The organism is Mycolicibacterium sp. HS_4_1 (assembly GCF_054515875.1).
This window is the reverse complement of the sequence record NZ_CM137261.1, coordinates 3,879,553-3,934,082: the sequence shown is the minus strand read 5'-3', so window position 1 is coordinate 3,934,082 and position 54,530 is coordinate 3,879,553. Positions and strand designations below refer to the sequence as shown.

The 54,530-nt window shown below is 65.4% G+C and carries 63 protein-coding genes, 1 tRNA gene and 1 pseudogene (2 of these 65 only partly in view); 39 read left to right on the top strand and 26 right to left on the bottom strand.

All coding sequences use genetic code 11. From position 1 onward, the window contains the following. On the bottom strand, positions 1–79 hold the beginning of the coding sequence (locus ACX12F_RS18945; RefSeq protein ID WP_459366033.1) for a hypothetical protein. Its footprint begins 203 nt before the window's first position; 79 of the gene's 282 nt are visible here — the first part of the coding sequence; it begins with the start codon at positions 77–79; its stop codon lies off the left edge, out of view. 53 nt (positions 80–132) lie between these two features. Between ACX12F_RS18945 and ACX12F_RS18940 the strand changes: the two genes are divergently transcribed. From ACX12F_RS18940 to ACX12F_RS18930, 3 genes are all read left to right on the top strand, one after another. Beyond that, complete coding sequence (locus ACX12F_RS18940; protein WP_459366032.1) at positions 133–1,155, top strand: bile salt hydrolase; 1,023 nt, start codon at positions 133–135, stop codon at positions 1,153–1,155. A 54-nt stretch (positions 1,156–1,209) separates the two neighbouring features. Then, positions 1,210–1,818, top strand: a complete 609-nt coding sequence (locus tag ACX12F_RS18935; RefSeq protein ID WP_459366031.1) for a hypothetical protein — start codon at positions 1,210–1,212, stop codon at positions 1,816–1,818. 80 nt (positions 1,819–1,898) lie between these two features. Beyond that, positions 1,899–2,645 (top strand): alpha/beta fold hydrolase, encoded by a 747-nt coding sequence (locus tag ACX12F_RS18930; protein WP_459366030.1) that lies wholly within the window; start codon positions 1,899–1,901, stop codon positions 2,643–2,645. Between the two features lie 19 nt (positions 2,646–2,664). Here the strand turns inward: ACX12F_RS18930 and ACX12F_RS18925 are convergent, their stop codons facing one another. After that, positions 2,665–4,101, bottom strand: coding sequence for a glycoside hydrolase family 183 protein (locus tag ACX12F_RS18925; RefSeq protein ID WP_459366029.1), 1,437 nt, complete (start codon positions 4,099–4,101; stop codon positions 2,665–2,667). A 205-nt stretch (positions 4,102–4,306) separates the two neighbouring features. Here ACX12F_RS18925 and ACX12F_RS18920 point away from each other — a divergent pair, with 205 nt between their 5' ends. Then, positions 4,307–4,930, top strand: a complete 624-nt coding sequence (locus tag ACX12F_RS18920; RefSeq protein WP_459366028.1) for a TIGR03085 family metal-binding protein — start codon at positions 4,307–4,309, stop codon at positions 4,928–4,930. Positions 4,931–5,006: 76 nt separating this feature from the next. On the opposite strand, the gene ACX12F_RS18915 is transcribed toward ACX12F_RS18920, so the two are convergent. After that, positions 5,007–5,339 (bottom strand): hemophore-related protein, encoded by a 333-nt coding sequence (locus tag ACX12F_RS18915; protein ID WP_459366027.1) that lies wholly within the window; start codon positions 5,337–5,339, stop codon positions 5,007–5,009. A gap of 238 nt (positions 5,340–5,577) precedes the next feature. On the opposite strand from ACX12F_RS18915, the gene ACX12F_RS18910 reads away from it, so the two are divergent. Further along, positions 5,578–6,186 (top strand): GNAT family N-acetyltransferase, encoded by a 609-nt coding sequence (locus tag ACX12F_RS18910; protein WP_459366026.1) that lies wholly within the window; start codon positions 5,578–5,580, stop codon positions 6,184–6,186. A gap of 28 nt (positions 6,187–6,214) precedes the next feature. Beyond that, entirely contained in the window at positions 6,215–6,907 is a 693-nt protein-coding gene (locus ACX12F_RS18905) for a YceI family protein (RefSeq protein ID WP_459366025.1), read from the top strand. Positions 6,908–6,923: 16 nt separating this feature from the next. On the opposite strand, the gene ACX12F_RS18900 is transcribed toward ACX12F_RS18905, so the two are convergent. The 3 genes from ACX12F_RS18900 to crcB (ACX12F_RS18890) are packed head-to-tail and all read right to left on the bottom strand — an operon-like array spanning position 6,924 to position 8,772. Further along, on the bottom strand, positions 6,924–8,015 hold the full coding sequence (locus ACX12F_RS18900; RefSeq protein ID WP_459366024.1) for a putative PII-like signaling protein: 1,092 nt from the start codon (positions 8,013–8,015) through the stop codon (positions 6,924–6,926). Then, positions 8,012–8,377, bottom strand: coding sequence for a fluoride efflux transporter CrcB (crcB, locus tag ACX12F_RS18895; protein ID WP_459366023.1), 366 nt, complete (start codon positions 8,375–8,377; stop codon positions 8,012–8,014). The genes ACX12F_RS18900 and crcB (ACX12F_RS18895) overlap by 4 nt, the downstream gene beginning before the upstream one ends. Then, entirely contained in the window at positions 8,374–8,772 is a 399-nt protein-coding gene (gene crcB / locus ACX12F_RS18890) for a fluoride efflux transporter CrcB (protein ID WP_459366022.1), read from the bottom strand. The genes crcB (ACX12F_RS18895) and crcB (ACX12F_RS18890) overlap by 4 nt, the downstream gene beginning before the upstream one ends. Before the next feature lie 70 nt (positions 8,773–8,842). Between crcB (ACX12F_RS18890) and pgm the strand changes: the two genes are divergently transcribed. The 5 genes and pseudogenes from pgm (at position 8,843) to ACX12F_RS18865 (ending at position 13,690) form a co-directional block, all read left to right on the top strand. Beyond that, a complete protein-coding gene (gene pgm, locus ACX12F_RS18885) occupies positions 8,843–10,480 on the top strand; it encodes a phosphoglucomutase (alpha-D-glucose-1,6-bisphosphate-dependent) (protein WP_459366021.1) in 1,638 nt (545 codons plus the stop codon). 445 nt (positions 10,481–10,925) lie between these two features. Beyond that, on the top strand, positions 10,926–11,270 hold the full coding sequence (locus tag ACX12F_RS18880; RefSeq protein ID WP_459366020.1) for a hypothetical protein: 345 nt from the start codon (positions 10,926–10,928) through the stop codon (positions 11,268–11,270). Positions 11,271–11,324: 54 nt separating this feature from the next. Continuing rightward, positions 11,325–12,577 (top strand): annotated as a pseudogene (locus ACX12F_RS18875) (MFS transporter); the annotation flags it as partial. Positions 12,578–12,637: 60 nt separating this feature from the next. Next, a tRNA-Ala gene (locus ACX12F_RS18870) sits at positions 12,638–12,710 on the top strand. Between the two features lie 104 nt (positions 12,711–12,814). Beyond that, complete coding sequence (locus ACX12F_RS18865; RefSeq protein ID WP_459366019.1) at positions 12,815–13,690, top strand: alpha/beta fold hydrolase; 876 nt, start codon at positions 12,815–12,817, stop codon at positions 13,688–13,690. A gap of 59 nt (positions 13,691–13,749) precedes the next feature. Here ACX12F_RS18865 and ACX12F_RS18860 read toward each other — a convergent pair whose 3' ends face one another. Then, positions 13,750–14,190 carry a hypothetical protein gene (locus ACX12F_RS18860; RefSeq protein WP_459366018.1) on the bottom strand — a complete coding sequence of 147 codons (441 nt, stop codon included), beginning with the start codon at positions 14,188–14,190 and terminating at the stop codon, positions 13,750–13,752. A gap of 254 nt (positions 14,191–14,444) precedes the next feature. On the opposite strand from ACX12F_RS18860, the gene ACX12F_RS18855 reads away from it, so the two are divergent. Next, on the top strand, positions 14,445–16,142 hold the full coding sequence (locus ACX12F_RS18855) for a patatin-like phospholipase family protein (protein WP_459366017.1): 1,698 nt from the start codon (positions 14,445–14,447) through the stop codon (positions 16,140–16,142). A 142-nt stretch (positions 16,143–16,284) separates the two neighbouring features. Here the strand turns inward: ACX12F_RS18855 and ACX12F_RS18850 are convergent, their stop codons facing one another. Then, entirely contained in the window at positions 16,285–16,617 is a 333-nt protein-coding gene (locus tag ACX12F_RS18850) for a hypothetical protein (protein ID WP_459366016.1), read from the bottom strand. A gap of 163 nt (positions 16,618–16,780) precedes the next feature. On the opposite strand from ACX12F_RS18850, the gene ACX12F_RS18845 reads away from it, so the two are divergent. Continuing rightward, on the top strand, positions 16,781–17,083 hold the full coding sequence (locus tag ACX12F_RS18845) for a DUF4333 domain-containing protein (protein ID WP_459366015.1): 303 nt from the start codon (positions 16,781–16,783) through the stop codon (positions 17,081–17,083). 11 nt (positions 17,084–17,094) lie between these two features. Here ACX12F_RS18845 and ACX12F_RS18840 read toward each other — a convergent pair whose 3' ends face one another. Next, positions 17,095–17,712, bottom strand: coding sequence for a hypothetical protein (locus ACX12F_RS18840; RefSeq protein ID WP_459366014.1), 618 nt, complete (start codon positions 17,710–17,712; stop codon positions 17,095–17,097). 142 nt (positions 17,713–17,854) lie between these two features. Here ACX12F_RS18840 and ACX12F_RS18835 point away from each other — a divergent pair, with 142 nt between their 5' ends. From ACX12F_RS18835 to ACX12F_RS18820, 4 genes are all read left to right on the top strand, one after another. Next, positions 17,855–18,724, top strand: coding sequence for an LLM class flavin-dependent oxidoreductase (locus tag ACX12F_RS18835; protein ID WP_459366013.1), 870 nt, complete (start codon positions 17,855–17,857; stop codon positions 18,722–18,724). Further along, positions 18,721–19,110 (top strand): DUF427 domain-containing protein, encoded by a 390-nt coding sequence (locus tag ACX12F_RS18830; RefSeq protein ID WP_459366012.1) that lies wholly within the window; start codon positions 18,721–18,723, stop codon positions 19,108–19,110. The genes ACX12F_RS18835 and ACX12F_RS18830 overlap by 4 nt, the downstream gene beginning before the upstream one ends. Continuing rightward, positions 19,107–19,964, top strand: coding sequence for an acyl-CoA thioesterase (locus ACX12F_RS18825; RefSeq protein ID WP_459366011.1), 858 nt, complete (start codon positions 19,107–19,109; stop codon positions 19,962–19,964). Before ACX12F_RS18830 ends, ACX12F_RS18825 begins: the two co-directional genes overlap by 4 nt. Before the next feature lie 110 nt (positions 19,965–20,074). Then, positions 20,075–21,250, top strand: a complete 1,176-nt coding sequence (locus ACX12F_RS18820) for a thiolase family protein (RefSeq protein WP_459366010.1) — start codon at positions 20,075–20,077, stop codon at positions 21,248–21,250. 6 nt (positions 21,251–21,256) lie between these two features. On the opposite strand, the gene ACX12F_RS18815 is transcribed toward ACX12F_RS18820, so the two are convergent. Continuing rightward, a complete protein-coding gene (locus tag ACX12F_RS18815; RefSeq protein WP_459366009.1) occupies positions 21,257–21,997 on the bottom strand; it encodes a TetR/AcrR family transcriptional regulator in 741 nt (246 codons plus the stop codon). A 126-nt stretch (positions 21,998–22,123) separates the two neighbouring features. On the opposite strand from ACX12F_RS18815, the gene ACX12F_RS18810 reads away from it, so the two are divergent. The 7 genes from ACX12F_RS18810 to ACX12F_RS18780 are packed head-to-tail and all read left to right on the top strand — an operon-like array spanning position 22,124 to position 28,190. After that, entirely contained in the window at positions 22,124–22,885 is a 762-nt protein-coding gene (locus tag ACX12F_RS18810) for a crotonase/enoyl-CoA hydratase family protein (RefSeq protein ID WP_459366008.1), read from the top strand. Positions 22,886–22,898: 13 nt separating this feature from the next. Next, entirely contained in the window at positions 22,899–24,035 is a 1,137-nt protein-coding gene (locus ACX12F_RS18805) for an NAD-dependent epimerase/dehydratase family protein (RefSeq protein WP_459366007.1), read from the top strand. 44 nt (positions 24,036–24,079) lie between these two features. Then, positions 24,080–25,324: a cytochrome P450 gene (locus ACX12F_RS18800; RefSeq protein WP_459366006.1), complete on the top strand. Its 1,245-nt coding sequence runs from the start codon at positions 24,080–24,082 to the stop codon at positions 25,322–25,324. Between the two features lie 28 nt (positions 25,325–25,352). Further along, on the top strand, positions 25,353–25,655 hold the full coding sequence (locus tag ACX12F_RS18795) for a hypothetical protein (RefSeq protein WP_459366005.1): 303 nt from the start codon (positions 25,353–25,355) through the stop codon (positions 25,653–25,655). A gap of 8 nt (positions 25,656–25,663) precedes the next feature. Further along, positions 25,664–26,080 carry a Zn-ribbon domain-containing OB-fold protein gene (locus ACX12F_RS18790; protein WP_459366004.1) on the top strand — a complete coding sequence of 139 codons (417 nt, stop codon included), beginning with the start codon at positions 25,664–25,666 and terminating at the stop codon, positions 26,078–26,080. 43 nt (positions 26,081–26,123) lie between these two features. Next, positions 26,124–27,269: a thiolase family protein gene (locus ACX12F_RS18785; protein ID WP_459366003.1), complete on the top strand. Its 1,146-nt coding sequence runs from the start codon at positions 26,124–26,126 to the stop codon at positions 27,267–27,269. Positions 27,270–27,281: 12 nt separating this feature from the next. Next, positions 27,282–28,190, top strand: coding sequence for an enoyl-CoA hydratase (locus tag ACX12F_RS18780; RefSeq protein WP_459366002.1), 909 nt, complete (start codon positions 27,282–27,284; stop codon positions 28,188–28,190). Here ACX12F_RS18780 and ACX12F_RS18775 read toward each other — a convergent pair whose 3' ends face one another. Both ACX12F_RS18775 and ACX12F_RS18770 read right to left on the bottom strand, forming a co-directional pair. Beyond that, positions 28,191–28,604 carry a PaaI family thioesterase gene (locus ACX12F_RS18775; RefSeq protein WP_459366001.1) on the bottom strand — a complete coding sequence of 138 codons (414 nt, stop codon included), beginning with the start codon at positions 28,602–28,604 and terminating at the stop codon, positions 28,191–28,193. Positions 28,605–28,634: 30 nt separating this feature from the next. Continuing rightward, positions 28,635–29,456, bottom strand: coding sequence for an SDR family oxidoreductase (locus tag ACX12F_RS18770; protein ID WP_459366000.1), 822 nt, complete (start codon positions 29,454–29,456; stop codon positions 28,635–28,637). A gap of 70 nt (positions 29,457–29,526) precedes the next feature. On the opposite strand from ACX12F_RS18770, the gene ACX12F_RS18765 reads away from it, so the two are divergent. The 4 genes from ACX12F_RS18765 (at position 29,527) to ACX12F_RS18750 (ending at position 33,618) form a co-directional block, all read left to right on the top strand. Continuing rightward, positions 29,527–31,104 (top strand): methylmalonyl-CoA mutase family protein, encoded by a 1,578-nt coding sequence (locus ACX12F_RS18765; protein WP_459365999.1) that lies wholly within the window; start codon positions 29,527–29,529, stop codon positions 31,102–31,104. 25 nt (positions 31,105–31,129) lie between these two features. Further along, complete coding sequence (locus ACX12F_RS18760; RefSeq protein WP_267316360.1) at positions 31,130–31,531, top strand: cobalamin B12-binding domain-containing protein; 402 nt, start codon at positions 31,130–31,132, stop codon at positions 31,529–31,531. A gap of 1 nt (position 31,532) precedes the next feature. Continuing rightward, positions 31,533–32,486: an LLM class F420-dependent oxidoreductase gene (locus tag ACX12F_RS18755; RefSeq protein WP_459365998.1), complete on the top strand. Its 954-nt coding sequence runs from the start codon at positions 31,533–31,535 to the stop codon at positions 32,484–32,486. Between the two features lie 70 nt (positions 32,487–32,556). Beyond that, on the top strand, positions 32,557–33,618 hold the full coding sequence (locus ACX12F_RS18750; protein ID WP_459365997.1) for a CaiB/BaiF CoA transferase family protein: 1,062 nt from the start codon (positions 32,557–32,559) through the stop codon (positions 33,616–33,618). 5 nt (positions 33,619–33,623) lie between these two features. On the opposite strand, the gene ACX12F_RS18745 is transcribed toward ACX12F_RS18750, so the two are convergent. Continuing rightward, a complete protein-coding gene (locus ACX12F_RS18745; RefSeq protein ID WP_459365996.1) occupies positions 33,624–33,944 on the bottom strand; it encodes a 2Fe-2S iron-sulfur cluster-binding protein in 321 nt (106 codons plus the stop codon). Between the two features lie 101 nt (positions 33,945–34,045). On the opposite strand from ACX12F_RS18745, the gene ACX12F_RS18740 reads away from it, so the two are divergent. Genes ACX12F_RS18740 through ACX12F_RS18725 form a run of 4 tightly spaced genes read left to right on the top strand, consistent with a single transcriptional unit; the run spans position 34,046 to position 38,083 of the window. Further along, entirely contained in the window at positions 34,046–35,410 is a 1,365-nt protein-coding gene (locus ACX12F_RS18740; RefSeq protein ID WP_459365995.1) for a class I adenylate-forming enzyme family protein, read from the top strand. Beyond that, the gene (locus ACX12F_RS18735) at positions 35,395–36,210 is read left to right on the top strand and encodes an acyl-CoA dehydrogenase family protein (protein WP_459365994.1); all 816 of its coding nucleotides are present in this window, start codon (positions 35,395–35,397) and stop codon (positions 36,208–36,210) included. The genes ACX12F_RS18740 and ACX12F_RS18735 overlap by 16 nt, the downstream gene beginning before the upstream one ends. After that, positions 36,197–37,285, top strand: a complete 1,089-nt coding sequence (locus ACX12F_RS18730; protein ID WP_459365993.1) for an acyl-CoA dehydrogenase family protein — start codon at positions 36,197–36,199, stop codon at positions 37,283–37,285. The genes ACX12F_RS18735 and ACX12F_RS18730 overlap by 14 nt, the downstream gene beginning before the upstream one ends. 33 nt (positions 37,286–37,318) lie before the next feature. After that, the gene (locus tag ACX12F_RS18725) at positions 37,319–38,083 is read left to right on the top strand and encodes an enoyl-CoA hydratase/isomerase family protein (protein WP_459365992.1); all 765 of its coding nucleotides are present in this window, start codon (positions 37,319–37,321) and stop codon (positions 38,081–38,083) included. A 62-nt stretch (positions 38,084–38,145) separates the two neighbouring features. Here ACX12F_RS18725 and ACX12F_RS18720 read toward each other — a convergent pair whose 3' ends face one another. Next, positions 38,146–38,910: an SDR family NAD(P)-dependent oxidoreductase gene (locus tag ACX12F_RS18720; RefSeq protein WP_133762074.1), complete on the bottom strand. Its 765-nt coding sequence runs from the start codon at positions 38,908–38,910 to the stop codon at positions 38,146–38,148. 86 nt (positions 38,911–38,996) lie between these two features. Between ACX12F_RS18720 and ACX12F_RS18715 the strand changes: the two genes are divergently transcribed. Beyond that, positions 38,997–39,866, top strand: a complete 870-nt coding sequence (locus ACX12F_RS18715; RefSeq protein WP_459365991.1) for an ArgK/MeaB family GTPase — start codon at positions 38,997–38,999, stop codon at positions 39,864–39,866. On the opposite strand, the gene ACX12F_RS18710 is transcribed toward ACX12F_RS18715, so the two are convergent. Next, positions 39,863–40,423, bottom strand: coding sequence for a TetR/AcrR family transcriptional regulator (locus ACX12F_RS18710; protein ID WP_459365990.1), 561 nt, complete (start codon positions 40,421–40,423; stop codon positions 39,863–39,865). The genes ACX12F_RS18715 and ACX12F_RS18710 overlap by 4 nt on opposite strands. Positions 40,424–40,578: 155 nt before the next feature. Here ACX12F_RS18710 and ACX12F_RS18705 point away from each other — a divergent pair, with 155 nt between their 5' ends. From ACX12F_RS18705 to ACX12F_RS18685, 5 genes are read left to right on the top strand one after another with little or no spacing between them, the layout of a single operon-like run. Beyond that, entirely contained in the window at positions 40,579–41,214 is a 636-nt protein-coding gene (locus ACX12F_RS18705) for a hypothetical protein (protein ID WP_459370425.1), read from the top strand. After that, positions 41,211–41,951: a hypothetical protein gene (locus ACX12F_RS18700; RefSeq protein ID WP_459365989.1), complete on the top strand. Its 741-nt coding sequence runs from the start codon at positions 41,211–41,213 to the stop codon at positions 41,949–41,951. Before ACX12F_RS18705 ends, ACX12F_RS18700 begins: the two co-directional genes overlap by 4 nt. A 3-nt stretch (positions 41,952–41,954) precedes the next feature. Then, a complete protein-coding gene (locus ACX12F_RS18695) occupies positions 41,955–42,512 on the top strand; it encodes a cytochrome c oxidase subunit 3 (RefSeq protein WP_459365988.1) in 558 nt (185 codons plus the stop codon). Position 42,513: 1 nt separating this feature from the next. Next, positions 42,514–42,783 carry a cytochrome C oxidase subunit IV family protein gene (locus ACX12F_RS18690; protein WP_459365987.1) on the top strand — a complete coding sequence of 90 codons (270 nt, stop codon included), beginning with the start codon at positions 42,514–42,516 and terminating at the stop codon, positions 42,781–42,783. After that, a complete protein-coding gene (locus ACX12F_RS18685) occupies positions 42,773–43,279 on the top strand; it encodes a nuclear transport factor 2 family protein (protein WP_459365986.1) in 507 nt (168 codons plus the stop codon). Before ACX12F_RS18690 ends, ACX12F_RS18685 begins: the two co-directional genes overlap by 11 nt. 57 nt (positions 43,280–43,336) lie before the next feature. Here ACX12F_RS18685 and ACX12F_RS18680 read toward each other — a convergent pair whose 3' ends face one another. Genes ACX12F_RS18680 through ACX12F_RS18670 form a run of 3 tightly spaced genes read right to left on the bottom strand, consistent with a single transcriptional unit; the run spans position 43,337 to position 45,747 of the window. After that, on the bottom strand, positions 43,337–44,176 hold the full coding sequence (locus tag ACX12F_RS18680) for a mycofactocin-coupled SDR family oxidoreductase (protein WP_459365985.1): 840 nt from the start codon (positions 44,174–44,176) through the stop codon (positions 43,337–43,339). A 53-nt stretch (positions 44,177–44,229) separates the two neighbouring features. Further along, the gene (locus tag ACX12F_RS18675) at positions 44,230–45,030 is read right to left on the bottom strand and encodes an acyl-CoA thioesterase (RefSeq protein WP_459365984.1); all 801 of its coding nucleotides are present in this window, start codon (positions 45,028–45,030) and stop codon (positions 44,230–44,232) included. A gap of 60 nt (positions 45,031–45,090) precedes the next feature. Beyond that, on the bottom strand, positions 45,091–45,747 hold the full coding sequence (locus tag ACX12F_RS18670; protein ID WP_459365983.1) for a TetR/AcrR family transcriptional regulator: 657 nt from the start codon (positions 45,745–45,747) through the stop codon (positions 45,091–45,093). Positions 45,748–45,909: 162 nt separating this feature from the next. On the opposite strand from ACX12F_RS18670, the gene ACX12F_RS18665 reads away from it, so the two are divergent. Beyond that, positions 45,910–47,082: an acyl-CoA dehydrogenase family protein gene (locus ACX12F_RS18665; RefSeq protein WP_459365982.1), complete on the top strand. Its 1,173-nt coding sequence runs from the start codon at positions 45,910–45,912 to the stop codon at positions 47,080–47,082. Between the two features lie 239 nt (positions 47,083–47,321). Here ACX12F_RS18665 and ACX12F_RS18660 read toward each other — a convergent pair whose 3' ends face one another. The 8 genes from ACX12F_RS18660 to ACX12F_RS18625 all read right to left on the bottom strand — a co-directional run. Next, the gene (locus ACX12F_RS18660) at positions 47,322–48,560 is read right to left on the bottom strand and encodes an HNH endonuclease (protein WP_459365981.1); all 1,239 of its coding nucleotides are present in this window, start codon (positions 48,558–48,560) and stop codon (positions 47,322–47,324) included. Positions 48,561–48,877: 317 nt separating this feature from the next. Continuing rightward, a complete protein-coding gene (locus tag ACX12F_RS18655; RefSeq protein ID WP_459365980.1) occupies positions 48,878–49,687 on the bottom strand; it encodes an acyl-CoA dehydrogenase family protein in 810 nt (269 codons plus the stop codon). A gap of 1 nt (position 49,688) precedes the next feature. After that, the gene (locus ACX12F_RS18650; protein WP_459365979.1) at positions 49,689–50,819 is read right to left on the bottom strand and encodes an acyl-CoA dehydrogenase family protein; all 1,131 of its coding nucleotides are present in this window, start codon (positions 50,817–50,819) and stop codon (positions 49,689–49,691) included. Then, positions 50,816–51,232, bottom strand: a complete 417-nt coding sequence (locus ACX12F_RS18645) for a nuclear transport factor 2 family protein (protein WP_459365978.1) — start codon at positions 51,230–51,232, stop codon at positions 50,816–50,818. Before ACX12F_RS18645 ends, ACX12F_RS18650 begins: the two co-directional genes overlap by 4 nt. Further along, positions 51,219–52,430 carry a metal-dependent hydrolase family protein gene (locus ACX12F_RS18640; protein ID WP_459365977.1) on the bottom strand — a complete coding sequence of 404 codons (1,212 nt, stop codon included), beginning with the start codon at positions 52,428–52,430 and terminating at the stop codon, positions 51,219–51,221. Before ACX12F_RS18640 ends, ACX12F_RS18645 begins: the two co-directional genes overlap by 14 nt. Before the next feature lie 37 nt (positions 52,431–52,467). Continuing rightward, positions 52,468–52,806, bottom strand: a complete 339-nt coding sequence (locus tag ACX12F_RS18635; protein WP_459365976.1) for a hypothetical protein — start codon at positions 52,804–52,806, stop codon at positions 52,468–52,470. Beyond that, positions 52,799–54,106 (bottom strand): aromatic ring-hydroxylating oxygenase subunit alpha, encoded by a 1,308-nt coding sequence (locus ACX12F_RS18630; RefSeq protein WP_459365975.1) that lies wholly within the window; start codon positions 54,104–54,106, stop codon positions 52,799–52,801. The genes ACX12F_RS18635 and ACX12F_RS18630 overlap by 8 nt, the downstream gene beginning before the upstream one ends. Positions 54,107–54,110: 4 nt before the next feature. Further along, on the bottom strand, positions 54,111–54,530 hold the 3' portion of the coding sequence (locus ACX12F_RS18625) for a carboxymuconolactone decarboxylase family protein (protein WP_459365974.1). It continues 111 nt past the right edge of the window; only the last 420 of its 531 coding nucleotides appear in the window; the start codon falls outside the window, past its right edge; the stop codon is at positions 54,111–54,113.

The window sequence follows — 54,530 nt, the reverse complement described above, 5'->3', positions numbered from 1 at the left end:
CGTGGGCCACGGGAACCCGCACCAGTACTGGAGCGGACAAGGTGACAGCGACGACGACGGCTGCAAACGACTTGTTCACCTCGACAGTATGGCCGGGCGGGAGCGAGCGCATGGAAAGTTAGGCTTCCTCGGGTGTGCACACGAGTCATCTGGCCCGACGCGGGCGATGCGGTCCTGGTCGGCCGCAACATGGACTTCCACCGAGACCTCATGACCAACCTGTGGAAGCAGCCGCGCGGCGTGACCCGCAACGACGGGGTCGCGGGCAAGCTGACCTGGACCTCCAAGTTCGGCAGCGTGATCGCGACTGCCTTCGACATCATCTCGGTGGACGGCATCAACGAGGCCGGCCTGGCGGGGCACGTGCTGTGGTTGGCCGAATCTACTTACAGCACACCGGATGACACCCGGACCGAGCTGAGTCAGGCGATCTGGCTGCAATATTTCCTCGACAACTTCGCAACAGTGGCCGAGGCCGTCGCGTGGATCGCCGAGACCGACGTGCAGGTGGTCCAGATGGCTGACCCCACCGGTGGCGACCCGCCCACCATTCATCTGGCGCTCGATGACGCCACCGGCGACTCGGCGATCATCGAGTACGTCGACGGCCAGCCGAAGGTCTACCACAGCAAGGACTTTCGGGTGATGACGAACTCACCCACCTACGATCAGCAGCTCGAGCTGGTGAAGAATTTCGAGGGCCTCGGGGGCACCGAGCCCTTGCCGGGATCCACGCTGGCCTCCGACAGGTTCGCGCGAGCCACCTACTACGCCGGCCGGCTGCCTACGCCATCGAGCCAGGTCGAAGCAATCGCGAGCATGTTCTCGGTGATCCGCAACGCCGCCCAGCCCTTTCGGATCCCGGACCCCGGCAAACCGGACGCCTCGCAGACCATCTGGCAGGTCGTGCTGGACCTGACCAACAAGCGGTACGTCTATGAATCCACCACGCGGCCCAACATTGTGTGGGTGGATCTGGCCGACCTCGACTTCAGCGAGGGCAGTCCGCAGCTCAAACTCGACCTCATCAGCGAACTCGCCATTGAGGGCGGCATCGCCGGCAACGTCGGTGGCAAGTTCGCGGACGTCGGACCGATGACCTTCCTGTCGTTATCTCTTCTCCGCGAATTGGCAAATACCAAGCCGGAGCATTAGCGGCACGTCCGCTAATGCCGTGACGTGTCGCTGATGCTCTGACACGCTGTGCGGGTGGACCTGATGTGGGGTGTCGTCGCGTTGACGGTCGCGACGTTCACCGTGCTGCTTGCCGTCCGCCGCGTTGTCATGGCCGTCAGTGGATTGGTGTTCGCGCGCTACGTCGCCGTCGGCGGGTTGGCGGCGTTCTCCGTCGACCGCGACGCGGCTGATGGCTACACCGTGCGGTTCGAGGTCGGTGGGCCGGCCGTCTTCCACAACGTGTCGGTGCAATTGTGTGGCGGCCAGGATGCTGATCCGGCACCACCGCCGTTGCGCCACACCATGATTGCCGGCGACGATCCGATCGAATGGACCTTCCGGCTTCCTGACGGCGCCGCAGCGCAGGCGTGGGTGATGGTCACCTGGGTCCGGCCGTATCTGCAGGGCGTCGAATCCGAGGCGCTCGCTCACCGTCTGCAGGCCGGCCGGCTGTACGAATGGCGTTGGTACTCGGAGACGAACCGCTACGTGCGGACCGTCATCCGCTTCGTCGCTCGACGGTGGGACGTCGGTGGAGAGTCGTTGCGTGAGCTGCCGCTGTACGGGCGGTGGCGGCGCACCTCGTCGAACAGCCGCGCCGATCTGCTGGGGCCGGCGGCGACGCCGCCGCCGGTGCCGTAGGTCGACGCCCGGTGGTCCGCGATTGGGATGACCGGTCGCAACCGGCCACGCTACCGTCACCGCAGTGCCAGGATGGCGCCATGACTGTTGTTCTCGTGCATGGCAATCCCGAGACCGATGCGATCTGGGGTCCGCTGGTCGACGTGCTCGGTCGCGACGACGTGGTGCGGTTGTCGCCACCGGGATTCGGCGCGCCGCTGCCTGACGGTTTTCCAGCCACCTACCTTGCCTATCGGGACTGGCTCGAGACCGAATTGGAGGCCATCGGTGAGCCGGTTGATCTGGTGGGCCACGACTGGGGCGGCGGCCACGTGCTGACCGCCGTCATGCACCGGCCCGAACTCGTCCGCAGCTGGGTGACTGACGTCATCGGGACACTCGACCCGGACTTCGCCTGGCACGACATGGCTCAGGTGTGGCAGATGCCGGGGGAGGGTGAGCAACTCGTCGACACCATGCTCGGCGGGTCCGTGGAGGACCGTGCCGGCCAGATGGTCGCTCTCGGGATGCCGCTGGATGTTGCCACGGCCCTCGCCACCGCCCAGGGGCCGGAGATGGGGCGGGCGATACTGGCGCTGTACCGGTCGGCGCGTCAACCCGCGATGGCGGAAGCCGGGCGTGACATCGAAAACTTGCGTGCCAGGCCGGGGTTGGCGCTGCTGGCCACCGCGGACCCGTACATCGGTTCGGGCGAAATCCGTTACCGCGCAGCGGAACGGGCGGGCGCGCGCACCGCGACGCTCGACGGCTTGGGACACTGGTGGATGCTGCAGGACCCGGTGCGGGGCGCCACCGCCCTCACCGAGTTCTGGGCCACCCTCGATTGAACGTCAAAGCCGAACTGGCTCAGGGCAGTACGGTGTGCAGCAGCATCACGTTATACGCCGACCACAGCGACAGCGTGAAGTACAGATCGCGACCGTTGGACCACGGGTGCAGGTACGGCGCGTAGACGCCGCCCGGGAACTGCTGCGACGACACCACCAATTGTTCTGGGCCCCAAGGTCCTTGCGGTGTCGGCGCGGTGCGGATAACCACATCGGACAGGTTGTTGCAGTACATCACCAGGTACTGCTTGAGGTAGGTGTTGTACTGCACCGACATCTCGCCGACCGGGCCGGGGATGATCGGCGACGCCGCTGCGGGGTTGTTGGGCACCCACGACTGGCTCTCGTTGTTCCAGTACTCGTACTTGCTCATGTCCGGCAACAAGTTCTGCGGCACGCGAGACACGTAGGCGCTTCCGCTTCGGCCGGAAGGGGTTCCGTACGAATAGATGTAGCCGTCACTGCCCTTCAGAAACGCGCCCTGCTGGAAATTCTCGTTCCCGGGCAGGTAGGCGACCCGCGACACACTGTCCGGCGACATCGGCCGGACGCTGCTCGGGTACACACCCCAGTTCTGGCCGTTGTCGTTGGAGACGGCGATCGCCGAGTAGTTCGTCGTCCACTGACCGGTGCTATCCCAGTTCTTGATCGACATGAAGCTGGCGTATTGCGTCTTGCCCACGGAGACACCGGAGGTCGGGATGATGCCCTTCTCGACTGGCGCCCAGCGAATGGTGGGGATGGTTTGCTTGGCCAGGTTCGGCTGCCACTCGGGGGAGCCCGAATAGGGGTTGGTCACCGAGCCGGGCGGGATGTGGACGCCGTGCGACAGCGTGCGGTCGCTGGTGCGCAACATGGTGTTGTAGCGCCACTGCTGGTTGGGGGTGGCGCAGTAGCCGTACGTGTCCCCGAACATCATCAGCACCTGGTTGTTCACCGGATCGCCGTTGTCCCACATGATGCCGAGGTCGGTGCCGGAGATGCCGAACCGCTGCAGGGTGTCGCCGCCGGCGCTCTGGTCGCCGGTGACCCAACCGACCAGTGACGTGGTGCCCGCGTCGATGGGTGGCGCCGGTTGTGCTCCGGGCTGGGGTTGCGCCGCGGCGGGGGCAGGCTGCGCCACGCGTTGTTGGACCGGTGGCTGTGGCACGCGAGGTGTGCCGGGTAGCACTCCAGCCTGCTGTTGCACGGTGCCCTGGGTGAAGACGCTCAGCAGTGATCGTGACAGTTTGCCGAGTGTCGGCAGCGGTGCCTTGTCGTTCGCATTGCTCGGTCGGTGGCCGCCGTTCGGCGGCCGCATGACGCCGCTCGACGGCACCCCGTTCGGCGGCAGCATGCCGGCATTGGGACCGGTGCACGGTTCCGCTGCTGCGCGGGGCGGTGCGATGCTCACCGCTCCACCGAGAACGACGGCGGCCGTCAAAGCCACCGATGCAAGTCGAGGACGCGGCGACACGGTCACACCTTTCGGATGGCGGGCGGCGCTCGGACGCCAGCGAGGGGCTTTTGTGACCATAGTTATCAATGGGGTTGTTGAGACCCCTGCTGCGCGGATGGGTACCCATCTGTAACCGCGTCGCGACCGTTCACCTGGCGTTTGCCCAGCGGTGGTGACCTGCGTCGCAATGCTCGGGCGGCGCCGCCCGCCCTAGACTCACCCCATGACAGCCGCCCAGCGGGAACGCGCCGCACTCGTCGAATCCCTGCGCGAGCACGGGCCTGATGCACCGACCTTGTGTGAGGGCTGGAACGCCCGCGATCTCGCCGCGCATCTGGTGGTCCGGGAACGCCGGCTCGATGCCGCACCCGGCATTCTGGTGCCGCAATTGGCCGGCTACACCGATCGGGTACAGGCTCAGGTGACCGCGTCGACCGATTGGGAAAAGCTGGTCGACATGATCGCCGCGGGTCCGCCGCTGTACTCGCCATTCAAACTGCTCGACCCATTCGTCAACGTCGCCGAGATGTTCATTCACACCGAGGACGTCCGCCGGGCCCAGCCGACCTGGGAGCCGCGTGAGCTCGACGAGCACCTGGTGGCGGCGCTGGCGGGACAGGTGGCGAACATGGCGCGGATGGGGATGAGGAATTCGCCGGCGCGGATCACCCTCGTGACCCCCGAGGGCCGCCGCCTCGCCGCCGTCGGCCGTGGCGCCGAGGTGACGGTGACCGGCGCGCCCGGCGAGCTACTGCTCTTCGCTGCGGGCCGTGGACCCGCGCAGGTGACCTTTACCGGACCTGACGAGGCCGTGGCCGCGGTCCGGGGCTCACACCGCGGATTCTGATTGTCGGCGTGCCCCTAGAAAGCACAACGCAGCTCGATCCCGAAGGATCGAGCTGCGTTGTTGCGGACTTCTGGGATCAGAAGTTGTTGCAGGTGTTGGCGACGTTCAGCACCAGGTCGGTGTACCCAGCGGCACCCGGGGTGTTGTACGCCCGCGTGATCAGCGCCTTACGCTGCTGTGGGCCGGAGGCGATCAGCTGGTGCAGGTAGCCGACGCCGATCGGGTTGGCCTGCAGCTCGGCTGCGGCACCCGGGTCGAGGGCGTTCAGAGCGGCGATCACCTGCGGGTAGGTGCAGGTCGAGTACATGATCGGGGTGGGGTCCGGCTGAGCGTAGGCAACAGCGCCGCTGGCCATGACTGCGACCAGTGCCGAACCAGCGCCGACCATCATCCGAGTGGTGAAAGACATTGTGTATTCCCCTCCCGCACCAGCTAAGCGATGCGACCAAAGTGATTGATGACTACGTTAGCAGCTCTATCGACCTTGGGTGGCTGAGCGTTACAGGGTCCGTCATGCTCTTTCGGTGTGCGTTTTGGGGGCCGGGTGGCAGGGCTGCCGCCTTCGGTGTTCAGGCACACAGCGAAGTCTCACGCGATGAAATGTAGGCAAAGCTAACCTAAATTAATCGGGTAGGCTCGCCGCTGAAATGACCGAGATTGATCAGGGGCCGGTTCTACCGCGCGAGTTGACGTCAGTGTCCGCAGAGGTGCGGGCGGTAGGTGCGCCACCCATGCCGCAGCTCGCCGGCCCGTGGGCCGTGCGTCTTGTCGACGCCGAAGCCGACGCCGAGATGCTGTCCGAATGGATGAATCGTCCGCATCTGGCCGAGGCCTGGGAGTATGACCGGCCGCCGCAATGGTGGCGGCGGCATCTTCAGGCGCAGCTCGACGGTGAGTACTCCCGGCCGCTGTTGGTGAGTTATCAGGACAACGCCATCGGCTACCTCGAGCTGTACTGGGCAGCGAAGGATTCCATCGCTGCTCGATACGATGCCGATCCGTATGACTTGGGACTGCACGCCGCGATCGCTGATGAGCGCTTCGTGCACCGCGGACTCGGACCGATGCTGATGCCCCAGTTGGTGGCGAGCCTGTTCGAACTGGTCCCGTCCTGCCGCCGGGTGATGTTCGATCCCGACCACCGCAATGTCGGTGCGCGCCGGCTGGTCGAGCACGGCGGCGCCGAGTTCCTCGGTGAACATGACATGGCCAACCGCAGGATGGCGCTGTACGCGCTGGCGCGCCCATCCAGCTGACGTCGCACCGGCCCTGTATATAAGGGGAGTGGCAAAAAGGCTTCTGCTGTTGCTGGCAGTGCTCGCCGTCGTGGGGGTTTGCGCCGGACCGTGGTTCTACCGAACCCAGATGGAGGGCCCGCCGGCTCCGATGCTGAGCCTGCCGACGACACATCGCCCGGCCAGCACCAACCTCGATGGCAAATGGGTGGTGAGTGCAGGTCCCGAAGACGAGGCCAAACGCACGCAGGCCGGTTACCGCGCCCGGCAAAAACTCCTGTGGGAAACCGTCATCGTCACCGGGCGGACCAATTCGGTCCGGGGTGACGCCACGGTTGCGGGCGGCAACTTGCAGGCGGCGAGCTTCGTCGTCGACGTCGGGACCATGCAGTCGGCGCACCGGGGCCGGGACGACAAGTTCCGCAGTGCCGAAGTGATGGACGCCGCGCAGTTCCCGACAGCCAAGCTCGCTGTGCTCGATCCGGTCAACCTGTCCGCCGTCTCCGGCGATGGCACGCCCACCACCCTGGAAGTGTCGGCGCAACTCACCCTCAAGGGCGTCAGCCGGCAGGTGGCGGTGCGGCTGGACGTGCAGCGGTCGGGTAGCGGCGTGGTCGCCGTGGGCCAAATCCCCGTCACCTTCGCCGATTATGGGATCGCACCGCCGCCGCCGCCGGCCGGTCTGCTCGCTGTCGATCCGATCGTCACCATCGAATTCCTGGTGAACCTGGTCAAGCGCTGAACGCGGACGGGGACCTTCAGGGTTGAAAGTGCCCCAGATTGGTACCGCCGTCCCGGTGCCCGTTGTCCACGGACACCAGCGCGGGCACGCGTTCGCAGGTGACCACTCCATGCGCGGTGGTCACCTCATCGATGAGATCGAATGCGGCAGCGATGTTCTCGGGGGTGTCCACCACGATGGTCGTGACCGGAACCTGACGCCCGAGCTGAAAGAGCTTGTCGCCGTGCGGTGTCCGCCCGTCGTGGAAGCCCCAAATGCCGCGTAGGACGGTGACGCCGCGGCTGTTTTCGTTGGCGCGCAGCCGCCGGACGATCTCCCGGTGCACCGGTTCGCCGTCATGCAGGGTGTCTTCGGCCGTATGGATCATCAGCTTCTGCCACAACGGAGTTCCATTGGCGTCGCGGGCCGGGAGCGCACCGGGGCGGGCCACCAGCGTCCCTGCCTGTTTGCACAGCTCGGCCCGCTCCACCGTCACCAACGGATCGGGCAGTAGGCGCTCCAGTTCGGGTAACACCGCGGCGGCGCGGGCGCCGTCGCCGACCGCGATGATCATCACCGGAACGTCGGTGTTCCGGTTCAGGAACCGGGCCCGCTCGCGGTGTCCGCGGACGGTGCCGTCGACCCCGAGAAACACCGACGCACAGGCGAATCCGCTGCGGTGGAGCAGGTCGCACACCGCCATATGGGCGGGACGGCCGTTGATCCGGTGCTGGCGCCCGACGTAGACGCTGAGTTTGGTGTGCTCGCCGACGCTGGTGGCGGTGATGAGGCGGGCGCGTTCGAGCGTGATGAGTCCGCGGGTCGTCAGCTCCACGGTCCGCTCGGCCAGCCCCGCGATCTTGTCGGCGGTATCCACCGCGGCGATGGCCACCGGCAGGTCCTCGGACTGGCTCAGGGTCTGGTCGGTGCGCAGCTGGTGCCGCGGCCCGAATCCGGCGATGCCACGCAGCACGACACTGGTGGCGACATTCTCGGCGCCGTAGAGGTCGAGAAGTTCCTCGGCCAGGAACCGATCCTGATGGCGGCCGGGGCGAGCGAAGCGACGGGAGACACGTTGGCGCTCACCGAAGTACGTCGTCAGTTTCAGGTAGTCCGCCGATTCGCTCACAGTAAGCCGCCCATCCACAATCCCAGCGCCGCGGCGGCCAGGCCCAGCACCACGCTCGCCACGACATTGGCCAGCGCGTACCAGACCTGCCGCTCCTCCCCGAAGCGCTGGGTTTCCAGCATCCACGTCGAGAACGTCGTATATGCACCGACAAATGCAGTCCCAGCCAGCAGGGCGACGTTGGGACTCAACGCCAGTCCGCCGAAGAATCCGAGCAGCCAGGCGCCGCTGAGGTTCACCACGAAGGTGCCATACGGGAAGCTGCTGCTCTTGCGTTTGGATATGGCGCGGTCGACCAGGAAACGCGTCACCGCGCCTACGCCGCCGATGAGGGCGACACCGAGCCAGATGACTGCCGTCATGCCCGCACCCGGACTCGCCGCACCAGCACCGTGGCCAGGTACACCGCAGCCAGGCCCGCGACGATGCTGGCCACCGTGTAGCCCGCGGCCAGCCCGTAGGCGCCGTGCCCGAGCATCCGGACCGTCTCGACCTGCATGGTGCTGAACGTGGTCAGGCCGCCGCACACGCCGGTGCCGAGTAGTGGGCGCTGGTAGCTCGACACAGGCAGCCGCTCCAGTAGCCGGGTGGTGAAGTACCCGAGCAGGAACGCGCCGACGATGTTGACGACGAACGTGGGCCAGGGCCAGTGCTCGGGATGAGGCACGGCGAAGACGGCCAGGGCCGCGCGCGCGACAGTGCCGATGGCGCCCCCGACGAACACGGCGGCCAATTCTCGGTTGTCGTGGCCGAACATAGGGCAAAAGTATGGTGGCTGAACGCCGACAGGTGCACACCGGGGGAGAACCGGTAGCAGAATCGAGCTCATGACGGCCAACCCGCGCGCCGGCCAACCGGCCCAACCAGACGACCTGATCGACGTGGCCCACGTTGTCACCGCCTACTACACGGTGGCGCCCGACCCCGAGAACGTCGACCAGCAGGTGGTGTTCGGCACGTCGGGGCACCGCGGTTCGAGCCTGGACGCGGCATTCAACGAGCCGCACATCCTGGCCACCACGCAGGCGATCGTCGAATACCGGGCTGCCCAGGGCACCACCGGGCCGTTGTTCATCGGTCGCGACACTCACGCGTTGTCCGAGCCGGCCTGGGTGACGGCGCTGGAAGTGCTGGCCGGCAACGAGGTCGTCGCGATGATCGACACCGCCGACCGCTACACGCCCACCCCGGCGGTAAGCCACGCGATCCTGACCTTCAACCGCGGCCGCGAAGGCGATCTCGCCGACGGCATCGTCGTCACCCCGTCGCACAACCCGCCGCGGGACGGGGGCTTCAAGTACAACCCGCCCAATGGCGGCCCGGCCGACACCGATGCGACGAGCGTGATTGCCAAGCGCGCCAACGAGATTCTGCGCGACGGATTGCGCGACGTGAAACGGATGCCCCTGGCGCGCGCGCTGGGGTCGACGGAGCGCCACGACTATCTGAACGCCTACGTCGAAGATCTGTCGAATGTTGTTGACCTGCACGCTATTCGTGCCGAGGGGGTGCGCATCGGAGCGGACCCGCTCGGCGGGGCGAGTGTCGATTACTGGGGCGCCATCGCCGAGCGGTACCAACTGGACCTGACCGTCGTCAATCCGCTCGTGGACGCGACGTGGCGGTTCATGACCCTCGACACCGACGGCAAGATCCGGATGGACTGCAGCTCGCCGAATGCCATGGCGTCACTCATCGCGAACCGGGACCTGTATCAGATCGCCACCGGCAACGACGCGGATTCGGACCGGCACGGCATCGTCACGCCCGACGGTGGGCTGCTGAACCCGAATCACTATCTGGCCGTGGCCATCGACTACCTGTACACGCATCGCGCGGGCTGGCCCGGTACTGCCGCGGTGGGCAAGACCGCGGTCAGCTCGTCGATCATCGACCGGGTGGTCGCCGGGCTGGGGCGCCGGCTCGTGGAGGTACCAGTCGGTTTCAAATGGTTCGTCGACGGATTGGTGAGCGGCACAATCGGATTCGGTGGCGAGGAGAGCGCCGGGGCGTCGTACCTGCGCACCGACGGAACTGTCTGGACCACCGACAAAGACGGCATCATCCTGGCGCTGCTGGCCTCTGAGATTCTCGCGGTCACCGGCCTGTCGCCGTCGCAGCGCTATGCAGAGCTGACCGAAAAGTACGGCGCCCCAACCTATGCGCGCATCGACGCGCCAGCCAACCGCGAACAGAAGGCCCGGTTGTCGAAGCTGTCGGCCGAGCAGGTGACCGCGACGGAGCTGGCCGGGGAACCGATCGTCGCCAAGCTCACGGCGGCTCCCGGCAACGGCGCGCCGCTCGGTGGTCTGAAGGTGACCACCGAGAACGCGTGGTTCGCCGCCCGGCCGTCGGGTACCGAAGACGTCTACAAGATTTATGCCGAGTCCTTCAAGGGTCCCGAACACCTGGCCGAGGTGCAAAAAGCGGCCCGGGAAGTGGTGAATACCGTCATCGCTCAATAACTTTGCTGAACTAATGAAGAAACACGTTGCTCCCTAATGGGTCGCTAGATTTCAGGGATCTTGCGGTTTTGCTGCCAAGTTGCTGCGGCGTGGCTGTCATAGGCCTAGAGTTGTGGCTGTTCACGAAGCTTCATTGGCGATAGGAGCAATCGTGGTTTCCGTCATCGCTGTCCGCAGACTCATCCGCCCCGGCCTGTTCACCGGCCTCGGTGTCGTCGTCGCCTTCCCTAGCCTCCCGGCGCCGTGGTACTGCATGCCCTGGGAAGATGCAGTGTGCAAAGGAATTCCGCCGGTCTGTTGGTGTGTGCCACATGGCGATCCGGCCATGCCGGCTGACGAGTTGACACCCGCACCACCGGCCGCCCCCTCAATGGATCCTCGGGGTCCGGTGACGCGAGACGCGCAATAGCAATTGCTCCGCCAGTGCCGGCGAAGGAGAGCCACCATGTTCACATCGACTGTGCGTCGGATCGTCGGAATGGCACTGATGGTCGGCAGCATCGTCGCCGCTATCGCTGCGGCGCCCATCGCGAGCGCGGACAAGGCGGACGACCTTTTCCGTTGCACGGACAACGGCGGCACTATGAAGGACTGCTGCGCAAAAGGCGGGGGCGATTACGTCAAGCATCCCAATGGCACCGAGGTGTGCACGTTCGACGAGACGGGAACCCGGATAGCCAGAAACCCCGATGGTCGGCTGCAAGTCGTCGCCGGCGAGGGTAACCCCAGTTCGCTTCCGCCCCGAGCGACGTACGCGCCGTTGCCGCCAGGGATCACGAATGTCAATTAGGGCGCCGGTGCGCACCGGTTACAGGGGAGTATTCGCGGCAAATACAGTCATGTTGTGAGTGCTGTCACCGAAGACGGTCGTCACCCGACCCGACTCCCCGCCGAGATCTGGGTCCTGGGCGGCGCCAACGTCGTCATCGCACTCGGCTACGGCGTGGTCTCCCCGGTGCTGCCGGCGTACGCGCGCAACTTCGGCGTCAGCATCGGCGCGGCGACGTTTGTCATCACCGCCTTCGCCGCAATGCGGCTGATCTTCGCGCCACCGAGCGGCCTGTTGGTACAGAAACTCGGCGAGCGGCGCGTCTATCTCACGGGCCTGCTGATCGTCGCGATGTCGACGCTGGCCTGCGCCTTCGCCCAGAGTTACTGGCAGCTGCTGGTGTTCCGATCCCTCGGTGGTGCCGGTTCGACCATGTTCACGGTGTCGTCCCTCGCGCTGATGATCCGGTTGTCGCCGTTCGACGCGCGCGGCCGGGTGGCCGGCCTGTTCTCCAGCGCCTTCATGATCGGTGGCGTGGCCGGACCGGTGCTGGGCAGTCTGACTGCGGGGCTGGGCCTGTCCGTGCCGTTCGTTATCTACGGAGCGGCGCTGGCCGTCGCCGCGGCCGTGGTGTTCGTCAGCCTGCGGAACTCGACGCTGGCGGCGCCCGAGGAGATCACCGGGCCGACGGTGTCGGTGCGGACCGTCCTGCGCAATCGCGCTTATCAGGCCGCCTTGCTGTCCAATCTGGCGTCCGGATGGGCCGCGCTGGGCCTGCGGGTGGCGCTGGTCCCGCTGTTCGTGGTCGACGTGCTGCACCGCAGTGCGGGCACGGCGGGCCTGGTGCTGGCGACGTTCGCTATCGGCAACGTGTGTGCCGTCATCCCCAGCGGGCATCTGTCGGACCGGGTCGGCCGGCGCACGCTGCTGATCGTCGGGCTGACGGTGTCGTCGGTCTCGACGGTGCTACTGGGCTGGACCACGTCGCTGCCGGTGTTTCTCGCGATCGCGTTCGTGACCGGCGTGGCGAGCGGCATGTTCATCTCGCCGCAGCAGGCGGCCATCGCCGACATCATCGGCAGCCAGGCCCGGGGTGGCACCGCGGTGGCGACCTTCCAGATGATGTCGGACCTCGGCACCATCGTCGGCTCGCTGGCCGCGGGGCAGATCGCCCAGCACGTGTCGTTCACGGCGGCATTCGGCGTGGGCGGGGTGATCCTGCTGGCGGCCGCGGTCAGTTGGTGGCTGGCGCCGGAAACGCGTCGTTCCGGTGACGAGGAGGAGACCCCGATCTGTCCGCTGGGCCACGAGCCGGTGGAGGGGTCCCTGTGACCAGCCGTTTTGTTCACCGTGGGGCTGGTGGTGTAGCTTCATCAGGCACCACTTAAGGGGCTATGGCGCAGCTGGTAGCGCACCACACTGGCAGTGTGGGGGTCAGGGGTTCGAGTCCCCTTAGCTCCACGTTCAAAAACCCGCTCTGACTTCCGTCAGGGCGGGTTTTTCGTTTACCAATGGTGACCGCCCGACGCCCGGCCCGCGAACTTACCGCGCGGTAAGATGCCCGCATGACTCAGCGCAGCATGCCCACTCTCGATGGCGTGACCCATGAATATGTGCAGGCCGGTGACGTGAAGATCCACGTTGCCGTCGCCGGACCGGAGGACGGGCGCCCAGTCGTGCTGCTGCACGGCTGGCCGGAGAACTGGTGGATGTGGCACAAGGTCATCCCCGCACTGGCGGATGCCGGTTACCGGGTGCACGCCATGGACCTGCGGGGTGCCGGCTGGAGCGAGGTCACCCCGAAGGGCTACGAAAAGGAGCAGTTCGCCTCCGACGTGCTCGCCGCAGCGACCGCGCTCGGGTTGGACTCCTTTGACTTGGTGGGACATGACTGGGGCGGCTGGACCGCGCAGCTGGTCGCGCTGAAGGCGCCCACGCGCGTTCGGCGGTTGGCGATCCTCAACATCCCGCCGGTGTGGCAGGAGCCGGGCCGGGTCGCCCGCCATGCGCACAAGCTGGCGTACCAGCTCGTCGTGGGAGCGCCTGTGGCTGGTCCGCTCTCGCACCTGTCCCCAACGCTGTGGTGGTTCATTCGCCGCAGCGGCATGCCCAAGGAGTCGGTGGACTTCTTCCGTAGCTGCTTCCGCGACCGGGACCGCCGGGTGGCGGGTTCCAAGATTTACCGGTCCATGGTCGGCAAGGAGTTCGCCAGGCTGGCGCGCGGTCCCTACGACGACCAGAAGCTCGACATGCCCGTGCGTGTCCTGTTCGGCCTCGACGACGTGGCGGTTCACCCGTCGCTACTCGAGGGATTCACGGGCCATGCCGACGACCTCAACATCACCGAGGTGCCCGACTGCGGTCACTTCATCGTCGACGAGCAGCCTGACCTCGTGGTGAAGTGGCTCTCCGATGTGCTGGCGGAGCCGCAGTCCGCTTAGCTCCAGACAGCAACCCCGCTCCGACTTCGGTCGGAGCGGGGTTTCTTTTTGGGGGCTCGTCAGAGTCGATCGAAAATGCTGTTGACGATGTCGTCGCCGATGCCGAAACCGGCTCCGCGCACGATCGACTGACCGAAGTTGCCGCCCAGGAATCGCTGCAGCGTGCCGCCGCTCGGCTGGGGCTGATACTGCGGCTCGACGTACGCCGGCTGCTGATATTGCGGTTGGTATTGTGGGGCCGGCTGATATTGCGGCTCAGGGCTCTGCACGTGGTTGGCGACCAGGGCATGAATCGACTGGAAGACTGACCCGGTCGCGCTCTCCTCATCCCGAATGGCCAACGCGATCTCTTTGAGGTCCAGCTGCCATTCCCGCGCGTTGGTGTCGCCGGCGGCGGCCGCAGCCGAGAGCTTCCCGGCCAGCGCCTGAATCAGCGAGGCAGTCTGCTGAGACTGCTGCTGAAGAGTCGCGTACTGCTGATCGACGGTCTCGACGTCCACGGCGCGGATTCCTTACCTCTGTGTGCACTTTTCGTGCATCCTGGCTGGTCGGTCGCCACGGTACTGACGGATCGTCGGGTGAAACTGGCCGCCGACTGTGAATGGCCTGGGCGGCCCAATCCCGTACGTCGATAGTCACGGAAGCCGACGTAGAGGTCTTCTGCGAGGTCATATAGCCGCGCGTGCCCGGCCCGCATCGGAAGGAAAATCGGGTTGCTGCCGCAGCCGGGTGCCGGGTGGCCAAGAATGGTCAGATGGTGAATTCCGAGCTCGTACCGTTCGGTGAGCTGTCCAACGAGTTGGCGGAAATAGAAGCAGCGGAACCTCCTGGCCTTCCGGGCAGCAACCCCATCCTGGCGCTGCAGCACATGGAGGCTGCGCTGGTTCGCGCCGACCTCGAATGCCCCGACGCGCTCAGCCCCGAGCAGTTTCGCCAGCTGCGCTATCTGCTGAGCTTCGCGCGCCTCACCGTGTTCGAACCGGGTGCAGCCGGCCCGGGCGGTACCCGCGGCCGCGGCGACATCACGGTCGGTGACGAAGTCCTCGGTTTCCGGCAGCGAGTGATCGACGCGCTGTACAACCCACTCCGTGGGCGCACCACCGCGCCCGAGCGTCTGGCCGCGGCCAAGCAGGTGCTGGCGAACTTCTCCGAGGACGTGGAGTGCGAGCGTTCGGTGCTGCTGGAGCACCACGCCAACGACTTCTCGGCGGCCGAACTCGACGCCGAGCTCGGCTACAAGACCTACGTGGCGGTCCTCGGCGGCGGGGGCGGCGCTGGTTACGTCTACCTCGGCGGCATGCAGCGCATGCTCGCGGCAGGCCTGCCCCCGGCCTACATGTTGACCAACTCTTTCGGCGCCATCGTGGGCAGCGTGATGGCCCGCGTGCTGCCGGTGCCCATCGAGGACTATGTCGCCTGGGCCAAGACCGTCACCTATCGCGGGGTCCTCGGCCCGGCCATGACCCGGCGACGCCACGGCCTCAACGGCCTGTTCACGCTGAAATTCGACCAGTTCGCCAGGGAGATGTTCACCCGGGAAGACGGTGAACCGATGCGGCTGACGGACCTCGCGATCCCTTACGAAACCGTCGTCGCCGGTGTCAGGAAACAGTCTTTCGATCGGCTGCCGGGGCGGTTCCATCCGTCGCACTTCACGCTGATGGGGGTGCGGGCACTCGAGCACCTGAAGCTGGGTTACGCGCCGGGTGCCGTTAACCGCCTGTGGCAGATCGGCGCGTTCATCGACTCACGAGTGGTCAAGCCGATCGTGCTGGGCGGCGACGACTTGACCGCCGAATTCAATGTCGTTGACGCAGCCAGCTTTTCGTCGGCGATCCCCGGGATTCTGCATCATGAGTCCAGCGATCCGCGGATGTGGGGTCTCCTCGATCAGCTACTCATCGAGAAGGACGTTGCCGCGTTGGTCGACGGGGGTGCCGCCAGCAACGTGCCGGTTGAATTGGCGTGGAAGCGAATTCAGGACGGGCGGCTTGGCACTCGGAATGCGTGCTATATCGGCTGGGACTGCTTCCACCCGCAATGGAACCCGAGACACCTTTGGCTGCAACCGATCACCCAGGCACTGCAGCTGCAGATGGTGCGCAACGCGCCGTTCGCTGACCGCGTCATCCGGTTCAGTCCCACGCTGTCCCCGGTCACCCTGGCGGCCGCGCCGGAAGCCATCGATCGTGCCATCGGGTGGGGTAACGCTTCGGTCGAGAGTTCGGTGCCGTTCGTGCAGCGGTTGACCGAGCCGGTGTGGTGGGAAGGGAATCAGCCGCCACAGGTCGATCGCACACCGGCGCGCATCTCTGCGCCGTTGCAGCCCATGACCACCATTCTGGACGACGCCCGACGTGCGGCCGAGTACGTACCGCCAGTCACGCGGGTCCGGCGTCGGGTGGCGGCGCTCGGGGATCGCATCCGCCGATCGCAGGGCGACCCCATTTAGGCCACTATGCCCACAGATCCGGTGAGGCCGGCGACGAGTGGCCGGGACGCGCGACGATCTTCGACGATCTCGGCATTCATGCCACGGTGGTTACCCACTTCTGCCGATGCCCATCGCGGGCGCGCTCCACGCGTGATCCCCGCTACTTCCGCACAGTTGTGACCGGAGTGTGAATGCCGGTCTTGGTCGGGGACTTCGGAGTGCCTTGCTGGGGTGTGACGTCGCTGCCCGGGATGCTGTCGTCACAGAAGCCGTCCGGTCCTGCGCACTGACCGCTCAGCAACGCTCCATTGATCTGGTCGGAAGCACGCTGGTGTCCGGAGTCGACCTGCTGGCAGTTCGGCGTGCCCTCGTTACAGACGGCGAAAGCCGGCGCAGCCGTCCAGCTCGAAGCGATGAGCATCAGGGCGGGTGCCGCGACTACGCCGACCGCTGCGATGAGCCGGTTGGTCTTGGTGTTGTGGGTGCGGTTCATGTCGTTTCCCATTTCTAGGCTCGGGGCCCCACGGTGAGGCTCTGCCTATAGGTAGGAGCGGCCACCGAGCTGAAACGGGACACTTTTTGCGAAACACTCTTGACGCACGTGCGGGGAGCCGGCCTCCAATGCGTTTCCAACTACAGCTGGCTACGTTCCGGCCATGACCCGATCCACCGGCTTCATCGGCACGACACTCATCTTCGGAGCACTCGCGCTGCAGCTCAGCGCTTGCACCTCAACAATCAAGCCCGACGGGGCCGCGCAGTCGGTGACCGACATGGTGACCAGCCAAACCGGATTCCACCCGACCGACGTCAAATGCCCTTCCGGCGTCGATGCCAAGGTCGGAGGTGAATTCGACTGCACCTTCACCGGGCCGGAAGGTCCGTACAAGGCGCACATGAAGATCACCAGCGTCGACGGCGAGAAGGTCGACTTCGACATCAAGACGAGCCGAGCCTAGGCGGGTCCGTCTCAGGCGGAGTACCCGCGCGGCAGGGTGCAGCTGTCGACGCACGCGCACGCCAGGAGATCGCCGAGCCGGCCCGCGACGGGCTGCTGCAGGTCGAGCACCGATCCCAGCGCCGGCAGTCGCAGACTGTTGTAGTTGATGTCCCAGTCCAGGATCACCTGGTCGACGATGCGGTCGAGATACTCGCGAAGTTCGGCGGCCGAGGATGTCGGGAACAGGGTGAGCGTGCCCATGGGCTCGCCACGCGGGGTAAGAATCGGGTGCCGCCAGGGTTCGCCGGCGCTGTGACCGACGTGCGGGCGCAGGTAGGCCAGGACGGCTCCGGTCGGATCGTCGAACCGGGCGGCGCCGTCGTGGGGGACGAGCCTGCCGATTTCGGTGCCGGACTCGCTGACAGTGGTGGTGCCGGCGACGTCGATGGTCAGCGTGCGACCCTCTGCTGCGAGGTTGTAAGTGCTGCGCCCGCCGTTCTTGAAGCCGAGGAGGACGCCGAGGCCGGACCTCTGGCGTGCCTCTCCCACGGGCTGTGCCGATGCGTCGGCGAGTTCGACGCGAAGGGCGTTGGCGGCGTTGCGTTTTACGGTTGCGACAAGCTTGGTGCGGTTGTTGAGCACAGTCATCTGTTCGGTGCACCCCTTCGAGATCGCCAGTGGCATTGGCACCGTGACGCTAGTCGTGGGCTGTTGGAAATCCGTTGGGGCTGAGAATGACATTATTCAATAAGTAGAATAACGATTCCATATCGCTTAAAGTGATGGAGTCATGGCCGAATGGTTCCTCTTTCTGCCGCAGGTGCGGCTGGGTATCGATGAGATCGTCGAGCGTGCGCGGGTGGCCGAGGACGCCGGCTTCGACGGGATCGCTTTCATCGACCATCTCGAGGCTCCGGGCGCGCCGGACCGTGACATCTGGGACGCAACGGCGATCGCCGCCTGGGTGGCGGCGCAGACCCAGCGGTTACTGGTCGGACACCTGGTGCTGTGCGACGGTTTCCGGCATCCGGCGGTGCTCGCCAAACACGCCGTCACGATGTCCGCCGCGTCCGGCGGGCGATTCGAACTCGGCCTGGGTGCGGGATCGATGCCGGCCGAATTCGAACGTTTCGGTTTCGCCGATGCCGATGACGCACCGGCCCGATTCCGCCGGCTCGAGCGCGATCTCGCGCTGATCCGGCAGTATTGGGGCGACGACGGCGACATCGGCGACATCGGCGACATCGGCGACAATGCCCAATTCCCGCGCCGTGAACATCCGATTCCGTTGGTGCTCGGCGGTGTCGGCAAGAAGACCATGGAATTGGTTCGTAGACATGCCGATTGGTGGAACCTGCCATGCAATCACCTCGATCGGCTTGAGCAGCTGCGCCCACACGCGGGCGACGCGCGGGTGTCGGTGCAGCAGATGGTCGGGTTCGTCGGATCCGGTGCGGACCGTGCGACGGTCACCGAGACGAGCACCCGCCGGTTCGGTTACCTCGGCGACGGGCTGAGGTGCGGAACGTCCGGCGAGCTGATCGACCACTTCGGCCGGATGAGGGGGCTTGGCGCCGAACGGTTTTACGTATGGTTCGCCGACTTCGCCCATCCCGACACCCTGAGAGAGTTCGCCGAGACGGTGGTGAAAGCGACATGAGTTTCGAGGACCGCCCCGACTACCGCGTCGACATCCATCGGCGCCGCAACGTGATTACGGCCGAGCACGACGGCCGGTTGATCGTCGCGACGACCGCCGCTCTGCTCGTCGACGAGCAGGATCACGGCCTGGTGTTCTACTTCCCGCGCTCGGACGTCCGCATCGATTTACGCAGGGATCCGGATGCCACCAGCCGCTGCCCGTTCAAGGGACAAGCCACCTATTGGCGCTTCGATGGAGATGGAGACGAACCGGTGTGTTGGAGCTACGAGGATCCGACTGAACAAGTGGCGCGGCTGCGCGACCACGTCGCGTTCTACCAGGACCGGGTGAGCGTCCGCGTCGGCCAGGCCCACCCCGCGGTTCTCGGGTACGGCCAGGCATGACCACACCGTCCTCCGTTACCGGGATGCTCGAGGTGTTCGATGTCCAACCGGCGGGGCCCGGTCGCTTCCGTGGCTTCAGCGACGGCGGTGAACGAGCCATCGTCGACGGCACCCAACTGCTGGCGCAGTCCATTGTTGCGGTGGCAAAACAGTTGCCCACCAAATCCGTTCGGTCTGCACACGCGATCTTCGGCCGGGCCGTTCAGGTCGAACTACCCGTCGACTTCGTCGTCGAGGTGGTCAACGACGGCCGGAGCTTCGCGGCCGCGGTGGTGGCGGTGGAACAGGACGGCCGACGCTGTGCGACGGTGACGGTGCTGGCTGACACCCCCACGCCCGACGTGATCCGGCACCACGCGCGGCGCCCCGACGTCGCGCTGCCGGCGGAGGCGATTCCGAGCCACATGCCGATGATCGGCCGCGAACTCCGCCTCGTCGACGTCGTGGACGTCAACAGCCCTGACGAGGTCGGTCCACCCGAATTGCACGCCTGGCTGCACTATGACCCGATCCCACGTCGCGACGACCTGGCCAAAGCGCTCGTCGCGCACTTCACCGGCCACCTGTCGATCTCGACGACCATGCGCGCGCACGCCGGCATCGGCACCAGTCAGGCGCACCTCTCGGTGTCCACGGCGCCGATGACCGTCACGGTGAGCTATCACGAGCCCGTCGACTGGGACGGCTGGCTGTTGTACTCGCACGAGAGCACCCAGGTCGGTGCCGGAATGTCATATGTGCGGGGACAAGTCCACACCGAGGACGGCCGGCTGATCGCGTCCTTCACGCAGGAGGGCATGATCCGTCCGCTGCGCACCTCCGACACCGCGGTCGCCGCGACAGCGCGGCTGTAGCCGTCATGGCACACGGCGGCCCGCTTCGATCGTGCCGACGACTTCGGTCACGTCTCATATACTGTGATAACAACAGTAACTATTTCAATTCAAGAAGTTGAGGTCGCGTAATGCCCACACCAGTTATCGTCGGTGCCGTCCGGACAGCCATCGGCCGGTCCTTCAAGGGGACCTTGGTCAACACTCCGCCGGAGACGCTGATCACCACCGTCCTGCCTGAGGTGGTCCGTCGCGCCGGTGTTGACCCGAGCGCGATCGACGACCTCATTTTCGCTGAATCTCATTACGGTGGTGGCGATCTCGCCCGTTACGCGGCCGACGCGACCGGCATGCAGCAGGTTCCCGGTCAGTCTGTGAATCGGCACTGCGCGGGAAGTCTCACCGCGATCGGTAACGCCTCGGCTCAGATCGGCTCGGGCATGGAGCGCGTTCTCATCGCCGGTGGCGTGCAATCGCTGTCGATGAGTCCGCTGGTGAACTGGCGCATCCCGGGGCCGGAGCTGAAATTCCAGGAGCGGTGGATGCCGCCGACGCACGTCGAGACCGCGGACGCGCCGGCCAAGGACATGTCGATCACGGTCGGCTGGAACACCGCGCAGGCCATGGGTATCACTCGCGAAGAGATGGACGCCTGGGCCGCGCGGTCGCATCAGCGGGCCATCGCCGCGATGGATGCCGGCAAGTTCCTCGACGAGATCGTGCCCCTCAAGGTGCAACTGCCCGACGGCTCCGTCATTGATTTCAGTGTCGACGAGTTCCCCCGTCGCGATACGACTGCTGAGAAGCTCGCCCAGCTGAAGCCGCTGCATCCCGAGATCGAGGGCTTCTCGATCACCGCGGGCAACAGCAGTGGTACCAACGATGCCGCCGCCGCGGTGGCGATCGTCGATGCCGCGTACGCGGAGGCGGAGAACCTGACGAAGATGGCGACGGTGCGTGCGTGGGCATCCGCCGGTGTCGCGCCGCGGGACACGGGCCTCGGTGCGGTGCGTGCCATCGAAAAGGTGTTGCAGCGGGCCGGATTGCAACCGGCTGATGTCGCGCTGTGGGAGATCAACGAGGCGTTCGCCTCGGTGCCGATCGCTGCGTGCAAGGAATTCGGTCTCGACGAGGAGAAGGTCAACTTCTCCGGAAGCGGTTGCAGCCTGGGGCATCCCATCGCGGCGTCGGGCGCGCGTATGGTGACGACGCTGGTCTATGAACTGCAGCGCCGCGGTGGCGGCATCGGCGTCGCCGCGATGTGCGCCGGCGGGGGCCAGGGCGGCGCCGTCGTCATCGAGGTCTGACCCGGGCTAGGAGCGCGGCACCTTGCGACTGCGGGGCACCGACTTCTTGTTGGCCTCGATCAGGCGTTCGGCCTGATCGAGGATGCAGTCGAGTCCGAAATCGAAATTGCTCTCGTCGACCGTGCCCAAGTGGTGGCCCTCCCGAACTGCGCGGGCGAGCAACGGGGTGTTCTCGGCATCGATCGTCATGGCGTCCTGGATGTCGCCCAGCACCTTTCCGTCGGCCTGGTTCTTGTCGCGAAGGCGTTGAAGCACAGCCGATCCGCGGACGTGAACCGACACCGCCGAGTAGATGTCGAAAGCGCTCTGCGGCGGTAATCCGGCTTCCACCAAGCTTGCAATTGCCTTTTCCACGGCTTGCACGCCTACGCGGGCGGCACGCGGACTGAGCGCAGAGCGAATAAGGATCAGGTCGCAAAGAATCGGGTTGGCCACAAACGTCTCACGCATCGTGCGGGCGTGGTTGCGCAGCGTCGACCGCCAGTCCTTGGCCTCGACATACGGCGTGGCGAACACGTACTCGCGCAGGGCGCGGTCCGTCATCGCGTTGAGTAGGTCGTCCTTCTTGCGGAAGTACCAGTAGATGCTCGTGACGCCCACGCCGAGGTGTTTGCCCAGTAGTGGCATGCTGAGGTTGTCGATCGAAACCTGTTCTGCCAGTTCGAATGCGCCGTTGATGATGTCGTCGGGGTTGATCGAACCCCGCTCACGCCGTTGGCGCTTCTCAGCGGTTGCCACCTTTGCCACTGTGGGCACCTCCATCACGATCGATGCTGCGCAATCGTTGAATCTACCGTGTGCTGCCACTCGACTGGCACGCTTATCTACTGTAAGACATATAGTAAGTACTTCTGTGAATATGGAGGGCGAGCGGTGGCAGATGAAGTTCTCGTCGAGCGGCAGGGCCGCATTCTTGTCGCCACGATCAATCGTCCGGATTCGCGTAACGCGGTGAACCACGCGGTGAGTCAGGGACTTGCCAACGCGGTCGATGAACTCGACTCCGATGCAAACCTGTCGGTTGCCGTGATCACTGGTGCTGGCGGAAACTTCTGCGCCGGAATGGATTTGAAAGCCTTCGCGGCTGGCGAGCGCGTCGACATCCCGGGACGGGGACTCGGCTTCACCGAGCGTCCACCGCGCAAGCCCATCATCTCGGCCGTCGAGGGATACGCCCTGGCTGGTGGCACCGAAGTCGTGCTGGCCACGGATCTCGTAGTTGCTTCGCGCACCGCAAAGTTCGGCATCCCGGAAGTGAAGCGTGGCCTGGTTGCTGCCGGCGGCGGGTTGTTGCGACTGCCGAGGCGCATCCCGTTCCAGAAGGCGCTCGAACTGGCTCTCACGGGGGACAGTTTCACAGCAGAACAAGCGGAGGCATGGGGTTTTGTGAATGTGCTGGCGGAACCGGGCGAGGCACTAGCAGCAGCGATCGCGCTCGCTGAACGGATCACCGCCAACGGCCCTATGGCGGTCGCAGTAACCAAGCAGATTCTGGTGCAGGGAGGCAATTGGAGCGACCGCGAAATGTGGTCCAAACAGCTCGAACTCGTCATTCCGGTCTTTACGTCCAATGACGCGAAAGAGGGTTCCATTGCCTTCGCCGAGAAGCGTGCCCCCAGCTGGACGGGAACGTAACAGAAAGGATGAAGTGAGCGACCAGATTGCTGACGTCGTACTGATCACCGGCGCCTTCGGGCAAGTCGGGAAGCGGTGCGCCGAGATCCTGCTCGGGCGAGGGCGAACCGTCATCGCCATGGACCTGCGGAACGACAAGACCACAGCCGTCGCTGACGAGCTGGCGAGCCGATCATGCGGCGGAACACTCGTCGTCGCGTACGCCGATCTGCTCGACGCGGACGCCATCGCCGAGTGCGTGAGCCGACACAAGCCAACCGCCATAGTGCACCTGGCTGCTCTGCTGGCCCCGGCTTCGTACCGAAACCCCATGCTGGCACGCAAGATCAACGTCGACGGCACCCACAATCTGGTGGCAGCCGCGCGTGCCCTGGCCGATCCTCCGCTGTTCATCGATGCGTCGAGCGCGTCGGTCTACGGATCACGGAACCGGTTCACCCACCCGGAGCGCATCACCGCGGACACCGCGGTGAACCCGATCGACCAGTATGGCGAGGACAAGGTGCTTGCCGAAGGAGCGGTACGTGCCAGCGGGCTGCCCTATACAGTGCTGCGCCTCGGCGGAGTGATCTCGACCGACGTCTCCTCCAACTTCAACTCCGACTACCTGGTGCTGATGCGTGCCACGCCGCGGGACAATCAGCTGCACACGGTCGACGCCCGCGACGTCGCGCTCGCCTTCGCCAACGCCGTCGACCGCCGTGATTGGGTGAACGGCAAGACGCTGTTGATCGGCGGCGACGACACGCATCTGCACACCTTCCGTGACGTCGAGGATGACATCATGGAGGCGGTCGGCGTCGGGCGGCTCGGCCCCTCGGCGAGCCTTCCCGGTGATCCGGAAGACGAGCGGGGCTGGGGCTTCACTGGCTTCTTCGATACCAGCGAAGCGCAGGCGTTGCTTGAGTTCCAAGAGCATTCGTGGTCAGAGACGGTGGCGTGGGTCGCGGAATCCCTAGGGCGGGTCCGTGGTGTCCTACAGGTGCTCGGCCCCGTGATTCGTCCGGTGCTGCGGATGGTACTCGCCGTCCAGCGGAAGGTCGAGCGGCGCGGTCCCTATGCCGATCCGTGGGCGCTGATCGAAAAGAATTATGGGCCAGGCGTTTTGGCGAACGGCCAGGCCGGATCGGGAGCGGGCGAACGCCGCTGATCTCCGCGCAGGCGTCGCAGAGTTGCAACAGTGAGGAGTCGTCCATGAGTGCCCCGACCACCGCCGACGCTGCCGGTGTGTTCGCCGACCCATCCGCCTACGCCGACGAGCCGAAACTCCATGCAGCACTGGCTTTTCTGCGTGCTCATGCACCCGTATCCAAGGTTGACGTCGCCGGCTATAAGCCATTCTGGGCGATCACCAAACACGACGATGTCATGGCGATCGAACGCGCCAACACGCTCTTCACCAACTCTCCGCGGCCGGTGCTGATGACCGAAGAGGCCGACGAGCACCAGGCCGCTCTGGGCATCAGCACCCTGATCCACATGGACGACCCGCAGCATCGGCTGGTACGGGCGATCGGCGCCGACTGGTTTCGGCCGAAGGCCATGCGGGACTTGCGCGTTCGCGTCGATGAACTCGCCAAACGCTACGTCGACCGGATGATGGAGTTGGGCGACGAATGCGATTTCGTGCAAGAGGTGGCGGTGAATTACCCGCTGTACGTGATCATGTCGCTCCTCGGTCTGCCCGAATCCGACTTTCCCCGGATGCTGGCGTATACCCAGGAACTGTTCGGCGCCGACGATTCGGAGTTCTCCCGGGGCGTCACTCCTGAGGAAAAGGGTGCCGCGCTGTTCGAGATGTTCAGCTATTTCACCGCGTTGACCGCCGCGCGCCGCGAGAACCCGACCGGCGACCTGGCGTCGGCTGTTGCCAACGCCCGGCTCCAGGGGGAGCCGTTGGGTGACATCGACACCGTCTCGTACTACGTGATCATCGCGACCGCCGGCCACGACACCACGAGTGCGGTGGTCTCTGGTGGTCTGCAGGCGCTCATCGAGAATCAGGATCAGCTCGAGCGGCTTCGCAAGAACCCCGAACTGATGCCACTCGCCACCGAGGAGATGATCCGCTGGGTGACTCCGGTGAAGGAGTTCATGCGCACCGCGCGCGAGAACACCACCGTCCGGGGTGTGCCGATCGCGGCGGGGGAGTCGGTACTGCTGTCGTACGTGTCGGCCAACCGTGACGAAGACGTCTTCGACGACCCGTTCCGTTTCGATGTGGGTCGTGACCCCAACAAGCACGTGGCGTTCGGCTATGGCGTCCACTTCTGCCTGGGCGCAGCGCTGGCGCGGATGGAGGTCACCAGCTTCTTCTCGGAGTTGATCCCGCGGCTCCGATCGATCGAGCTGGCGGGCACTCCACAGCAGGTGGCGACCATCTTCGTCGGCGGCCTCAAACACCTGCCAATCCGCTACTCGCTCACTTCGCGAAAGTGACGTTCTCCTATCTGATAATGTGCTTCTCATGCTGAAGACAGGTAGTCGCCTGCGGAGTCAGGTGTGCGACACCCAGGTGATCGTCGTCCGGACTGGTGAGAGCCTGGACGACCTACGGTGCGGAGGCGCCCCGATGGTGGCGCTCGATGCCGAGGTCGACGGCGCTGCGGTGCTGGACCCGCAGCTATCCGGCGGCGCCGTGATGGGTAAGCGGTACGTCGACGATTCCGCGGCAGAGGTGCTGGTCACCAAAGCCGGTGCGGGCACGCTGAGCGTCGGGGCGACACCGCTTGCCCTCAAGGAAGCCAAACCCCTCCCTGCGAGCGATTAGGACTGACGATGCAGAAGGCGCTTGCCCCTGAAATCTCCACGTGGCCCGATGCGGAGCCAAAGCTGATCGGTAGTCGGTGCGGTGCGTGTTCGGCGACGACGTTCCCTCGCCAGGATCGCTGCCCGAAGTGCAGCAAGGCCGAGATGTCCGAGGTGCTGCTGCCGCGCCGTGGCACCGTGATCGCCTGGACCACACAGGGATTCCCGCCCGGCGCACCGTACGCAGGTCCCACCGGCAAAGACTTCGTGCCGTTCGGCGTCGGACTGGTACAGCTCGGCGACGTGATCCGCGTCGAGGGCCGGCTCACGGAAAACGACCCTGCCAAGCTGGAATTCGGTATGGAGGTCGAGCTCACGATGGCGCCTTTCGCTACCGATGCCGACGGCAATGAGCTGGTCACGTTCTGGTTCAAGCCGGTGGCGTGATGAGCGCTTGCGCGAAGAACCATCCAACACAGGGGTTTTCGATATGAGTAATGATGTAGCGATCATCGGTGTCGGTATCCACCCGTTCGGCCGGTTCGACAAGACCGCGATGGAGATGGGCGCCGAAGCGATCCAGGGAGCGCTGACCGATGCCAAGCTGGAGTGGAAGGACATCCAGTTCGGGTTCGGCGGCAGCTACGAGGTGTCCAATCCCGACGCGGTGACGCGCCTGGTGGGGCTGACGGGTATCACGTTCACCAACGTGTTCAACGCCTGTGCCACCGCGGCCAGCGCCATCCAGCAGACCGCCGACACGATCCGGTTGGGCAAGTACGACATCGGGATCGCCATCGGCCTGGACAAGCACCCGCGCGGCGCCTTCACCGACGACCCGGCCAAGCTCGCACTGCCGCAGTGGTATGCGAACAACGGTCAGTTCGTCACCACGAAGTTCTTCGGGATGAAGGCCAACCACTACATCAACAAGCACGGCATCTCCGAGGAGACATTGGCGCGGGTGGCCAACAAGAACTTCCGCAACGGAATCCTCAATCCGAATGCGTTCCGGCGCAAGGAGATCACCGTTGACGAGATCATGGCTTCGCCGGTGCTCAACTACCCGTTACGTCAGTACATGTTCTGCGCACCCGATGAAGGTGCGGCCGCGGTCATCATGTGCCGGGCCGACATCGCTCATCGGTACACCGACAAGCCGGTGTACGTACGCGCCAGTGAGATCCGTACCCGCACGTACGGCGCTTACGAGGTGCACGCCACTTCCGCGCCGCTCGACGAGGACGTATCGCCCACGGTCTACGCGGCCAAGGCCGCCTACGAGGCCGCCGGCATCGGGCCGGAGGATGTCGACATCGCACAGCTGCAAGACACCGACGCCGGCGCCGAGGTCATTCACATGGCCGAGACCGGCCTGTGCGCCGACGGCGAGCAGGAGAAGCTGCTGGCCGACGGCGCCACCGAGATTCACGGGTCGCTGCCGATCAACACCGACGGCGGCCTCATCGCCAACGGCGAGCCGATCGGTGCGTCGGGCCTGCGCCAGATGCACGAGCTGGTGCGCCAGCTGCGCGGTGAGGCTGGGGAGCGGCAGGTGCCGGGTAGCCCGCGCGTCGGCCTCGCTCAGGTGTACGGTGCGCCGGGTACCGCCTCGGCGACCATTCTGAGCCTTTAGGGGATGCGCGATATGACCGACTTCAAGTATGTCACCTACGAGACCCTCGATAAGGGAACCATCGCCCGAATCATGTTGAATCGTCCGGATACTCGCAATGCGCAGAGCCGTGGCATGCTCACCGAGCTGCACGAGGCGTTCCTGCGGGCCGAGGCCGACGACACCGTGCGGGTCGTCATCCTCGGCGGCCTGGGGCCGATGTTCTCCTCCGGGCACGACCTCGGCTCGGCGCAGTCCCGGGCCGAACGCATGCCCGGGCCGGACCAGCATCCGAGCTTCCAGGTCAACGGCGCCACCCGTTCGGGCGCAGAGATGCTGATGCTGCAGGAATGGCACTACTACTTCGAGAACACCCGCCGGTGGCGCAATCTGCGCAAGATCACCGTCGCCCAGGTACACGGTGACGTGTACGCCGCCGCGCTCATGCTGATGTGGGCGTGCGATCTGATCGTCGCGGCCGACAACACCACCTTCGCGGACGTGGTGGGTACCCGGCTGGGCATGTGTGGCGTCGAATACTTCGCGCACCCATGGGAATTCGGTCCCCGCAAGACGAAGGAGCTGATGCTGACCGGCGACAGTCTCTCGGTGGACGAGGCCCACCGGATGGGCATGGTCAGCAAGGTATTTCCGGCTGACGAACTTGCCGACCGCACACTGGAGTTCGCCCGCCGCATCGCTGCCGTGCCGACGATGGCCGCGCTGCTGATCAAGGAATCGGTGAACCAGACGCAGGACAACATGGGTTTCTACAACTCCCTGAATGCCTGCTTCACCCTGCACGAGCTCAACCACAGTCACTGGGCGCAGGTGCACGAGAACGGCTTCCCGGTCGGCCTGGAGGAGGACGGTCTGCCTAACTGGCGCACCGCACCGCCCGTCGTGCCGGCAGCCAAGGACCAGGTGCGCGGCGGGCAGTGATCAGGCCCGGCCGTCCAGCGCCGCGAAGTTGACGGTCGCGGTGGCGGCGAGATCGCCGTTACCGCGCAGGATTTCGACCTGAACGACGGCCGATCGACGCCCCTGGTGCACGACGCGCGCTACCGCGCGGGCCGGCCCGGTGTCGATGCGGCGCAGATAGCGGATGTGCAGATCCGTCGTGGTGATGGCGTTTCCGAACGACATGGTGCGCGAGACCAGAAGGCCGCCGGCCACGTCGGCGATGGTGGCTATCAACCCGCCCTGCAGACCGCCGTTGGTGTTGACCACCGCCTGCGTCACCGGCAGTTCCATGGCCAGAGTGCCTTCGGGAGAATCTGCCTCGGTCAGGCCGAGGTGGTCGAAAAGCTGCTTCAGTGTCGTCAAACTGGGTGACGCATCGTCGACGGTACTCACAACGTCGGTCTCCAACCCCAACTCGAACGTCTAGCCCAGGAACAGATCCGGGATCGGGTTGGCTCCGCCGCCGTAGGGGGTCAGGTCCCGGCCGGCCTCAGCGAGGACGTCGGCGTCGATGAAGCAGCCGGCCGTGCAATCTCTTGCCTGACGGGTCAGAATCTCGACCGCCGCGTCACCCATGATCGCCGGGCTGCGCGACGAGTCCAGCAGTGCGGCGCCGTCGGCCATGTTCGCCACCGCTGAGGTGGCGATATAGGTCTGGGGCCACAGGCAGTTGAACGCGATGCCGGCGTCGGCGTATTCGGCTGCCCAGCCCAGTGACAGCAGCGTCATCCCATACTTCGACAGCGTGTAGGACGGGTGTGCGCCCAGCCAGCGGGGAGTCAGATTCAGCGGTGGCGCAATGGTCAGCACATGGGCCTTGTCCGACTTGCGCAGGTGTGGCAGAGCGGCCTTCGTGAGCAGAAAGGTGCCCCGGATGTTGACCTGTTGCATCAGGTCGAACTTCTTCGCGGACAACACCTCCGTCGGCTCGACGCCGATGGCGCTCGCGTTGTTGACGCAGATATCGACGCCGCCGAAGCGCTCGACGGCCATCTCGACGGCCCGGTTGACATCGTCCTCGGAACGGATGTCACCCACCACGGCGGCGGCTTTGCCGCCGACGGCCTCGATGTCTTCGGCGGCGGTGTAGACCGTGCCGGGAAGTCGGGGGTGGGGTTCGGCGGTCTTCGCGAGGAGCACGACGTTGGCGCCCTGCTGGGCGGCGGCGACGGCTATCGCGAGTCCGATACCCCTACTTGCCCCGGAGATCACCATTGTCTTGTCGGCGAGTGCGCGGTCCGTCATCGTCCTCCTCTGCAGCTGTTACTGGGAATGGTATTGGCATTCTCTTTTTTTGCAAGTACGTTATTCACTGATGGATAACGATGGCCAGACTCCGTCCGGAATACCGCTGAAACCGGTGTACGGACCCGAGGATCGACAAGTCGACCCGCCCCAGCCGGGTGAGTTCCCCTTCACCCGGGGCAATTTCGCGTCCGGGTACCGCGGGAAGCTGTGGACGTTCCGCCAGTACTCGGGATTCGGCACTGCTGAGGAGTCGAATCAGCGCTACCGCTACCTGCTGGGTCAAGGCGGGACGGGACTGTCGGTCGCCCTCGACCTGCCGACGCAGTGCGGTTATGACTCCGACGACGAGGAGTACGGCGAGGAGGTCGGACGCGTCGGCGTCGCCGTCGACACGCTGGCCGATGCCGAGGTCCTGTTCGACGGCATCCCGCTGGACAAGATCAGCACGAGCTTCACGATCAACGGCACCGCCGCCATCCTGCTGGCCTTCTACGTCGCGGCCGCCGAGAAGAAGGGCGTGCCCCGCGAAAAGCTCACCGGCACAATCCAGAATGACATCCTCAAGGAGTACGCCTCGCGCGGCACCTGGATTTGGCCACCCGAGCCCTCGCTGCGCCTCATCGCCGACACCATCGAGTTCTGCGCCGCCGAGGTGCCGCGATTCAACGCGATCTCGGTGGCCGGTGCGCACTTCCGCGATGCGGGCGCCAACGCCGTGCAGGAGATGGCGTTCACACTGGCCGACGGTGTCACCTACTGCGACACCGTCGTCGAGCGCGGACGCATGACCATCGACAAGTTCGCGCCCCAGATCTCGTTCTTCTTTTACACGCACGGCGACTTCTTCGAGGAGATCGCCAAATACCGTGCGGGACGGCGTCGTTGGGCCACCATCGTGCGCGAACGGTACGGTGCCACCACAGAGAAGGCGTCGATGTTCCGGTTCGGCTGCGTCTCCGGTGGTGCGTCGCTCTATGCCCCGCAGGCACAGAACAACCTGGTGCGCGTCGCCTACGAGGCGCTGGCATCGGTACTCGGGGGCGTGCAATCCATGTTCACCGCGGCCTGGGATGAGCCGTTCGCGCTGCCCAGTGAGGAGTCCGCGACGCTCGCACTGCGAACCCAGCAGATTCTGGCCTATGAGACGGGCGTCGCCAAGGTGGCCGACCCGTTGGGTGGCTCCTATTTCGTCGAAGCGCTCACCGACGCCACCGAAGAGAAGATCATCGAGATCATGCGGGATCTCGAATCCCACGGCGGCATGGTGCGCTGCATCGAGGACGGCTACCTGCAGGGACTGATCGCCGACGAGGCGTTCAAGATTCACCAGCAGACCGAATCGGGGGAGCGGCCGGTGGTCGGGGTGAACAAGTTCGTCGTCGAAGAGCCGGCGCCCGATCTGGCCACCTATGAACTCGACGCCGAGGGCCGCGACAAGCAGCTCAAGCGGCTGGCCAAGGTGAAGGCCGATCGCGACGACGTCGCCGTGAAGGAAACCCTTGCGGCGCTGGCACGTTCGGCCTCTGGGGGCGACAATCTGATGCATCGCCTCATCGACTGCGCGAATGCATACTGCACGGTGGGAGAGATGGTGTCGACACTGAAATCGGTGTGGGGCGAGTTCCAGCAGCCGGTGGTGTTCTGATGGCGCGCACGCGAGGAGCAATCTGATGTCAGTACGTGTGCTGGTGGCCAAGCCCGGACTGGACGGTCATGACCGGGGCGCCAAGATCGTCGCCCGAACATTGCGCGACGCGGGTTTCGAGGTGATCTACACGGGCATCCGGCAGCGGATCGAGGACATCGTATCCATCGCGCTGCAGGAGGATGTCGCCCTCGTCGGGCTCTCGATCCTGTCCGGAGCGCACCTGGCGTTGACGGCCCGTACCGTCGAGGCGTTGCGCGCCGCCGACGCCGGCGACATCGCCGTGGTGGTGGGTGGCACGATCCCGCTGGGAGATGTGCCGAAGTTGCTGGAAGTCGGAGCGGCAGCGGTGTTTCCAACCGGAACCGGCCTGGACACCCTGGTGGCAGAAGTGCGGAAGCTGACGTCGGAAAGCGCGGTGGGCTGAGATGCGCCTTGGCGTGATGATCGGGGCCGAGCGCGGCGACATGGCGCGCAAGGTCTCCAAGCTGGTGTCCGACATCCAGTGGGCCGAGAGCGCGGGGCTGGACAGCGCGTGGATGCCGCAGGTGCCGAACGACTTAGACTGCCTGACGATGGTCGCCCTGATGGCGGCCAACACGTCGCGCATCGAACTCGGCACTGCGGTGGTGCCAATGCAGGCACAGCACCCGATTGCCCTTGCCCGCCAGGCGCTTTCGGTGCACGCCATGTCGGGAGGGCGGCTGGCCCTTGGCGTCGGGCCGTCGCATCACTGGATCGTGCGCGACATGCTGGGCCTGCCCTACGACAAGCCTGCCGCGTACACCCGCGACTATCTAGAGGTGCTGAACACCGCGATTGCGGGTCCGGGACCCGTTGACGTGGAGAATGATTCGTTCACCGTGCACAACCCGACAGTCCTCGCCGCCGACACCCCCATGCCGGTGCTGGTGTCCGCGCTGGGCCCGGTGATGCTGCAGATCGCCGGCGAGCAGGCCGACGGTACGTCGCTGTGGATGGCCGACGAGAAAGCGATCGGTGACCACATCGCGCCCAAGATCAACAAAGCCGCCGCGGAAGCGGGTAAGCCCGCACCGCGCATCGTCGCGGGAATCCCGGTGACCCTGTGCGCGAACTCGGAGATCGAGGCCGCCAAGGACCGGGCCAACCGGATCCTCGCCGAGGCCGAGACGTCGCCCAACTACCAGAAGCTGCTGGATCGCGGCGACGCCCGCAGCGTCGGCGACCTGTGCGCGGCCGGTGACGAAGAGTCGATCCTCAAGCGGTTCAAGCAGTTCGCCGACGCGGGCGTGACGGATCTGTCGGTGCGGCTGCTGCCCATCGGCGACAACCGCGACGAACTGATCGCCTCCAAGAACCGTACGCGGGAAGTGATCGCAGAGCTGGCCAAGGCGCTCTGATGCGCCGAGATGACGCTTTTTCGCGACTTTTCGGCGAAATCACGCCACAAACCGTAGTCTCGGCGCCGAAATGAATGGTCCTCTCGCCGGTATCCGGATTCTCGAGGTCGGCGTCATGCTGGCCGGCCCGTACGCCACGATGCTCCTGGCAGACCTGGGCGCCGAGGTGATCAAGATCGAGCCGCCCGGTGGCGAGATTTCACGACAGGTCAGCGACAGCTATTTCGCCAGTCTGAATCGCAACAAGACCAGCATCTGCCTGGACCTGGCGACGGCGGCCGGGCAGGCCCGGCTGGGTGAGCTGGTCGCCGCATCGCATGCGCTGCTGGTGAATATGAAGCCGTCGGTGATCCGCCGGCTTGGCCTGACATATGAGGCGCTGTCGCGATTCAACGAGAAGATCGTCTGCGTGGCGATGACGGGCTTCGGGCTCGACGGCGGTGACGACCCCGCATTCGACTATGTCATCCAGGCGGCGACGGGCGTCGCGGCGATGACCGGTGACCCGGACGGACCGCCGACGCTCCCGGGCTATTCGTCGGCCGACAACTCCACGGGCATGGCTGCGGCGTTGGGCCTGCTCGCCCAGATCGTCTCCGGTCGCGGTGGTCAGGTCGAGGTCTGCCTGCGCGATGTGATGTTGTCCCAGTTGAATTATCATGGCGCCGCGTATCTCAACGACGGCAAACATCCGCGTCGCCACCCGAACGGCGCCCACTCGTATTACGTACCGGCGCAGCTCTTCGAGACCGCGGACGGGTATCTGGCGCTGTTCATCACCCATGACGGGTTCTGGAAATCGTTTGTCGCCGAGGCGGGTCTCGGCGACGGCGATCAGATTCCGTTCGCGACCATGGCCGAACGGGCCGCGCGCCGGGATGAGGTGCTGGCGGTGGTCGAGAAGGTGCTGGCCACCGATACCGCCGCCGACTGGGAGAAGCGGCTGCGGGAACTGGGGATTCCCACGGCCGCGGTCCGCACGTTGCCCGAGGCGTTGGAGGCGACGCCAGAGGCCATCGTCACCGCAGGCGATTTCCGCTTGATCGGCAGCCCGATCAAGGTGGCGGGTTACCAGCCGCAGTACCGGACGCCGCCGGCGCCGCCGTCGGCTGAGTCGCCTCAGTCGTCTTAGTTGCCTCAGTCGTCGTAGCAGACGGTCACCGCCGCCGTGTCCGGCACTGCCTGGCACGTCAGGACGTAACCTTCGGCGACCTCGTCGTCGTCGAGCGCCTCGTTGTTGCGCATGGTCGCGCTGCCCTCGGTCAGTTTGGCGATGCAGGTGCCGCAATTGCCGGCCTCGCAGGAGAACGGGGGAGCCAGGCCGGCCCGCCGCGCGCTGTCGAGCAGTGTCTCGTCGCCGACGCGGTCGACCGACACCTTCTGCCGGTCGAGGTGGATGGTGATCGTGCCCGTGCCCGCGTCCGTGCCGGTTTGCGCCGTTGTCGTGGCTGGCCCCATCGTTGTCCTATCGTCGCGTATTGTCGTTCTAACTATAGGAGAATATGATTCTCGGTATCAATTGGAAATGTTCTCACTACCGCGAAAGGGGCGAGCACGACGTGGCTGACGGTGCGGTGCTCGCCTTCGATCAGCAGGAGTACAGCCGGGCGAAGCTTGATGCTCTGGCCGGCGGGCTGGCCACGGTCTTGGCCGGCCGTGGCGTCGGTACCGGCGACCGCGTCGCGCTGATGTCCTCGACCCGCCCGGAGTTCGTGGTCGCGCTGCTCGCGATCTGGCGCCTGGGTGCCGCCGCGGTGCTGCTCAGCCCGTCGTGGCGGCAGGCCGAGGTGCAGCATGCGCTGGCGCTGACGGGGCCGTCGTACGCGGTTGGTGACAACCCCGTGCTGGCGGGACTGATGCCGATGCTGCATCTCGACGAGCCCATCATCGCCGGGGGCCCCTCCGCCGCTGCGCCCTCGCCGGATTCCGATGCCGTGCTGGCCTTCAGCTCCGGCACCACCGGGATGCCCAAGGCGGTCCGCCATACGCACCGCGGGCTTGCCGCGGCGGTGCGGCAGTGGCGCGCCGCACTCGGATTGTCCGCCGCGGACCGGCTGCAGATGATGACACCGCCGTCGCACATCCTGGGCCTGCTGAACATCATGACGGTGCTGGACGCGGGTGCGTGGGTCCGGTTGCACCCACGGTTCGATGTCGAGACCATGCTGCGGCACATCGAATCCGATCGGATCACCATCGAAATGACCGTGGCGCCCATTGCATTGGCCCTCGCGGCCCACCCGCGGCTGGAAACCTACGATCTCTCGTCGCTGCGGTATCTCATGTGGTGCGCGACGCCGGTGACCGCGACGGTGGCCGAGGACGTTACGCGGCGCACCGGCGTGGGCTGGGTAACCGCTTACGGAGCAACGGAATTGGTGGTCATCGCGTGCGATGACCTCAGCGGTGGAGCGCTGGACACCGTGGGCCGGCCGGTGCCCGGCGTCGATGTCCGCATCGGGGAGTCGGGTGAGATTGAAGTGCGCTCGGAGGCCGTGATGGCCGGCTACCTGCCTGCGGAGGAAACATCGAGCGTCATCGTCGATGGCTGGTTCCACACCGGCGACATCGGACATCTCGACGAGTCCGGGCGGCTGCGGATCACCGACCGCTGTAAGGAGATGATCAAGGTGCGGGGCTTCCAGGTGGCGCCCGCGGAGGTCGAGGCGGTCCTGCACTCGCACCCGGCCGTGGCCGACTGCGCGGTGTTCGGGCTGCCCGACGCGCACGACGGCGAGACGGTGGTGGCCGCGGTGGCCACGAACGCCGCGGTCTCCGATGGCGAATTGATGGATTTGGTCAGCGCCAGGCTGGCCTCCTACAAGCGGCCGAGCCGCATTGTGTTCGTACCCGAAATCCCGCGGCTGCCTTCAGGGAAGGTGTTGCGCCGAGTGCTCAAGGAGCGCCTGTGGACGTCCGTCTGACCGCCGAACAACGGCAACTCGCCGAATCGGCAGCTGAATTGGCAGCTGACTTCGGCTTGCACTCCGTCGCCGATCTCGACGACGCGAATCGTCGCGCGCAATTGGAGAAGGCCGTCGACAGCACCGGTTTCCGGACCCTGCGATCGGACGGCGCCTCCGGTGTCGAGGTGGCCATCGTCGCCGAGGAGTTCGCCCGCGGACTCGTCGACGTGCCGTTCCTGGGCCCGGTGCTGGCCGACGACTTGCGGCGACTGCTCGGCCACGATCCCGAAGGGGCCGGCGCGCAAGCGGATTCGGTGGACCTGCTGGGTGGAATCTCCGGTGTGGTCGAAGCACCGCCGGAGCTCAGCGAGGTGTCGGCCGAGGACGCCGGCCGGTGGCATGCGCTGGCCCTCACCGTCACGTGCGCCGATCTCGTCGGCGCCGCGCGTGGGGCGCACGCGCTGGCGGTCGACTATGCCAAGGTGCGCGAACAATACGGTGCGGCCATCGGTTCCTACCAGGCGGTCGCGCATCTCCTCGCCGAAAGCCTCGCGCTCATCGAAGGATCGGTCAGCGTGCTGCGGCACGCCGCCTGGGCTGTCGACGCATTACCCGCGGTCGAAGCGGTCGAGGCGGCGCGCATCGCCAAGATCTACTGTGCGCGTGCGGCATTGACGGTCTGTGAGACGTCGATCCAGGTGCACGGCGGCATCGGCAACACCTGGGAATGTCTTGCGCACGTGTATCTGCGCCGTGTTCTGACGGCCACTGAACTGTGGCCCGCCAAGTTGGAGGAGCTGACCATTGGACTTTCGTGATTCGCCGGAGGAAGCCGCCTTTCGGGACCGGCTGCGCGCGTGGCTGACCGAGCAGAAGGGCAAGTTCCCGACCTCGGGCGACGAATACTGGGCAGCCCAAGGTGATTGGCACCGAGCACTCTACGGCGCCGGCTTCTTCGGCACGTCGTGGCCGAAGGAATTCGGGGGTCAGGAGCTGCCTCCCGTGTACGACGTGATCGTCGACGAGGAGATCGCGAAGGCGGGTGCGCCGGCACGGCCTAGCCTCGGCTACCTCGTGGTGGGGCTGGGTCATCACGGCAGCAAGGAACTGCAGCAACGGTTTCTGCCCGGGATGATCAACGGCACCGAGCGCTGGTGCCAGGGGTTCTCCGAGCCCGGTGCGGGTTCTGACCTCGCGTCGCTGACTACCACGGCTACCCGTGAGGGTGACGAGTACGTCATCCACGGGCACAAGGTCTGGACGAGCTATTCGGACGTGGCGGACTGGTGTCTGGTGCTGGCGCGCACCGACAAGGACGTGCCCAAACACAAGGGCATCTCCGCATTCATCGTGTCGATGCACCAGCCCGGCATCGAGCAGCGGCCGTTGAAGATGATCAGCGGTGTCACCAAGGAGTTCGGTCAGGTGCTGTTCGACGGCGCACGGGTGCCGGCGGAGAACATGGTCGGCGCGCCGGGGGAGGGCTGGAAGCTGGCGATGACGGTGGTCAGCCACGAACGCGAGCCCTCGACCCTGGGGTTCTCGGCGCGGTACGGAAAGCTGTTGCGGCAGTTGGCCTCCCGGGTCGATGGCACACCACCGGAAGCGCTGTCGTGGGCGTGGGTGCAGACCGAGATGCTGCGTCTGCACGTGCGCAGGCGGTTATCCGAGCAGCTCGACGGCATCACGCACGGCCCGCAGGGCTCCCTCGACAAGCTGCTCATGACATGGACCGAACAGTCCGTCGGCCACGCGGCCCTGGCGACCGTGGGTACCGGTGATCCCGAGTTGTTCGGCGCCTACATGTACAGCCGCGCGCAGAGCGTGATGGGCGGGACGTCGCAGATTCAGAAAAACATCATCGCGCAACGCATTCTCGGTTTGGGAATGTGATGGGCACCGGGGCGAAGAACGGAAGGAACTGACTTGTACGGGATGCCAACGGAAATCGAGGTCCGGGCCGACGGCTCCGTGCGGATCATCACGCTGAACCGCCCGGAGGAACTCAACGCGGTCAACGACGCGCTGCATGTTGGATTGGCGAGCATCTGGGAGGCACTCAACGAGGACGTCGATGCCCGTGCCGCGGTGATCACCGGCGCCGGCCGAGCCTTCTCGGCCGGTGGCGACTTCAACTATCTCAATGAGCTGCGCAACGATGAAGCCTTACGGCAGAAGACCATCAAGCACGGCCGCGACCTTGTCATCGGCATGGTCCGCTGCCGCATCCCGGTCGTCGCCGCAGTGAACGGTCCGGCGGTCGGCCTCGGGTGCAGCCTGGCCGCGCTGTCGGACATCGTTTACCTGGCCGAGAACGCGTTCTTCGCCGACCCGCACGTGCAGATCGGCCTTGTCGCGGCCGACGGTGGCCCGCTGGTCTGGGGCTCGCAGATAAGCCTGTTGCAGGCCAAGGAGTTTGCGCTGACAGGTGTGCGGATCAAGGCGGCCCGCGCCTTCGAGCTCGGCTTGGCCAATCACGTCGTGGCCGACCCGCTGGCGGAGGCCATCGCCTGCGCCAAGCAGCTCGCCGAGCTGCCCAAGCAGGCCGTCGAGGCCACCAAGCGCCTGATGAACATCCAGTTGGAGCGTTCGGTGATGGCGTCACTCGACTATGCGAACCTCGCCGAGTACGTGTCCTTCGGCACCGCCGACTTCAACAAGATCGTCGACGGACTGATCGCCAAGGGTTAGTCGCGGTACGAATGTGGGGTTCACGCGACCGGCGTGAACCCCACATTCCATTGAGCAGCCGGTTACCGCGGCGGGAAGCGCAGTGCGCCGTCGAGGCGGATGACTTCGCCGTTGAGGTAGTCGTTTTCGATGATGCTCTGGGCCAGCTGCGCATACTCCGTCGAGCGGCCCATCCGCTTGGGGAACGGGATCTGCGGGGCCCAGTACTTCTCGAGCTGGTCGGCCGACTGGCCGTAGGCGGGGGTGTTGATGGTGCCCGGCGCGATACTGACGACCCGGATCCCGAGCGGCGACAGGTCACGCGCGGCGACGAGCGTCATACCGAGCACGCCGCCTTTGGCGGCGGAGTAGGGCAGCTGGCCGATCTGGCCCTCCATACCGGCGATGGACGCGGTGTTGATGATGACGCCGCGGGCGCCTTCCTCGAGCGGGTCGGTCTTGGCGATGGCGGCGGCTGCCAGGCGCATCACGTTGAACACCGCGGTCAGATAGAACTTGATGGTCGTCTCGAAGCCGTCCAGTCCGAGCGGCGAGCCGTCCTTACCGATCAGCCGTCCGCCGGCTGCGGGTCCGCCGTGTGTGTCGACCGAAATGCGGAGCGGGCCAAGCGATTCAGCTTCCGCAATGGCGGCTTGCACTGATTCCTCGGAGGTGGCGTCGGTGTGGACGTAGCGGATGCCCAGCTCGTCCTGTAGCGCCTTGCCCTTGTCGTCTGCGACGTCGGCGACCACGACTTTCGCGCCTGCGGTGACGAGGCGCCGCACTGTCGCTTCGCCGAGCCCGCCGGTGCCTCCGACGACGATGGCCGAACTTCCGCTGATCTCCATACCGCATACCTTTCGCGCAAGGAATACTCTCTTCATTGGAGAATAGCATTCTCAATCAAGGGGGTGGGTCGGATAGAGTTCGGACGATGACGATCGATGAGCTCATCGCGGCGGCTCGCGGCGGTTCCCTCCGCGCGGCAGGACGGCTGCTGAGCATGGTCGAGAGTCCGCGCCGGACTGAGGTTCTCGATGCCCTCGGCGCCGCGACCCCGCCGCGGGTGCTGGGTGTCACCGGGCCACCCGGTGCGGGGAAGTCGACGACCGTCGGGGCACTCGTCGGGGCATATCGCGGGCAGGGCATGCGGGTGGCGGTGCTGGCCGTCGACCCGTCGTCGCCGTACAGCGGTGGTGCACTGCTGGGCGACCGCATCCGGATGGCCGCCCACATCAACGATCCGGACGTGTTGATCCGATCGGTCGCCACGCGTGGCCACCTGGGCGGTCTGGCTGCGGCGGTGCCGGCCGCGATCCGGGTGCTCGCCGCGCTCGCCTATGACCTGATCGTGCTCGAAACCGTCGGCGTGGGGCAATCGGAGGTCGAGGTCGCCGCTATCGCGGACCCGACGATAGTGATCCTCAACCCCGGTGCCGGCGACGCGGTTCAGGCTGCTAAGGCCGGTCTGCTCGAGGTCGCGGACATCGTCGTCGTGAACAAGGCCGACCGGGATGGCGCCGACCAGACGGTGCGTGATCTCCGTGCCGAGACTGCGGTACCGATCCTCAAACTCATTGCCGCGCAGGGAGAGGGGCTGTCCGAATTGGTCGGCGCGATCGATGCGCATCACCGGGCCGACAGTCCGGCGCGCCGGACCGCTCGCGCCCGGGCGCAGATTCTGTCGTTGGCGCTGACTCGCCTGCGGGGCCACCCCGATCTCGACCAGCTCGCTGAAAGAGTGGCGAGCGGCGGCGACGACCCATATTCGGCCGCCGAGCGACTGTTCGCCGGCGAAACCTAGAGGCCCAGCATCCGCCGCGTCATCTCGAGGAGTTGCGTCCGCAGGGTGTCGTCGTCGATGTCGGCCACTAATGGGTGCATTACCGCCACGCTGATCGCGCTCGACAATATCGCCGCGTGCAGCCTGGCGGCGACGCCGTCGTCGGTGCCGAGCAGCGCGCCGTACAACCGCTCGACGAACCGCTGAAACGGTTCGTGTTCGGCCTGTAGGCGGATGATGACGGGGTCGAACTGCAGTACGTTGACCGCGCCGCGGCGGTCGATGGCCAGGTCGATCACCCTGTCGAGCAACACGTCACGGGCCTGGGTGGCGTGGCCGGTCGCCTCGGCGGCGTCAAGCGCGTCCTCCAACTTGCCGAGTTCGCGCTCGGTGATGGCGACAACGATTTCTTCCTTGGTCTTGAACTGTTTGTAGACAGCGGCTTTCGTCACGCCCATGGTGTCGGCGATCATCTGCAGCGAGGTGCCGCTGACGCCGTGCTCGGCGATCAGGGCGAGCGCGGCGTCGAGCACGCGGGTCTGGGCCGCGCTGCGCGTGATGTCGCTGAATCTCCCCACATGTCAAAGCCTAGCGGAGTATTGACCGTCAGGTTGCCGATCGGCTACCGTCCGAAGTAGCCGATCGGCAACCGATCGGTGGATGGAGGGAGTCCCCGGTGGACTTACGGCCCCAATGGATAAGTCTCTGGCTGGTACCGTTTTTCGGTGCTGTCATAGTGGTGGCATTCGTCGCCTTCCCGGGTTTCCTGCCGCCGATGCCGCCGAGCATGACGGCAGTACAGGTCGCGGACTTCTACGCGCAGCACACGGCAGCCATCCGGTTTTCGATGGTCACGTTCAACCTGTGCGCGATCATGCTGATCCCGTTCTTCATGACCATCGCCGTACAGATGAAGCGAATGTCGCTGCCCAGCCATGTCTTGGCCTACAGCTACATCGGGGCGGCCTCGACCGGCGCGACGCTGTTCGCCATTGCCGATATCTTCTGGTTGATCGCCGCCTATCGCCCGGGGCGGGACCCCCAGCTGATGCTGCTGCTCAACGACATGGCCTGGCTGGTGTTCACCGCGCCGGTGGGAGCCGTCGTCGTGATGAATCTCGCTCTGGCGCTGGCGATTTACCTCGATCAGCGACCGGTACCGATCTTCCCCCGCTGGGTCGCCGGGTTCAACGCGCTGATCGCCGCGGCCATGACGCCTGCGGTCTGCGCCGTGATCTTCACCGACGGACCGCTGGCCTGGAACGGTGCCGTGTCGTTCTGGCTGCGATTGAGCGCATTCGGCCTGTATCTCATTGTCATGTTCGCCGTGGTGCGGTCGGCGATCGGTGCTCAGGCGAGGGAACCATGACGGTGGCTCCAGCCTGGACAGCCCCGGCATGGACGAAGAAGCCGAAGATCGACCAGTGGATCGCGTGGTGGACCATCCCGGTCTTCTACAACATCTTCGGGCTCATCTTCGTGGTGCTGACACGGGTCATGCCGCCGCCGCGGCCCGACATCACCTCAGCCCAGATCGTGCAGTTCTTCGTCGACCACTCGCTGACCATTCGGATCGGCTTCGCGCTGCTGATGTTCTTCATCGGTTTCGCCAGTGTCGCCAACGGGCTGATCGCACAACAGATCAAACGGATGTCGGTCAGTCCAGTCTTCGCGTACGCGTACATCGGCTCACTGGTGGTCGGCGGCCTGCCGGGTTGCCTGATTCCGGCATTCGCGTTCGTGGCGGCAGCGCTGCGGCCCGACCGCGATCCGCAGATCATGGTGATGCTCTATGACTGGTGCCTCTTGTCGTTCGTCGGATCACTGGGATGCTTCTGCACTCAGAACATGGTGCTGGCACTGGCGATCTTCCTCGACCGCAACGACGTGCTGCCGAAATGGCTTGCCTACATGTCGATCTGGATGATCGTGACGGAACTGCTCGCCAGCCCCGTGTTCGTCTTCCGATCCGGACCGTTGGCCTGGAACGGGTCCATCAGTTTTTACCTCGGCACGGTGGTCTTCGTGGTGTGGGAGTTCTGCACGATCCGGCTGCTCTACACAGCCATCAAGAATCAGTCGCCGAGCGAACAGGTTCAGGACTGAACCATGGCGCAGACCTCCGCGACGCACCTGCCCGCCAGCAAGGATCTCTGGGTCTTCGTCATGGGCGACTTCGTGATCTTCGGCAGCTACTTCGTCATCTTCATGATTTCCCGCCACCAGCAGCGGGACCTGTTCATCGAGTCGCAGCGGCACCTGAGCCTGAACATCGGCGTGCTCAACACGCTGGTGCTGCTGGCCAGTTCGTGGTTCGTGGCGCGCGCCGTGCAGGTGGCGCGCAGTGGCGACTTTGAGCGGGCCCGGGAACTCACCGTCGGCGGTGGGCTGTGCGGGGTGGTGTTCATGCTCGTCAAGGCCTGCGAATGGTCAGCGAAAATTGCTCAGGGGCATACCTTTCCGAGCAACGACTTCTTCATGTACTACTACATGCTCACCGGCGTCCACCTGTTTCACGTTGCCATCGGCCTGGTGTTCCTCGGTGTGTCCTACTTCGAACTGCGCAATCGCAAACGGGTCGCACCGGTCGAGACCGGCGCGACCTACTGGCACATGGTCGACCTGCTCTGGGTCGTCATCTTCGCGCTGCTCTATGTGATGAGGTGAAATGACTGCTGCCGCACGTACCACCGCCGTCTGGGCCGGACTGTCGATGATCACGGTGGCGTCCTGGTTCCTGGCGCCGGCCCATCACACTGGGCCGGTCGCCGCGAGCACGCCGATAACCATCGGGGTCCTGGTGTTGGCGGTCATCAAGACCCGCCTGATCATTCAGGAGTTCATGGAGGTGCGGACCGCACCTTTGTGGCTGAAACTGGCCACCGATGGCTGGCTCGTGGCGCTGTTCGGTGCGATCGTGGTGATCTATGTCTGGTGATCGCGCGACTGACCCGGCGGCATGGGCCGATATCGAGGCGATCAAGCAGCTGAAGGCCCGGTACTGCCGGCTGCTGGACACCAAGGACTGGGTGGAGTGGCGAAACCTCTTCACCGACGACTTCGTCAGCGATACCAGGCAATCGGGCGGCAAGATCATCTGCGGTGCAGACGAATTCGTCGCTTTCCTCCAGTGGACACTCGGTAAGCCGTCGCAACCGACCGTGCATCAGGTCCACGCACCGGAGATCGAGCTGACCTCACCGTCGACCGCGACGGGTATCTGGGCGCTGAACGACGTGGTGCGGCTGGCACCTGGAGTGAACCTGCAGGGCTACGGCCACTACCACGAAACATATGAGAAGACCGACGGCCAGTGGCGAATCAAGACGTCCACGCTGACGCGGCTGCGGGAAGACGTCTTCAATGGTGTCTTCTCGGTGCGGATCTCACCCCGCATCCGCGATGCCGCCAGCCGGTGGCTCCGGGGCCGCTAACCGTCGACCAGCGGTTCGCCCCACCGTGCCCGGATGGCAACCCCTGGGAGACGCCCGCTACTTCAGGCAGCTACCGCCGTCGACCGGCAAGGTGACGCCGGTGATGAAGCGGGATTCGTCGGAAGCCAGGAACAGTACCGCGTTGGCAATGTCCTCGGGTTCGACCCAGCCGATGGGCAACGTATGCATCAGCTGCGCGACGATCTTCATGTCGTCGGGGCCCGGGTTCTCCAGGTCGGGGCGGAACAGCTTCATGGTGCCCTCGTTCATGAACAGCGGGGTGTTCACGTTGGTCGGGTGCACCGAGTTGACCCGGATATTGTGCTGGCCCAGTTCGACGGCGAACGTGCGCATCAGGCCGACGACGCCGTGCTTGGCGGCGATGTAGTGTCCGGTGTGGGGGTAGGCCTTCAGGCCGCCGACAGAACTGGTCAGGATGATCGAGCCGCCACGGCCACCGGAGAGCACGTGCGGCACAGCAGCTTTGACCGTCTTCCAAACGCCGCTGAGGTTGACGTCGATCATGTCGGTCCAGTCAGTCTCGCTGGTCTTGTCGAGGGTGTCGCCGCCATTGCCGATGCCGGCGTTGGCGATGATGATGTCCAGACGGCCCAGCTCTTCGACACCGGCGTCGACCGCAGACTTGAGGGCGTCAAAGTCCCGCACGTCGACCTCAGCGGTGAAGATGCGGCGGCCCTTGTCCTTAACCAGGGCGGCCGTCTCCGCAAGATCCTCCCGGGTGGACGGCGGGATGGGGGTGTTCTCGACGATCGACTTGCAGATGTCGATCGCGATGATGTCGGCGCCCTCCTCGGCGAGCCGGACTGCGTGTGCCCGACCCTGGCCGCGGGCCGCTCCGGTGATGAACGCGACCTTGCCCTCAACTCTTCCGGTCATGTGGTGCCTCAATTCCGTACTAGCAGTGGATATTTACTGTCTGTGGGCCGGCGCTACAGCCGGAGAAGAGCTTCCTGCGCGTAGGAGGCGACCAGTGCGCCCTCGGCAGTCAGGATGTCGCCGCGGCCGAAGCAGCGGCCGTGCGCCGCTAGCGGGCTGTGCTGACGCAGCAGCAGCCAGTCGTCGGTGCGGAACGCACGATGGAACCACAGCGTGTGTGACGTCACCGCGGACGTGAAGGCGGTGCCGTTGCCACGTTGGCTCAGGCCGTCGAGCGGGCGGATGGCGGTGCCGATCAGCGTCAGGTCCGTGGCGTACGCGGCCAGCGCCGGGGCGAGCTCAGCGTCGACGGCGGGGGTGCGCATCCAGAGCGAGTACTCGGCCGGCCCCACCGCGGTCGTGTCGAGGCTGTCGGCGGAGCGGGTCTCCCACGGGATCAGATCTATCTTCGCCTCGTGCTCAGGGCCGAGAACGGTTGGGACGTCGTCGACGAACTGTTGATCGTGTCCGTCTTCGGGGGCGTGCATCGAGATCGAGGCCGTCGCGACCGCGCCCTTGCTCTGCGAGGCGATGATTGACAGCGTTGCGAACGAGCGTCCCTCGTGGTGGCGCGTCACCTGGTAGGTGATCGGCTCGTCGGCTCGGCCTTCGCGGGGAAAGACCGTATGGATGGATTTGATCGCCTTGTCGGGCGTGGACAGGCAGGCCGCGCGGACGAACTGTCCGAGCAGTTGGCCGCCGAAAACCCGGTGATACTCCAGTGTCTGGTTACGCCCCGCGAAAAGGCCGGCGTCGTCAGAGGACTGCGGAGCCAGATTCAGGCAATCGAGAAGATCGGTCCACAGGTCAGGCACCTACGCAGTGTAAGTTAAATTCTTGAAAGTGAGAACCCTATTCTCACTTTTGCGGGATTCTCACTTTTGCGCGGCGAAACCGTTCGCCAGGAAGTCCCAGACCTCGTCGGGGGTGATGGGATGCGCGGTTGCGTCGTCGGTGCCGCCGCTGGACTGCGCGATGAACATCACCGTCTGCATCACCATCGCCGCCATCCGCCGCGGGTTGACCGTCGCGCGCAGTTCGCCTGCGGCGCTGGCACTTTCCATCAATTCGGTGAGCAGTGCCAGCAGCGGCGCGTGGGCAATCTTCACCTCGGCCGGATGGGTGACCAGCAACCGGGGTGCGAAGTCGGTGAACAACGGGCGCTTGGCCGCCGGGTCGGGCCGGCACAGTTCGTAGAGCAGTTCGACGGCGACCTTGAGCCGCTGCAACGGGTCGGTCTCGCTCTCCGTGGCGGCTCGAATCTGGTCCGCCGAACGGCTCAGCGCATCTTCGAACAGCGCCAGGAGAAGTTCATGCTTGCCGTCGAACTGCAGATAGAAGCTCCGCAGGGACTGGCGCGAACGGTCGACGACCTCCTGGACGGTGAAGTCTGTGCTGCCCTTTTCGATGATGATCGACTGGGCCGCATCCAGGAATCGTTGGACGCGTTGTGCCGCCCGGAGTTTCGCCGTCTTGATGGAGCGTTCGACAGCGCGCTGTTTCCAGGCGGGATCTTCAGTCGGGCTGGTCACCGTACACCCGTGTCATCAGCGGAGAACATGCATGAACTGTACCTGAGAAGGGCCTGCCGACTGTTCGTCACGGGCCTTCTCATACTCCGTGTCAGAGATTGTAACTGTCTCATGGGGAGAATGGTATTCTCATGTACTGCCTGCTGGAAGGGGTTTGTCGAGATGCAGTTGACGTTCGATGCGGATGTCGAGGCCTTCCGATCCGAGTTCATCGACTTTCTCGACGCGCATCTGCCGGCGGAGGCCGAGTCCGTCGAACGGCCTCGGTCGACCGCGCACATCCCGGACTGGGCGCGGCGCTGGCAATGCCTGCTCTTCGACAGCGGCTGGCTGCTGCCGGGCAATCCTCCGGAGTTCGGCGGACGCAACGCCACGTTGTTGCAGCAGTACGTGCACCAAGAGGAGATGTCCAAGCGCCGGATTCACCACAGCTTCAACCCGCAGGGCGTCGGCATCATCGCAGCGTCGCTGCTGACGTTCGGCACGCCGGAACAGAAGCAGCGTTGGGCTGTACCGATTCTGCGCGCCGAGATGACGGCTGCACTGGGCATGAGTGAGCCGGGTGCGGGATCGGACCTCGCGGCTCTGTCCACGCGCGCCGTCCGCGACGGCGACCATTTCGTGCTCAACGGGCAGAAGGTGTGGACCTCCGGCGCGCACGACGCGGACGTCATCCTGGCCTTCGTCCGTACCGACCCGGACGCGCCCAAGCACAAGGGCATCAGCGTGCTGCTGGTGCCCACCGACACCGAGGGCGTGGTGCGGAGGCCGTTCGCTTCCGCTTGCGACGTTGACGATCTCGACTTCAACGAAGTGTTCTTCACTGATGCACGCGTACCCGTCGAGAACCTTCTCGGGCCGCTGAACGAGGGCTGGCGGGTTGCCAATGGGTCACTCGGCCACGAGCGCACGATGTTGTGGATGGGGTTCGCCGACCGGCTGCAGGACTTCGTCGAGGACATACATCCGGCCACTGAGCGGGACCGGTCCCGGTTCGCCACCTTGGTGATGGACAACCAGGCTCTGCGCCTCCTCGGGTCGGCCGCGCTGGCCCGAGCGGCACGGGGCGACGAGGACGTGGCGCGGATGTCGGTGCTGAAACTCCTTGGCTCCGAAGCGGTACAGACCGCCTCCGAGCTGGCAATGGATGTGGCCGGCGCCGACGCCCTCATCCACCCGGCGATGACCTCACCGCATGTGCCGCTGAACCTCGACCCACACGCCGGGAGCTGGTTCGACCGCTACGTCCGCAGCTTTGCCGGCACCATCGCCGGCGGCACTTCGGAAATCCAGCGCAACATCATCGCCCAGCGGGTGCTCGGGTTGCCTCGGTGACGGGTGGCCAAACCCGTTGGTGCGGAGGTCTTTGCGGCGCCCCGTCGCTCCAGCGTCGCGGCGCCTACTGGTCGATGAAGCAGGCCCGCCGGCCGCGCCGTTCGTCTGCAGCTGAGTCGAGCATCGTGCTCGGCCGGTGTGCGGGCCTGCTGACTCGGCTCCGCCGCCGAAGCAGCAGGCCCGCGATCCGCCTATCACTGTTGAGTTGTCAAGGTGCGCAGTAGATTCGAGGCCGTGCGTTATGCGGCCACGTCCAGTCGCATGGTGCGGCGGTTGTAGGCGGGGATGGGTCTGCGGTGGGGGTCCACGGCCACCGGTGGGATGAGCCAGGGGTGTTTGTCCAGGCCCATGACGACGTCCCAGCCGTCGTGATGGACATTGGCGTGACACGCCGGGCACAGCAGGCAGCCGTTGCTCAGTGATGTTTCGCCGTGGTGGGTCCAGTGCACGATGTGATGCGCATGGGTACGTCCGGGAGGTGCCCCGCATTTGATGCAGCATTGATCCCGCAGATACAGCGCTTTGCGCAGCGGCGCCGGGAACAACCGTTTCTCGCGCCCCATGTCCAGGGGTACCTGCTCGCCGTCCACGATCACCGTGGTCACCGTGGTGTCGCAGCAGATTCGTTCCAGCGTCGCCATGCTGATCGATCCCATGAACTCGAGTTGGGCCAGGTCCGGCGCGTCAGCGGGCACCGTCAGCAGCAACTGGGTGCGCGGCGCCGACGCGATATCCCCGCCACGCGCGGCGATATCGAGCACCGCCTCCAGGGCGTCGGCCCGGCGCCGCCCCGCCGAACGGACATCAGCGGTGCCGTCCGGTTCGGGCCGCGGCGCCGACCACTGCTCCATGGCGGCCACGAATTTCGCACCCACCTCCGCATCCAGATCCGCCCGCACCTGCAGGCGCCCGTCGCTGGTCACCCGGTGATCGACGGTGTTGATCGACCGGTCCTCGGCCGCCGGCAGCCCACCCTCAGAGGCGGCGACCCGGTTGCCCAGCCGGCGGGCGCGGTCCCCGATCTGGGCGGGGGTGGCCCCGGAGAAGAACTGCCCCACCAGATCGGTCACCTGCGCGAACCGGGCCTCCTCATCCACCGGGCCCGGTGAGCGGGCCCGAATATGGTTGATGCCCTTGACGATCGCATCCACATGCTCACCGGACATCGCCCCATCCGCAGCATGGGCGGCCAGCGTCGGCAACGACGGCAACGCACCACCGACACGCACCAGCCGCTCCGCCACGCTCGGTGCACACCCCAACGCGATTAACAATTCCCGCAGCGTCCGCCCCTGCGAAGCCGCAACGCCACACCGATCCAGCACCCCGACCACCATCGCCGCCAGATGATCGACCACGCCGCGCAGCGTCACCAGCACCCGCATCGACTCGAGGGCGTCGTCTCCGGTGATGTCATCCGGAACGCCCAAACCTCGGGCAATGTCGAGACTGGTCGTGAGATCCTCTGCGATTCCCATACCACATTCTATCGAACAACTGTTCGAATGGCAAGGTGGATATCCTGCGGGTTGACTCCTCAAAGATGCGCGTGAAATGGCAACATCGTTGCCTCATTAAAAGTGCGCGCTTGACGATGTCGACCGGCCCGCCGGCGGTCACGGTAGGCCCAAATGATGGGGCAGCCCCGATGCCAACGCGCGCACCCTCACATGAGGCAACGAACTCACCAACGCGCGCGTCGTTGACATGAGGCAATGCCATCCACGCGGTAGCGCAAGGGGCGCTAGTTACCTGCTGTGATCAGTGCAAGCAAAGTGGCCAAAGTCTTTGGAGGCTACAACTGCGCCAACCGCGGTGCCGAGCCCCGGGCTCGTAGCCCACCTCCGGCCTTCTTGGTGAGTTCCCTTGAACTGCCCAGCAATCCGTCGAGCACCAGGACGCGCTTCACATGGCGGTGCAGATCGTGCTCTGCGGTGAACCCGATACCCGCGAGCACCTGCTGGCAGTTCTTCGCCGCAGTCAAGGCCGCCTTGCCGGCCGCGGCCTTGGCGAGCAGCGCGACCAGGTCGGGGCTGTCCGAGATCGGGAGCCCCAGAGTCGCTTCGGCGCCTTCGATGGCGACGAGTGTCTCGGCGAGCCGGTGCCGGATCGCCTGAAACCCTGCGATGGGTCGGCCGAACTGCACGCGGTCCAGGGCGTGCTGACGCGCCAGCGACAGCATGGCCCGGGCTGAGCCGACCAGCCACCAGCCGACGGCGATGCGAGCCTCGGCCACGCGGATGGGATAGCCTTCGTCTTCGCGTCGCAGGGGCAACCCGCCAAGGGTGGGGTCCACCCTCGTAGCACCTCGGTCCCACACGACCCAGGTATTGCCGGCATACGGCAGCGGCAGTGCCACGGTGTCGCCGATGGTGTTGCCGGTGGCATGCAGCACCACGTCCATGAGAATCGAAGCGTGTGAACCGGTTTCGCCGAGCAGCCGGAACACCAGTGGCACCGCCGCGTCGGCCATATCGGTGAGCATCTCGGCCCAGCCGAGCTCGGTGAGTGCCGCGTCCAACTTGGGGCCGGAGCATGACAGCATCGTCTTACGCAGGGTGTCTTCCAGCAGCCCTAGGGATGCGGCATCGAGGTGCGCGGACATGTCACTCCTTCCCGAGATCGAGCAGCCGGCGGGCGATGATGTTGCGTTGCACTTCGGCGGTGCCGCCGTAGATGGTGGCGGCACGCGAGTACAGATATTCGGTGCGCCATGGGGTTTCGTCGAGTTCGACGACGCCGGGCAGCAGATCGCGCGCGGCGTCGTAGAGTCGCTGTTCGGCACCGGCCAGGAGCGCCTTGTCGATCGACGTGTCCGGGCCCAGTTTGTGCCCTTCCGCCAGTCTCAGCTGGGTGGCCCTGGACCTGCAGCGCAGCGTGTGCAGGGCCAGAAATACCTCGCCCAGATCGGAATCCACGGGCTGGCCCTGATCTTTGACCTCCTGGATCAAGGCGTCGAATCGTGAATACAGGTAGGCGATGCGCTGCCAGAAGCAGGTCGAGCGTTCATAGGGGAGCAGGTCCATCGCGAGTTGCCAACCGTCGCCGGGTTTTCCGAGCATCCGGCTCGCGTCGACCTCGACGTCGTCGAAGTACACCTCGCAGAACTCGTCCACGTCGTGCATGGTGCGCAGCGGACGCACGGTGATGCCGGGGGAGTCCATGTCGATGAAGAACGCGGTGATGGCTTGGTGGTTCGGAGTTTCCGCATCCCCGGTACGGGTCAGCAGGATGCACCGGTCGGAATGTTGCGCGAAGCTCGTCCACACCTTCTGGCCATTGATGACCCATTTGTCACCGCGCTGCACGGCCCGGGTGGTCAACGACGCCAGGTCACTACCTGAGCCCGGTTCGGAAAACCCTTGGCACCATTGCTCTTCGCCGCTGAGAAGCTTGGGCACCATCTCGGCAGCCAATTCGGGCGATGCATAGTCGATCATCGTCGGTGCCAGCACCTCGAGCATCGAGTACGGTCCGGGCTCGGCGAGCCGGCGGCCGACGACTTCCTCACCGACGATGGCCCGCAGCATCGCGGGACCACCGAGGCCGCCGGCGTGCTCAGGCCAGCCGTGGCGGCTCCAGCCGGCGTCGTACAGCGCCTTCTGTACGCGCGCGAACTGGCGTAGATGACCTTCCAACGAGTGGTCGGGCCCCGGGGTGAGGTCATGCTCGTCGAGCCATGCAGTCAGGCGTGCACGGAATTCGGCGACGTCGGGGAGCGTGGCTGCATCGATCACGGGCGGGGGCGACCTACCGCGTGCGGCCGGCCGGAGTCGTGCTCCCCGCTGCGACGGATGAAAGTCATTGCCCTGGTGCGCAATCGCCACCCGTCGTCCGTGCGGATGTAGGTGTCGCGGTAGTAGCCGATCCGCATGTCGTGGGTGGAGTGCTCGACGAAGCACAGGGGCTGGGTTCCGGCGGCGGTATCGCCGTCGAGGTCGACGAGGGCGGTCCCGGTCATGAACAGGCCTTTGGGTGCAGCGTCGACCAATTCCGGGAACCGGTCCAGCGGGTAGGTGTCGCCGAACGCGCTGTAGGTGCCGTCAGGCGTGAACACCGAGACCAGGCCGTCGATGTCACCCTGGGTGATGGTGACCGCGTACTTGGCGAGGAGCTGTTGGATCGCGACGATCTCGTCAGTTGCTGACATAGACCTTTCCCCCTTTCATCACGAAGCTGACGTGTTGCGTAACACTGATGTCGGACAACGGATCCGACGGTACGGCGATGATGTCGGCCAACTGACCCTCGGCGATCCGACCGCGGTCGGTGACGTTGAGGAGGTCGGCCGCGGTGGAGGTGGCGCCCCGCAGCACCGCGAGCGGCGGCAGGCCCAACTCGACCAGGGTGACGAGTTCGTCGGCGTTCTTGCCGTGCGGGATGGCCGGTGCGTCGGTGCCGACGGCGATCTTCACGCCGGCCTCGTATGCGGCCAGGATCGACTTGCGGGCGATCGGAAACATCTCGGCTGCCTTGGCCTGCAATTCGGGCGGGGCATGCGAGACGTCCATGGCATCGGCGAGGCGCCGGGTGCTGACCAGGAACGTGCCGTGCTCGACCATGGAGGCGATGGCCTCGTCATCGATCAGGAAGCCGTGCTCGATGCAGTCGATGCCGGCATCGACCGCGTGCATGACCGCTTCGGCGCCGTGCGTGTGTGCGGCGACGCGCAGTCCACGACGATGCGCCTCGTCGACGATGGCGCGCAGCTCTTCGTCCGAATAATGTTGTGCACCAGGAGGACCGGTCATCGACATGACGCCGCCGGAACAACAGACCTTGATCAGCTGGGCGCCGTGCTTGATCTGGTAGCGGACCGCCTTACGGATTTCGTCGACACCGTTGGCGATGCCCTCCTCGATGGTGAGCTCGAGCGTGTTCGGGGCGAACGCGGCGAACATCGTCGGGTCCAGGTGGCCGCCGGTCGGGGTGATGGCGTGGCCGGCCGGCACGATGCGCGGCCCGTCGATCCAGCCGGCATCGATCGCTTTGCCCAGTGCGACGTCGAGCAGATAGCCGCCGGTTTTGACAAACAGGCCGAGGTTGCGCACGGTGGTGAACCCCGCGCGCAGGGTGCGGCGGGCATTGCCGACAGCGCGCAGGACCCGAGTCGGCGGGTCGTCCTGAACCTGGGACAGGCCGGGGTTCTCACCCCGGCCGCCCATCAGGAGATTGACCTCCATGTCCATCAGTCCGGGCAGCAGGATCGCATCGCCCAGATCGATGACCTCACCTTCGACCGGACCGCCGACGCTCACAATGCGGTCACCGTCGACGCGGACGATGCCCGGGCGGACGATCTCCCCGGCGTCGACGTCAAGCAGCCCAGCGGCTTTCACGGTGAGCACGGTATGCGATGAGCCGCTTGCGCGAAGAGCCGACAATTCAGACCACCGGCTCCCGCACCAGTTCGACCCACGCGGCCCCACTGTCGAGCACGCGCGGTTGCTTCCACACCTCGACCGGGAAGGACACCATCACGACCGATTGCATCAGGTGCATCAGGCGCTTGGCGTCATCTGGCATGTCGTGCAACGGGAATCGGGAGTCCAGATAAACCATGACCTCTTCGAGCCGCGCCATTCCGACGTCGTAAAGGTCCTGCATCTCGTCCATGCTGGAGGCCAGACGTTTGGCGTAACGCTCCGGTTCGGTTGCCAGAATCCAGTCGGAGAACCGCTCGAGATCGGCGAATTCTGCTGGAAGCAAGGCGGTCTCAGACATGTGCAACTCTCCCGTTGGTCTTCGCGGACTGTTCCGACTTGTACTCGTCGACGTACTTGTGCGCGGTGTGGTGCAGGTGGCGCAGCAGAATCTCCTGATCGCACAACGGGAATTCGGTGACGGCCCGCGTACCGATCTGGGTCTGCGTGGCCTCCAGGGTGTTGGCGTCCTGCAACGCGTACTCCTTGAACGTCACCGCCGCCAGCTCCTGTGACAGCCGCTGCCGCGTGTTCTTCGGCGGGACGAAGTAGAGGTTCGCCTCGAAGATGTGGCTGTCGACGCCCGTCGGCCAGTAGTTGTAGGTGAGATACCAACCCGGAACCCACAGCAGCAGGGTGAAGTTGGGGAAGAATTCGAAGGAGTCCTGGCCCCAGGTCTTCTGCCGTGCAGGGTTGACGGCCGGCGGGAGTTCATCTGGCAGGATGCCTTTGATGTCGGGGCGGTCCCATGGACCGAACAGGCCGCTGTGCAGAATTCGTTCGATCGGCTTGACCATGTTCAAATCCTTGGGCGGGCTCATGCCGCCCCAGGACGAGATCATCGAGTGGTCGCCCTTGATGTCGTAGTGCAGGGCCTCGAAGCCGACCTTGGCGAGCTTGTCGGCCTCTTCCTTGGTCGCCTGCTTCATGTGCAGGATCGGTGCGTGGTAGAACTCGACGAAGGCGTCGATGAACAGCTTCCAGTTCGCCTTGATTTCGGAGCGGTAGCTGTAGACCTCGGTCATCTCATGGAAGGGATAGCCTTCCAAGCCTTTTGCGAAATCGCCGAGATATTCTTTCAGCGGTGCCGCGTCGTCGTCGAAGTTGACGAAGATGAACCCCTCCCACACCTCGCAGCGCACGGGCTTGAGCGGGTAGTCGGCTTTGTCGACGTCGAAGAACTCGTGCTCCTGCTGGATGAACGTCAGGTCGCCGTTGAGCGCGTACCGCCAGGCGTGGTACTTGCAGGTGAACTGGCGGCAGGAGCCGGACACTTCCTCGCCTGGATAGTCGTTCCACACCAGCTTGTTTCCGCGGTGGCGGCACAGGTTGTAGAACGCGCGCACCGTGTCATCTTTGTCTTTGACGATGATGATGGACGTGCCGGCGCCGACCGACGGCATCTCGCGGGTGAAGTAACTTCCGACCTTGGGCAGCCGCTCGACGCGGCCCACATGCAGCCAGGTCTTGCGGAAGATGGCCTGCTGCTCCAGCTTCCACTGCTCCGGGTCGATGGAGTCGGTGTAGTCGACCGGCGCTGTACCCAGTTCGGGCCAGTTCTCGGTCCAGCTGCCTGCGGCAGGTTTGGGAAAGTGGGCCATATGTTTACGTCTCCTTGTCTAGCTCTAAGCCAAATGTGTTGAAAGCCATGGCGAGCGCTGCGTAGGTACCGATGGTGAACATCAGGTCCATGAGCTGGCGCTCTTCGAGCCGCTCGCTCAGCGCTGACCAAGTGGCGTCGGAAAGGGTGTACTTGTCCAGCAGTTCGTCGGCCGCGATCAGCACTGCTCGCTCGAAGTCGTCGCCGGCCTCTCCTCGGGTGACCGCGTCGATTTCATCGTCGGTCAGTCCCACCTGCCGGCCGATCTTGACGTGCTGGAACCATTCGTACTCGCTGCCGGTCCGGTGCGCGACGCGCAGAATGGCGAGCTCGCGAACCCGCTCCGGCAGTGTCGAGGAGTACAGCAGGTAGAAGCTGTACCGAAGGTAAGGCCTGGCCAGCTTCGGGTGGCGGGCGAGCGTGCC

What these genes read in the sequence shown, in the direction of transcription:
- ACX12F_RS18930 (WP_459366030.1), top strand. Translation starts at nt 1,899, where the DNA reads ATGACTGTTGTTCTCGTGCATGGCAATCCCGAGACCGATGCGATCTGG.
- ACX12F_RS18920 (WP_459366028.1), top strand. Translation starts at nt 4,307, where the DNA reads ATGACAGCCGCCCAGCGGGAACGCGCCGCACTCGTCGAATCCCTGCGC.
- ACX12F_RS18915 (WP_459366027.1), bottom strand. Translation starts at nt 5,339, where the DNA reads ATGTCTTTCACCACTCGGATGATGGTCGGCGCTGGTTCGGCACTGGTC.
- ACX12F_RS18910 (WP_459366026.1), top strand. Translation starts at nt 5,578, where the DNA reads ATGACCGAGATTGATCAGGGGCCGGTTCTACCGCGCGAGTTGACGTCA.
- crcB (WP_459366023.1), bottom strand. Translation starts at nt 8,377, where the DNA reads ATGACGGCAGTCATCTGGCTCGGTGTCGCCCTCATCGGCGGCGTAGGC.
- crcB (WP_459366022.1), bottom strand. Translation starts at nt 8,772, where the DNA reads ATGTTCGGCCACGACAACCGAGAATTGGCCGCCGTGTTCGTCGGGGGC.
- pgm (WP_459366021.1), top strand. Translation starts at nt 8,843, where the DNA reads ATGACGGCCAACCCGCGCGCCGGCCAACCGGCCCAACCAGACGACCTG.
- ACX12F_RS18880 (WP_459366020.1), top strand. Translation starts at nt 10,926, where the DNA reads ATGTTCACATCGACTGTGCGTCGGATCGTCGGAATGGCACTGATGGTC.
- ACX12F_RS18865 (WP_459366019.1), top strand. Translation starts at nt 12,815, where the DNA reads ATGACTCAGCGCAGCATGCCCACTCTCGATGGCGTGACCCATGAATAT.
- ACX12F_RS18855 (WP_459366017.1), top strand. Translation starts at nt 14,445, where the DNA reads ATGGTGAATTCCGAGCTCGTACCGTTCGGTGAGCTGTCCAACGAGTTG.
- ACX12F_RS18850 (WP_459366016.1), bottom strand. Translation starts at nt 16,617, where the DNA reads ATGAACCGCACCCACAACACCAAGACCAACCGGCTCATCGCAGCGGTC.
- ACX12F_RS18845 (WP_459366015.1), top strand. Translation starts at nt 16,781, where the DNA reads ATGACCCGATCCACCGGCTTCATCGGCACGACACTCATCTTCGGAGCA.
- ACX12F_RS18840 (WP_459366014.1), bottom strand. Translation starts at nt 17,712, where the DNA reads ATGACTGTGCTCAACAACCGCACCAAGCTTGTCGCAACCGTAAAACGC.
- ACX12F_RS18835 (WP_459366013.1), top strand. Translation starts at nt 17,855, where the DNA reads ATGGCCGAATGGTTCCTCTTTCTGCCGCAGGTGCGGCTGGGTATCGAT.
- ACX12F_RS18830 (WP_459366012.1), top strand. Translation starts at nt 18,721, where the DNA reads ATGAGTTTCGAGGACCGCCCCGACTACCGCGTCGACATCCATCGGCGC.
- ACX12F_RS18825 (WP_459366011.1), top strand. Translation starts at nt 19,107, where the DNA reads ATGACCACACCGTCCTCCGTTACCGGGATGCTCGAGGTGTTCGATGTC.
- ACX12F_RS18820 (WP_459366010.1), top strand. Translation starts at nt 20,075, where the DNA reads ATGCCCACACCAGTTATCGTCGGTGCCGTCCGGACAGCCATCGGCCGG.
- ACX12F_RS18800 (WP_459366006.1), top strand. Translation starts at nt 24,080, where the DNA reads ATGAGTGCCCCGACCACCGCCGACGCTGCCGGTGTGTTCGCCGACCCA.
- ACX12F_RS18795 (WP_459366005.1), top strand. Translation starts at nt 25,353, where the DNA reads ATGCTGAAGACAGGTAGTCGCCTGCGGAGTCAGGTGTGCGACACCCAG.
- ACX12F_RS18790 (WP_459366004.1), top strand. Translation starts at nt 25,664, where the DNA reads ATGCAGAAGGCGCTTGCCCCTGAAATCTCCACGTGGCCCGATGCGGAG.
- ACX12F_RS18785 (WP_459366003.1), top strand. Translation starts at nt 26,124, where the DNA reads ATGAGTAATGATGTAGCGATCATCGGTGTCGGTATCCACCCGTTCGGC.
- ACX12F_RS18780 (WP_459366002.1), top strand. Translation starts at nt 27,282, where the DNA reads ATGACCGACTTCAAGTATGTCACCTACGAGACCCTCGATAAGGGAACC.
- ACX12F_RS18770 (WP_459366000.1), bottom strand. Translation starts at nt 29,456, where the DNA reads ATGACGGACCGCGCACTCGCCGACAAGACAATGGTGATCTCCGGGGCA.
- ACX12F_RS18765 (WP_459365999.1), top strand. Translation starts at nt 29,527, where the DNA reads ATGGATAACGATGGCCAGACTCCGTCCGGAATACCGCTGAAACCGGTG.
- ACX12F_RS18760 (WP_267316360.1), top strand. Translation starts at nt 31,130, where the DNA reads ATGTCAGTACGTGTGCTGGTGGCCAAGCCCGGACTGGACGGTCATGAC.
- ACX12F_RS18755 (WP_459365998.1), top strand. Translation starts at nt 31,533, where the DNA reads ATGCGCCTTGGCGTGATGATCGGGGCCGAGCGCGGCGACATGGCGCGC.
- ACX12F_RS18750 (WP_459365997.1), top strand. Translation starts at nt 32,557, where the DNA reads ATGAATGGTCCTCTCGCCGGTATCCGGATTCTCGAGGTCGGCGTCATG.
- ACX12F_RS18745 (WP_459365996.1), bottom strand. Translation starts at nt 33,944, where the DNA reads ATGGGGCCAGCCACGACAACGGCGCAAACCGGCACGGACGCGGGCACG.
- ACX12F_RS18720 (WP_133762074.1), bottom strand. Translation starts at nt 38,910, where the DNA reads ATGGAGATCAGCGGAAGTTCGGCCATCGTCGTCGGAGGCACCGGCGGG.
- ACX12F_RS18715 (WP_459365991.1), top strand. Translation starts at nt 38,997, where the DNA reads ATGACGATCGATGAGCTCATCGCGGCGGCTCGCGGCGGTTCCCTCCGC.
- ACX12F_RS18700 (WP_459365989.1), top strand. Translation starts at nt 41,211, where the DNA reads ATGACGGTGGCTCCAGCCTGGACAGCCCCGGCATGGACGAAGAAGCCG.
- ACX12F_RS18695 (WP_459365988.1), top strand. Translation starts at nt 41,955, where the DNA reads ATGGCGCAGACCTCCGCGACGCACCTGCCCGCCAGCAAGGATCTCTGG.
- ACX12F_RS18690 (WP_459365987.1), top strand. Translation starts at nt 42,514, where the DNA reads ATGACTGCTGCCGCACGTACCACCGCCGTCTGGGCCGGACTGTCGATG.
- ACX12F_RS18685 (WP_459365986.1), top strand. Translation starts at nt 42,773, where the DNA reads ATGTCTGGTGATCGCGCGACTGACCCGGCGGCATGGGCCGATATCGAG.
- ACX12F_RS18680 (WP_459365985.1), bottom strand. Translation starts at nt 44,176, where the DNA reads ATGACCGGAAGAGTTGAGGGCAAGGTCGCGTTCATCACCGGAGCGGCC.
- ACX12F_RS18665 (WP_459365982.1), top strand. Translation starts at nt 45,910, where the DNA reads ATGCAGTTGACGTTCGATGCGGATGTCGAGGCCTTCCGATCCGAGTTC.
- ACX12F_RS18660 (WP_459365981.1), bottom strand. Translation starts at nt 48,560, where the DNA reads ATGGGAATCGCAGAGGATCTCACGACCAGTCTCGACATTGCCCGAGGT.
- ACX12F_RS18655 (WP_459365980.1), bottom strand. Translation starts at nt 49,687, where the DNA reads ATGTCCGCGCACCTCGATGCCGCATCCCTAGGGCTGCTGGAAGACACC.
- ACX12F_RS18645 (WP_459365978.1), bottom strand. Translation starts at nt 51,232, where the DNA reads ATGTCAGCAACTGACGAGATCGTCGCGATCCAACAGCTCCTCGCCAAG.
- ACX12F_RS18635 (WP_459365976.1), bottom strand. Translation starts at nt 52,806, where the DNA reads ATGTCTGAGACCGCCTTGCTTCCAGCAGAATTCGCCGATCTCGAGCGG.
- ACX12F_RS18630 (WP_459365975.1), bottom strand. Translation starts at nt 54,106, where the DNA reads ATGGCCCACTTTCCCAAACCTGCCGCAGGCAGCTGGACCGAGAACTGG.